Annotated in this window: 32 protein-coding genes (2 of these 32 cut by a window edge); 19 read left to right on the forward strand and 13 right to left on the reverse strand. The window is 67.9% G+C overall.

Annotation, left to right across the window (positions count from 1 at the left end; all coding sequences use genetic code 11):
- The 3 genes in view from CXB49_RS08010 to CXB49_RS08020 are tightly spaced (at most 2 nt apart) and all read right to left on the reverse strand, a layout consistent with a single transcriptional unit that may run on beyond the window.
- Window positions 1–4,878, reverse strand: the 5' portion of a protein-coding gene (locus tag CXB49_RS08010; protein WP_158300676.1) for a non-ribosomal peptide synthetase. Its footprint begins 6,066 nt before the window's first position; 4,878 of the gene's 10,944 nt are visible here — the first part of the coding sequence; it begins with the start codon at window positions 4,876–4,878; the stop codon falls past the left edge of the window.
- A gap of 2 nt (window positions 4,879–4,880) precedes the next feature.
- Window positions 4,881–13,868: a non-ribosomal peptide synthetase gene (locus CXB49_RS08015; protein WP_101707901.1), complete on the reverse strand. Its 8,988-nt coding sequence runs from the start codon at window positions 13,866–13,868 to the stop codon at window positions 4,881–4,883.
- On the reverse strand, window positions 13,868–20,179 hold the full coding sequence (locus tag CXB49_RS08020) for a non-ribosomal peptide synthetase (RefSeq protein WP_101707902.1): 6,312 nt from the start codon (window positions 20,177–20,179) through the stop codon (window positions 13,868–13,870). The genes CXB49_RS08015 and CXB49_RS08020 overlap by 1 nt, the downstream gene beginning before the upstream one ends.
- A 289-nt stretch (window positions 20,180–20,468) precedes the next feature.
- On the opposite strand from CXB49_RS08020, the gene CXB49_RS08025 reads away from it, so the two are divergent.
- From CXB49_RS08025 to CXB49_RS08040, 4 genes are all read left to right on the forward strand, one after another.
- A complete protein-coding gene (locus CXB49_RS08025; RefSeq protein ID WP_101707903.1) occupies window positions 20,469–22,220 on the forward strand; it encodes a cholesterol oxidase substrate-binding domain-containing protein in 1,752 nt (583 codons plus the stop codon).
- A gap of 129 nt (window positions 22,221–22,349) precedes the next feature.
- Window positions 22,350–22,553 (forward strand): hypothetical protein, encoded by a 204-nt coding sequence (locus tag CXB49_RS08030; RefSeq protein ID WP_101707904.1) that lies wholly within the window; start codon window positions 22,350–22,352, stop codon window positions 22,551–22,553.
- Complete coding sequence (locus CXB49_RS08035) at window positions 22,550–23,173, forward strand: PolC-type DNA polymerase III (RefSeq protein WP_101707905.1); 624 nt, start codon at window positions 22,550–22,552, stop codon at window positions 23,171–23,173. Before CXB49_RS08030 ends, CXB49_RS08035 begins: the two co-directional genes overlap by 4 nt.
- Window positions 23,174–23,274: 101 nt before the next feature.
- Window positions 23,275–24,045, forward strand: coding sequence for a class I SAM-dependent methyltransferase (locus CXB49_RS08040; RefSeq protein WP_101707906.1), 771 nt, complete (start codon window positions 23,275–23,277; stop codon window positions 24,043–24,045).
- 6 nt (window positions 24,046–24,051) lie between these two features.
- On the opposite strand, the gene kdsA is transcribed toward CXB49_RS08040, so the two are convergent.
- Together kdsA and CXB49_RS08050 are read right to left on the reverse strand one after the other, a co-directional pair.
- Complete coding sequence (gene kdsA, locus CXB49_RS08045) at window positions 24,052–24,900, reverse strand: 3-deoxy-8-phosphooctulonate synthase (RefSeq protein ID WP_101707907.1); 849 nt, start codon at window positions 24,898–24,900, stop codon at window positions 24,052–24,054.
- A 96-nt stretch (window positions 24,901–24,996) separates the two neighbouring features.
- Window positions 24,997–25,347, reverse strand: coding sequence for a hypothetical protein (locus tag CXB49_RS08050; RefSeq protein ID WP_101707908.1), 351 nt, complete (start codon window positions 25,345–25,347; stop codon window positions 24,997–24,999).
- A gap of 130 nt (window positions 25,348–25,477) precedes the next feature.
- On the opposite strand from CXB49_RS08050, the gene CXB49_RS08055 reads away from it, so the two are divergent.
- Together CXB49_RS08055 and CXB49_RS08060 are read left to right on the forward strand one after the other, a co-directional pair.
- The gene (locus CXB49_RS08055) at window positions 25,478–26,182 is read left to right on the forward strand and encodes a glutathione binding-like protein (RefSeq protein ID WP_101707909.1); all 705 of its coding nucleotides are present in this window, start codon (window positions 25,478–25,480) and stop codon (window positions 26,180–26,182) included.
- Between the two features lie 17 nt (window positions 26,183–26,199).
- Complete coding sequence (locus tag CXB49_RS08060) at window positions 26,200–26,814, forward strand: hypothetical protein (protein WP_101707910.1); 615 nt, start codon at window positions 26,200–26,202, stop codon at window positions 26,812–26,814.
- 45 nt (window positions 26,815–26,859) lie between these two features.
- On the opposite strand, the gene CXB49_RS08065 is transcribed toward CXB49_RS08060, so the two are convergent.
- The gene (locus tag CXB49_RS08065) at window positions 26,860–27,222 is read right to left on the reverse strand and encodes a hypothetical protein (RefSeq protein WP_101707911.1); all 363 of its coding nucleotides are present in this window, start codon (window positions 27,220–27,222) and stop codon (window positions 26,860–26,862) included.
- A gap of 323 nt (window positions 27,223–27,545) precedes the next feature.
- Between CXB49_RS08065 and CXB49_RS08070 the strand changes: the two genes are divergently transcribed.
- Window positions 27,546–28,562 (forward strand): glycosyl hydrolase family 18 protein, encoded by a 1,017-nt coding sequence (locus tag CXB49_RS08070; RefSeq protein ID WP_233492985.1) that lies wholly within the window; start codon window positions 27,546–27,548, stop codon window positions 28,560–28,562.
- Between the two features lie 60 nt (window positions 28,563–28,622).
- Here CXB49_RS08070 and CXB49_RS08075 read toward each other — a convergent pair whose 3' ends face one another.
- The 4 genes from CXB49_RS08075 to CXB49_RS08090 are packed head-to-tail and all read right to left on the reverse strand — an operon-like array spanning window position 28,623 to window position 37,486.
- Complete coding sequence (locus CXB49_RS08075; RefSeq protein ID WP_199406805.1) at window positions 28,623–30,014, reverse strand: efflux transporter outer membrane subunit; 1,392 nt, start codon at window positions 30,012–30,014, stop codon at window positions 28,623–28,625.
- Between the two features lie 5 nt (window positions 30,015–30,019).
- A complete protein-coding gene (locus CXB49_RS08080; protein WP_101707913.1) occupies window positions 30,020–33,124 on the reverse strand; it encodes a multidrug efflux RND transporter permease subunit in 3,105 nt (1,034 codons plus the stop codon).
- The gene (locus CXB49_RS08085) at window positions 33,121–36,222 is read right to left on the reverse strand and encodes an MdtB/MuxB family multidrug efflux RND transporter permease subunit (protein WP_101707914.1); all 3,102 of its coding nucleotides are present in this window, start codon (window positions 36,220–36,222) and stop codon (window positions 33,121–33,123) included. Before CXB49_RS08085 ends, CXB49_RS08080 begins: the two co-directional genes overlap by 4 nt.
- Window positions 36,223–36,235: 13 nt before the next feature.
- Complete coding sequence (locus CXB49_RS08090; RefSeq protein WP_101707915.1) at window positions 36,236–37,486, reverse strand: MdtA/MuxA family multidrug efflux RND transporter periplasmic adaptor subunit; 1,251 nt, start codon at window positions 37,484–37,486, stop codon at window positions 36,236–36,238.
- A gap of 624 nt (window positions 37,487–38,110) precedes the next feature.
- Here CXB49_RS08090 and CXB49_RS08095 point away from each other — a divergent pair.
- The 12 genes from CXB49_RS08095 (at window position 38,111) to CXB49_RS08150 (ending at window position 54,526) form a co-directional block, all read left to right on the forward strand.
- Window positions 38,111–39,634, forward strand: a complete 1,524-nt coding sequence (locus CXB49_RS08095) for an amino acid permease (RefSeq protein WP_101707916.1) — start codon at window positions 38,111–38,113, stop codon at window positions 39,632–39,634.
- A 115-nt stretch (window positions 39,635–39,749) separates the two neighbouring features.
- Window positions 39,750–40,232 carry a hypothetical protein gene (locus CXB49_RS08100; RefSeq protein WP_101707917.1) on the forward strand — a complete coding sequence of 161 codons (483 nt, stop codon included), beginning with the start codon at window positions 39,750–39,752 and terminating at the stop codon, window positions 40,230–40,232.
- A 134-nt stretch (window positions 40,233–40,366) separates the two neighbouring features.
- On the forward strand, window positions 40,367–41,068 hold the full coding sequence (locus tag CXB49_RS08105; protein ID WP_101707918.1) for a MarC family protein: 702 nt from the start codon (window positions 40,367–40,369) through the stop codon (window positions 41,066–41,068).
- A gap of 90 nt (window positions 41,069–41,158) precedes the next feature.
- The gene (gene yiaY / locus CXB49_RS08110; protein WP_101707919.1) at window positions 41,159–42,292 is read left to right on the forward strand and encodes an L-threonine dehydrogenase; all 1,134 of its coding nucleotides are present in this window, start codon (window positions 41,159–41,161) and stop codon (window positions 42,290–42,292) included.
- A gap of 161 nt (window positions 42,293–42,453) precedes the next feature.
- Complete coding sequence (locus CXB49_RS08115; RefSeq protein ID WP_101707920.1) at window positions 42,454–43,635, forward strand: O-succinylhomoserine sulfhydrylase; 1,182 nt, start codon at window positions 42,454–42,456, stop codon at window positions 43,633–43,635.
- 200 nt (window positions 43,636–43,835) lie between these two features.
- Window positions 43,836–44,477, forward strand: a complete 642-nt coding sequence (locus CXB49_RS08120; RefSeq protein WP_101707921.1) for a TetR/AcrR family transcriptional regulator — start codon at window positions 43,836–43,838, stop codon at window positions 44,475–44,477.
- Window positions 44,478–44,553: 76 nt separating this feature from the next.
- Complete coding sequence (locus tag CXB49_RS08125) at window positions 44,554–47,007, forward strand: acyl-CoA dehydrogenase (RefSeq protein ID WP_101707922.1); 2,454 nt, start codon at window positions 44,554–44,556, stop codon at window positions 47,005–47,007.
- 116 nt (window positions 47,008–47,123) lie between these two features.
- Window positions 47,124–47,501 (forward strand): acyl-CoA thioesterase, encoded by a 378-nt coding sequence (locus tag CXB49_RS08130; protein ID WP_101710655.1) that lies wholly within the window; start codon window positions 47,124–47,126, stop codon window positions 47,499–47,501.
- Window positions 47,502–47,675: 174 nt separating this feature from the next.
- Entirely contained in the window at window positions 47,676–49,166 is a 1,491-nt protein-coding gene (locus CXB49_RS08135) for an OmpP1/FadL family transporter (RefSeq protein ID WP_101707923.1), read from the forward strand.
- A gap of 428 nt (window positions 49,167–49,594) precedes the next feature.
- Window positions 49,595–51,970 carry a 3-hydroxyacyl-CoA dehydrogenase/enoyl-CoA hydratase family protein gene (locus tag CXB49_RS08140; RefSeq protein WP_101707924.1) on the forward strand — a complete coding sequence of 792 codons (2,376 nt, stop codon included), beginning with the start codon at window positions 49,595–49,597 and terminating at the stop codon, window positions 51,968–51,970.
- 194 nt (window positions 51,971–52,164) lie between these two features.
- Window positions 52,165–53,367: an acetyl-CoA C-acyltransferase gene (locus tag CXB49_RS08145; protein ID WP_101707925.1), complete on the forward strand. Its 1,203-nt coding sequence runs from the start codon at window positions 52,165–52,167 to the stop codon at window positions 53,365–53,367.
- 130 nt (window positions 53,368–53,497) lie between these two features.
- Window positions 53,498–54,526, forward strand: a complete 1,029-nt coding sequence (locus CXB49_RS08150; protein ID WP_101707926.1) for an IS110 family transposase — start codon at window positions 53,498–53,500, stop codon at window positions 54,524–54,526.
- 341 nt (window positions 54,527–54,867) lie between these two features.
- On the opposite strand, the gene CXB49_RS08155 is transcribed toward CXB49_RS08150, so the two are convergent.
- From CXB49_RS08155 to CXB49_RS08165, 3 genes are all read right to left on the reverse strand, one after another.
- Entirely contained in the window at window positions 54,868–55,335 is a 468-nt protein-coding gene (locus tag CXB49_RS08155; protein WP_101707927.1) for a hypothetical protein, read from the reverse strand.
- A complete protein-coding gene (locus CXB49_RS08160) occupies window positions 55,332–57,128 on the reverse strand; it encodes a S8 family peptidase (protein WP_233492987.1) in 1,797 nt (598 codons plus the stop codon). Before CXB49_RS08160 ends, CXB49_RS08155 begins: the two co-directional genes overlap by 4 nt.
- 456 nt (window positions 57,129–57,584) lie before the next feature.
- Window positions 57,585–57,671, reverse strand: the final stretch of a protein-coding gene (locus CXB49_RS08165) for a PilZ domain-containing protein (RefSeq protein ID WP_233492994.1). The gene runs 1,371 nt beyond the window's last position; only the last 87 of its 1,458 coding nucleotides appear in the window; its start codon lies off the right edge, out of view; its stop codon occupies window positions 57,585–57,587.

Consider the following 57,671-nt stretch of genomic DNA (forward strand, 5'->3'; position numbering starts at 1 on the left):
GGGCGGCAGGAAGGCCGGCTCGCCGCGGCTGATCAACAAGGAGGGCGCGGCGTCCCGCAGGATTTCGCGGCGGCGCGCCTCCGGCTGGCCGCGGTCCAGCGGCAGATAGGCGGCGCCGGCCTTCAGCGTCGCCAGCATAGACACCACCAGCTCCGGCGAGCGCGGCAGGTCCAGCGCGACGACGACATCCGCTCCGGCGCCCATAGCCAACAAGCGGCGCGCCAGACCGTCGGCGCGGTCGTCCAGTTCGGCGTAGCTCAACGGCGCGCCTTCACCGGAGACGGCGACGGCGTCGGGGCGCAGGCGGGCCATCGCGGCCACCGCCTGCGGCACCGATGGGGCATCGAGGTCGGCCGAGGCTCCGCTGAGCGCCTCGGGGGCGGCGCCGCCGGCCGGCATGTCCAGGCAGGCGGCGTCCGGATCGCGCGCGAGCGCGTCGGCGAAGGCCAGGTACAGGCCGGCGATGGACTCCACCTGTTCATCGGGGAAGGCGGCGCGGTCGTAGGAGAAACCCAGTCCTATCGCGCCGTCGGCCTGGCTGACGCTGAAGGTGACGGCCAGCGGGATGTCGACCGACTCTTCGCTGTCGGTGTCCAGCATTTCCAGGCCGCCGTCGCCGGCGAGGCCCTGGTAGATATGGAAGTCGACGTAGTTGAACGAGGTTTCGAACAATTCGCCGCCGGCCAGCTTGCGGATTTCCGCCATCGGGAAATGGCGGTGGGGCAGGCTGGCGCCCTCGCTGTCCATCGTCGCTTGCAGCAGGCGGCGCCAGCTGCCGCCGTCCAGGCGGATGCGCAGCGGCAGCGTGTTCAGGAACAGGCCCAGCGCCTCGGCGCCGTCGGCAATGGCCGGCCGGCCGTTGCTGACCAGGCCGGTGACGATCTCGTCCCGGCCGCACAGGCAGGCCAGCGCGCGGGCGTGCAGCGCCAGCAGCACCGTCTTCAGCGGCATGCCGCCGTCGGCGGCCAGGCGTACCAGCGCGGCGGCGTTCGCGGCCGGCAGCCGGACTTCCCGCTTGCCGACCCGCGCCTTGCCGGTCGGCGCGATGCGTTGCGGCCAGCGCGGCACGGCGGCGGCAGGCAGGCCGACCAGCTGGCCGCGCCAGTATTCGCGCTGGGCCGGATCGGCCAGCGCCGCCTGCTCGGCGGCGATGAAGTCGCGCCAGACATGGCCCAGCGGACGGCGGACGGCGGCCGCAGAGCCCCGCAGCCGTTCGAACAAGCGGGTTGACAGCGTGGCGACGCTCCAGCCGTCCAGAATGGCGTGGTGCACCGCCAGCGTCAGCTGCCAGACGTCGTCGGCCAGCCTGAGGCAGGCGACGCGCAGCAGCGACGGCCGCTCGGTGTCGAAGCGCTGTTCGGACAGGCGCCGCAGCTGCTCGGCGACGGCGTCCGCGCGCGCGGGCTCGTCCAGGCCGCGCAGATCGGCGTATTCCAGCGTCGGCGCCGCGTCGCGCCACACCAGTTGCAGCGGCTGGGAATAGCCGGCCAAGGCGAAGCCGGTGCGCAGCGGCGCGTGCTCGCGGCCCAGTTCCGCCAGCGCCTCGGCCAGCCGTTCGGGATCGATTGCCGCCCGCAGCCGGTGCGAGAACACATCGTGGTACAGATTGCGGCCGTCGTCGTACTCGTTGTGGAACAGCATGCCGGCCTGCAGCCGGGCCAGCGGCATCGCGTCCTCGACGCCGGGCGGCAGCAAGGCGCGGTCGGCGTCGGAGATCAGCGAGAACGGCGCGCTGGCGATCGGGGCCGGCGCGGCCTCGCCGCCGTCCAGCGCCGCGTCCAATGCCGCTATCGTGCCGTGGCGGAAGATGTCCTGTATCGTCAGCGGGCAGCCGTTCTCCTTGGCCAGGCCGGCGATGCGCACGCTGCGTATCGAGTCGCCGCCGAGCGAGAAGTAGTTGTCGTGGACGCCGACGCGCGGCAGGCCCAGCACCTGCTGCCAGATGCCGGCCAGCAGCCGCTGCCGCTGGTTGGCCGGCTCGACATACGGCGTTTCCAGCGCCGAGCGCGCGCCGTCCGGCGCCGGCAGCGCCTTGACGTCCAGCTTGCCGTTGACGGTCAGCGGGAAGTCGGCCAGCGCGATGAAGGCGGCCGGCGTCATATGGGCCGGCAGCCGCTGGGCCAGGTGGCGGCGCATCGCCTCGGCGCCGACGGCGGCCGGTTCGTCGGCCTTGAGATAGGCGATGAGCCGCGCCGCGTCGCCGGCGCCGACGGCGGCGACATGGACGTCGCGCACCGCAGGGTGGCTCTGCAGCGCCGCGCGGACTTCGCCGAGCTCGATGCGGAAGCCGCGTATCTTCACCTGGTGGTCGATGCGGCCGCAGTACAGCAGCTCGCCGTCGGCGCTCCGGCGCGCCAGGTCGCCGGAGCGGTAGCGCCGGGCCGGGCCGGCGCCGGGAAAGCGCTCGGCGTTCAGCTCGGGGCGGTTCAGATAGCCTAGGCTGACGCCGAGGCCGCCGACGTGGATCTCGCCGGGCGCGCCCGGCGGCACCGGGTGGCCGAAGGCGTCCAGCAGTTCCAGCGACAGATCGTCCAGCGGCTCGCCTATCGGGCTGAGCTCGCCGGCGGCGGCCAGGTCGGCGGCGACGATGCGGCGGAAGGTGACGTGGACGGTGGTTTCGGTGATGCCGTACATATTGGCCAACCGCGGCGCGTCGTCGCCATGCCGCCGCAGCCACGGTTCCAGATCGGCCAGCCGCAGCGCCTCGCCGCCGAACACCACCCAGCGCAGCGCCGACGGGCGCGGCAGCGGCGCCGCCGCTTCGGCGGCGATGGCCAGCTTGAACGCCGACGGCGTCTGGTTCAGCACGGTGACGCCCTCGCGGCCCAGCAGCGCGACGAAGGCGGCCGGATCGCGGCTGACGGCGTGCGGCACGACGACGCTGCGGCCGCCGTGCAGCAGCGCGCCCCACAGCTCCCATACCGAGAAGTCGAAGGCGAAGGAGTGGAAATAGCTCCAGACGTCGTTTTCGTCGAAATGGAAATGGCGCTCGCTGGACGCGAACAGCCGCAGCACATTGCGCTGCGAGACCAGCACGCCCTTGGGCTGGCCGGTGGAGCCGGAGGTGTAGATGACGTAGGCGCCGTCATCCGGCGTCAGGCCGGCCGGCGGCAGCGGCGCGGCGCCGTCGTCGGCTATCCGCTCAATCAGCAGGCATTCGGCGTCGGCCGGCAGCCGCGAGCGGCATTCGGCGTCGGTCAGCGTCGCCAGCGCCTGGCTGTCGGCCAGCTGGTAGGCCAGCCGTTCCGGCGGATAGTCCGGGTCCAGCGGCACATAGACGCCGCCGGCCAGCGTGACGCCCAGCATCGCGGCGATCTGGCCGGCCGAGCGCGGCAGGCAGATGCCGACGCGGACGCCGGGTTCGACGCCGGCCTGGCGCAGGCGGGCGGCGATGGCGGCGGCCCGCGCCAGCAACTGGCGGTAGCTCAGCGAGAGCGGGCCGTCGCTGACGGCGACGCGTTCCGGGAAGCGGTCGGCGGCGGCCAGGAAGGCCGAGGCCAGCGTGTCCGGCGCGTCGCGCCAGGCGACGACAGGCGGCGCGGCGGCCGCGTCCGGGCGGACCAGGCCCAGCTCGCGCAGCGCCGCGTTTGGCCGCGCGGCGATCTGCCGCAGCAGTTCCAGATAGGCGTCGGCCAGCGCCGCCGCCGGCGCCTCGTCGACGCGGGCGCGGTCGAAGCCCAGCTTCAGCGTCAGGCCGTCGCCGCCGGGCACCAGCGTCAGCGTCAGCGGGTAGTGGGTGCGCTCGTCTTGGCGGACTTCGGAGATGCTAAAGCCCAGGCCGTCGGACGGCAGGGCCTCGCCTATCGGGAAATTGTCTATCGCCACCAGCGTCTCGAACAGCGGCTGGCCGCGCGGCACGGCGCTGCAGCGCTGTATCTCGGCCAGGTCGCAGTGCGACAGCGACTGCAGCTCCAGCTGGCGCCGCTGCACCTCGGCCAGCCATTGCGGCAGCGCGGCGTCGGCCGGCAGCGGCAGCCGCAGCGGCAGCGAATTGATCAGCAGGCCCACCATGCCGTCGGCGCCGGGCAGGTCTATCGCCCGCCCGGACAGCGTGACGCCGAAGGCGACGTCGTCCTGGCGGCCGTAGCGGCCCAGCAGTATCGCCCAGGCGCCCAGCAGCAGGCTGCCCAGCGATACCCGGCAGCGCTCGGCGGCGGCGGCGAGGTCGCCGTCCGCGCCGTAGTCCAGCCGCGCCTCTATCTGGCCGACGTCGTCGCCGGCCAGCGCGCCGGGCAGGGCCGGGCGGTCCAGGCCCAGCGGCGTCGGCGCCTCCAGATCGCCGACGGCGGCGCGCCAGTAGGTCTCGGCGGCGGCCGCGTCCTGGCGGCCCAGCCAGGACACGTAGTCGGAAAACGGCGCCGGCGGCGGCGGCAGCGCCGCGCCGGACAGCAGCGCGAAATAGTCGCGCATCAGTATCGGCAACGACCAGCCGTCCAGCAGGATGTGGTGGTGGCTCCAGATCAGCCGCCACTCGGCGGGGCCGTAGCGCAGCAGCGTCAGCCGCATCAGCGGCGGCCGGTTCAGCTGGAAGCCGCGGCGGCGGTCCTCGTCCAGCAGCGCCTCCAGCCGCTGTTCGCGCTCGGCCTCGCCGGCGTCGCGCCAGTCGTGCACGGCCAGCGGCACCTTGCTGGCGTTGAACACCACCTGGCGCGGCTCGGTCTGGCCCTTGGTGACGAAGGCGGTGCGCAGTATCGGATGGCGCTGGGCCAGCCTGTCCAGCGCGTCGGCCATCGCCGCCGGATCGACCTCGCCGTCCAGCCGGCAGATCAGTTGCTCGAAATAGACCGGGGAGCCGGGCGCGAACAGCGTGTGGAACAGCACGCCGCGTTGCAGCGGGGTCAACGGCAGGATGTCTTGGATCTGGTTTTTCAGTGTCATGGTCATTCGATGTCGTTGAGGTCGTCGAGCAGGGCTGCCAATTCGGTCTTGTCCAGCGCGACGCCGGCGAAGTCCGAGGTGTGGTAGGAGACGGCGGCGCCGCCGCGGCAATGCGCGGCCAGGTCCGCGAGCGCGAGCCGGCATTGTTCGGCCAGCGCCGGCGCGTCCTGGGCGTCGGCGTAGTCGAAGTCCAGCCGCAGGCGTCCGCCTTCGATGCGGGCGTTGACGGCCACCGCGTGCGGCAGCGGCTGGCGCGCGTCCTGTCCGGGGCCGCCTTCGCGTTCGGACAGCGTCGCCCGCAGATTCGGCAGCGCGCCGCCGTCGGCGTCGTCGATCCGGCCCAGGTAGTTGAAGCTCAGCGGCCGCGGCGGCGCGCGATCGAGCTCGCCGGCGATCCCGCTCAGATAGCGCAGCGCGCCGAAGCCGGTTCCACCGCCGGGGACGCCGCGCAGCGCCGCCTTGGCCGCGCCGACGACATCGTCCCAGCCGTCGCCGGCCGCCTCTATCCGCAGCGGATACAGGCAGGTGAACCAGCCCACGGTGCGCGACAGGTCCGGCGCCGGGGCCATCGCCGCGTCGCGGCCGTGGCCCTCCAAGTCCAGCGCCAGCGCCGATAGGCCGCTCTGGCGCCGCCAGGCCAGCGTCAGCGCCGCCAGCAGCAACTCCTGCGGCTGGGCGCGGTAGCGCTCGGCGCCGGCCGTCAGCAGCGCGTCGCTGATGTCGGCGTCCAGCTCCACCGCGACGCGGCGGCGGTCGGCGACGCGGCCGACGGCGGCCAGGCCCGGCGGGACGGGCAGAGGCGCGACGGCGCGGCGCCAGTAGTCCAGCTCGCCGGCGCGCGCGGCGGCGCCGTCGGCCTGGGCCCGCGTCCAGGCGCGGTAGCTGAACGGCACCGGCGGCAGCGCGATGTCGGTGCCGGCGACGGCCTGGCCGTAGGCGCTGTCCAGATCGTCGAGCAGGACGCGCCAGGACACGACGTCCAGCGCCAGGTGGTGGGCGATCAGCAGCAGCTCGGGCTTGTCGTCCGGACCGTCGTCGACCAGCACGGCGCGCAGCAGCGGGCCGGCCGACAGGTCCAGCGAGGCCTGCAGCCGCGCGCCGTGCGCCTGCAGCTCGGCTTCGCGGGCCGCCGGCGAGCCGGCCTTCAGCGCCAGCCGCTCCAGCGGCGGTTCGGCGCGCGGGCCGTAGTGCTGGCGCCAGGCACCGTCGGCATCGCGGCTCAGCCGCAGCCGCAAGGCGTCGTGCCGCGCCGCCATCGCGGCCAGCGCCGTGCGCAACGCCGCCGGATCGACGGCGGCGTCCAGCCGCAGCCTGAGGCTGAGGTTCCAGTGATGCGGGGCCGGCAGGTCGCGCTCTAGGAACCAGCGCTGGATAGGCGCCAGCGCCACCTCGGCCTGTTCCGGCTCGTCGGCGTGGACGGTTTTGGCGGCGGCGCCGGCGACGGCGGCCAGCCCGGCCACCGTCGGATGGGCGAACAGCGCGCGCGGCTCGATGGCTAAGCCGGCCTGCTTGGCGCGGGAGACGATGCGCAGCGCGACGATGGAGTCGCCGCCGGCGGCGAAGTAGTTGTCGTCGACGCCGAGCTCGGGACGGCCCAGCACCTCGCGCCAGACGGCCAGCAGCGCCGCCTCGGCCGAGCCGGGCGCGGCCTCGACGGCGGCGGCGGACGGCGTCGCCGCGTCCGCCGGCGACGGCAACGCCGCGCGGTCTATCTTGCCGGCCGGCGTCAGCGGCCAGCGCGGCAGCACCACCACCGCCTGCGGCACCTCGTGGGCCGGCAGCGTGGCGGCGGCGTGTTCGCGCAGTGCGGCCGGAGTCGGTTCGGCGTCCGGCCGCGCCAGCGCGTAGGCCACCAGTAGCCGGCGCTCGCCGTCCTGGCGTATCAGCGCCAGCGCCTCGGCGACGTCCGGGTGGCCGCGCAGCGCGGCGGCGACGCCGTCCAGCTCGATGCGGTAGCCCCGGTGCTTGGTGTGGCCGCCAGCGCGGCCGAGGAAGCGGATGCCGCCGTCCGGCAGGTATTCGCCAAGGTCGCCGCTGCGGTACAGCCGGGCGCCGGGGAGGCCGGACAAGTGGTCGGGCACGAAGCTGGCGGCGCTGCGGCCCGGCTGGCCGACATAGCCGCGCGCCAGCGCCTCGCCGCCGATATAAAGCTCGCCGGGCACGCCGGCCGGCACGATGCCGCCCCAGCGGTCCAGCAGATAGAGTCGCAGCCCGGCCATGCCGTCGCCTATCGATGGTTCGGCGTCGTCGGGGCCGCAGACCCGCATGCTGGCGCAGACGGTGGCCTCGGTCGGGCCGTAGGCGTTGACGACATGGCGCGAGCCGGCCCAGCGCGCCAGCAGGCCCGGCGCGGCGGCCTCGCCGGCGGCGATCAATGTCTTCAGGCCGGGCAGCGCGTCCAGCTCCAGCTCCGCCAGCAGCGCCGGCGGCAGCGTGACGTGACTGACGCCGTGGCGCAGCGCCGCGCGGCGCAAGGTGCCGGCCGGGTCCTCGGCGGCGCCGGCGTCCGGCAGGCACAGCGCCGCGCCGCTGCCGAGCGCGACGAAGATCTCCGAGATCGACGCGTCGAAGCTGATGGGCGCGAATTGGTAGACGCGGCTGTCGCCGTCTATCCGGAAGGCCTCGCGCTGCGCAAGGCACAGATTGGCGACGCCGCGGTGGCTGACGGCCACGCCCTTGGGCCAGCCGGTGGAGCCGGAGGTGTAGATGAGGTAGGCCAGATTGTCGACGCTCGCGGCGCAGGGCGGAGCGCCGTCCGCCTGTTGCGGCGCCTCCTCGTCCAGCAGCAGGCAGGCGTCGGGGCGGTGGCTCAGCGTCGGCAGCCAGCGGCTGTCGGACAGCACGATGGCGGCGCCGCTGTCGCCCAGCATGTATTCCAGCCGCTCGCGCGGGTAGGCCGGGTCCAGCGGCAGGTAGACGGCGCCGGCCTTCAGCGTGGCCAGCATCGCGACCACGGCGTCGACGCCGCGCGGCAGCAGCGTGCCGACGACGGTTTCCGGCCCGGCGCCTAGCGCCTGCAGCCGGCGCGCCAAGGCGTTGGCGCGGGCGTCCAGCTCGCCGTAGGCCAGCGCGCCGTGGTCGGACAGCAGCGCCGGCGCGCCGGGATGAGCGACGGCCTGTTGTTCGAACAGCGTGTGGGCCAGCCGCGGCGCGGCCAGCGCCGGCCGGGAGCCGGCGACGGCGATCCGGGCCTGCCGCTGTCCGGCCGGCAGCGGATCTATCTCCGCCAGCGCCGCGTCCGGCGCGTTCACGATGCCGTCGGCCACGCGCAGCAGCCGCTCCAGCAGTGCGGCGGCCCGCTCGTCGGACACGCGGGCGCGGTCGAAGGTCAGCTTGACCGTCAGCTCGCGACCCGGAATCACCGCCAGCGTTAGCGGATAATTGGTATGCTCGCTGAAGCGCGGGGTCTCGAAGCCGAGGCCGGCGGCGTCGGTCTGCAACATCGCGTCGGCCGGGTAGTTCTCGAAGACCAGCAGCGAGTCGAACAGCTGGGCGTGATCGCCGCCGGCCCAGCGCTGGACGTCGACCAGGCGGTTGTGCGCGTATTCCTGTATCTGCCCCTGATTGCGCTGGACCTCGGCCAGCAGCGCCGAGACGCGGGTGCCCGGCGCCAGCCGCACCCGCAGCGGCAGCGTGTTGATGAACAGGCCTATCATCTCTGCTATGCCGGGCAGGTCGCCGTTGCGGCCGGACAGCGTGGTGCCGAAGACGATGTCGTCGCCATGGCCGCCGCGGGCCAGCGTCAGCGCCCAGGCGGACTGGAACAGCGTGTTCATCGTCGCCGCGCAAGCTTGCATCGCGGCGGCGGCGCGCGCGCCCCATTCCGGCGACAGCCGGGTTTCCAGCTCGACGAAATCGGCCGGGCCGCGGGCGGCGCCGGCGAGCAGCGTCGGCTGTTCCAGGCCGGCCAGATGTTCGCGCCAGAAGCCTTCGTCGGCGCGGGCGCGGCGGCCGGCGCGGTCCAGCCAGGCCATATAGGCCGAGAACGGCCGGGCCGGCGGCAGCGCCGGCGCCTCGCCGTCGGCCAGCGTGCGGTACAGCGTCAGCAGTTCGCGGAAGAACAGGGGCAGCGACCAGCCGTCCAGCAGAATGTGGTGGTAGCTCCAGACCCAGCGCCAGCGTTGTTCGCCGAGACGTATCAGCGCCAGCCGCATCAGCGGCGCCGCGTCGAGTTCGAACGGCTTCTTGGCGTCGTCGGCCAGGTAGGCGGCCAGCGCGGCGTCCGGATCGGCCAGGCTTGACCAGTCCAGCCGGACCACCGGCAGCGGCGCCGAGCGCATCGCCGCCTGCAGCGGCTGCGCGAGCTCCCGCCAGTGAAAACCGGAACGCAGCAGCGGATGGCGCGCCAGCATCGCGCGCCAGGCGTCGGCGAAGGCGTCCGGGTCCAGCGGGCCGGACACCACGCTGCTGAGCTGCTCCAGATAGGCGCCGTCGGCGGCGTCGGCGACGCTGTGGAACAGCATGCCCTGTTGCAGCGGCGACAGCGGGTAAAGGTCCTCGAACGGGCCGATGCGCCGCGCCAGGTCTTCCAGCGCCGGTTGCGACAGCCGCGCCAGCGGATAGTCGGCGGCCAGCGCCGGGACGGCGGCGATCTCGTCCAGCGTCCGCGCCAGCTCGCTGCCGAACGTTTCGGACCAGGCCGCCACGGTGGCCGGCTCGAACTGGCCGCCGGGATAGCGCCAGTCGACGCGCAGCCTGCCGTCCAGCACCACCAGCACCAGATCCAGCGCGAACGGGCGGCCGTTGTCGGCGGCGCGCTCGCCGGCGATCAGCTCCGGCCGCAGCCGGAACCAGTCGCCGTCGGCGCCGCGCGGCGTCCCCAGGTAGTTGAAGCTGATTTCCGGCAGGCCGGCGGCGTGCAGCCGGCGACGCGCGTCTGCGTCCGGGCCCAGCCAGCGCGCCTGGCCGTATTCCGTGCCTATAGGCGACAGCAGCGACAAGCGGGCGGCGACGGCGGCCAGCAGCTCGGCCGCCGGGGCGGTGGCGTCGCCGTCGACGCCGAGCGGATACAGCGCGGTAAACCAGCCTACGGTGCGCGACAGGTCCAGGCCGGATTCGGCGTCGCGGCCGTGGTGTTCCAGCGTCACCGCGAAGCGCGGCGCGGCCAGCCGCGAGGCCAGCGTCCGCCACAGCGCCACCAGCAGCAGGGCGCTGACGCGCTGGCCGGCGCGGGCGCCGGCGCGCAGCAGGCGGCCGGTCAGCGCCGTGTCCAGTTCCCGGCTGATCACGCGCGAGGCGGCCTCGGTATTGGCCGCCGGCGCGGCGGCGTCGCGGCGCAGCGTCGGGAAGCCGGCCTCGGCCTGGTCCAGCCAGGGCGCCGGGTCGGCGACGGCGGCGGTCTCGACCTGCGACTCGGCCCAGCGGCGCCAGTTGGCCGGCACCGGCGCCGGCCGCGGCGTCTCGCCGCGCGCCAGCGCGTCCAGCGCCTGCGCCAGATCGCCAAGCAGGATGGACCACGACACCGCGTCCACCGCCAGGTGGTGGACGATCAGCGCCAGCGTATCGCCGCGGCCGCCGCGCAGCAGCAGCGCGGCGGCGATCGGGCCGTCGGCCAGGTCCAGCCCGGCCTGCTCATCGGCGATCAGGGCGCGGATGTCGTCGTCGCCGACGTCGTTTTCCAGCACCAGCTCGCGGCAGGGCCAGCGGCCGGGCTCGGCCGTCAGCAGCGGTTCGGGCGCGAAGCGCAGCCTGAAGGCGTCGTGGCCGGCGGCGACGGCGTCCAGCGCCGCCTGCAGGTCGCCGTATTCCAGCGGTCGCGCCAGGCCCAGCGCCAGCGCCTGGTTCCAGTGAGCCGGCGCGGCCAGCGACAGTCCGGCGAACCAGCGCTGCACCGGCGTCGCCGGCAGCGGGCCGGCGGCCGCCGCCGCTTGTTCGGCGGCGGCTTCGTCCAGCACCGCGGCCAGCTGCCGTATCGTCGGCTCCAGCAGCAGCCTGCGCGGCGTTAGCGCCAGGCCGGCGTCGCGGGCGTGGGAGACCGCCTGCAGCGACAGGATGGAATCGCCGCCCAGCGTGAAGAAATTGTCGTCTATGCCCGGTTCCGGAATGGCCAGCACCTGGGCCCAGATCGCCGCCAGCGCGCGCTCGGCGTCGTTGCTCGGCGCGACACGCCCGGCGGCGATCGCGGCCTGCGGCGCCGGCAATGCCTTGCGGTCGATCTTGCCGTGATGGGTCAGAACAAAGCGCTCCAGCACGACGATGGCGGCCGGCACCATGTAGTCGGGCAGTTCCTCGGCCAGCGCGGCGCGCAGCGCGGCCGGATCGGCATCGCCGGCGGCATAGGCCAGCAGCCGCTCGCCGGCGGCGGCGCGGTCGAGCAGCACCAGCGCCTCGCGCACGCCGGCCTGTCGGCACAGCGCCGCCTCGATCTCGCCAAGCTCGATGCGGAAACCGCGCAGCTTGACCTGGTGGTCGGCGCGGCCGAGGTATTCGATCTCGCCGTCGGCGCGGCGGCGCGCCAGATCGCCGGAGCGGTACAGCCGCGAGCCGTCGGCGGCGAAGGGGTTGGGCACGAAGCGGGCGGCGGTCAGCGCCGGGCGGTTCCAGTAGCCGCGCGCGACGCCGGGGCCGCCGACATAGATTTCGCCGGGCACGCCGATGGGCACCGGTTGCAGGAAGCGGTCCAGCAGGTGGAAGGACAGGTCGGCGATAGGCCCGCCGATGACGTTGCCGCGGCGGGCGTCCAGATCGACTTGGCGGATCGCGCGTTCGGTGACGTGCACCGTCGTCTCGGTGATGCCGTACATATTGACCAGTTCGGGCTTTTGGTCGCCGCGCTGTTGGAACCACGGCGCCAGGCTGCCCAGTTCCAGCGCCTCGCCGCCGAAGATCACCAGGCGCAGGTCCGGTAGCGGATGGCGCTCGGCGGCCGGGATCAGCTGGCGGAAGGCGGCCGGGGTCTGGTTCAGCACCGTGACGCGGTGTTGCTGCAGCCAGTCGGCGAAGGCTTCCGGCGAGCGCGAGACCCAGTAGGGCACCACCAGCGAGGTCCCGCCGAACAGCAGCGGCCCCCAGATCTCCCAGACCGAGAAGTCGAAGGCGTAGGAGTGGAACAGCGACCAGACGTCGTCGGGGCCGAAGGCGAAGCGCTCGGCGGTGGAGGCGATCAGCCGGGTGACGTTGTGGTGGCTGACGACGCAGCCCTTCGGTTGGCCGGTGGAGCCGGAGGTGTAGATGACGTAGGCGGCCTGCAGCGGATGCAGCTTGCGCGGCGGGGCCGACGCATCGCCGTCTAGTTCGGCCGCGACGTCTATCCAGCTGAGGTTCAGGCCCGCGGGCAGCGCGCTCGCCGATTCGGCGTCGCCGACGACGACAGCGAGGGCGCTGTCGGCGGCGAGGAATGCTAGGCGTTCGGCCGGATAGCCGGGGTCTAGCGGGACGTAGGCGGCGCCGGCCTTCAGTATCGCGACGATGGCGACCAACAGGTCCGGTTGTCGCTGGCAGCACAGACCGACGCGTTGCTCTGGGCGGACGCCGGCGGCGATCAGGCGGCGGGCCAGGCGGTTGGCGCGGGCATCCAGCTCGCGGTAGCGCAGCAGCTGGGTCTCGCCCTGGACGGCGACGCGTTCGGGATAGCGGCGGGCGGCGTCCTCGAACCAGGCGCACAGATCGGGATGCGGCGGCGTGACGATGGCGGGGGGCGGCGCGGCCTCGGCTGCGCCGTCGCTCAGCAGCGGCAGCCTGGCCACCGGGCAGCCGGGATCGGCGACGGCGGCTTGCAGCAGCGTCAGATAGTGGCCCAGCCAGCGGCGCGCGGTGTCGGCGCCTATCAGGTCGCGGCGGAATTCCAGCGTCGCGCGCAGGCCGTCGCCGGCCGGCTCCAGCATCAGGCTGAGGTCGAATTTGGCGGCGGCCGGGTAGACCGGCAGCGGTTCGGCCGAGAGGCCGCTCCAGTCTAGGCGGCCCAAGGGCGCGTTCTGCAAGGCGAACAGCGCCTTGAACGGCGCGTCCCGCACGCCGCTGCGCGGACCGGCCAGCTTCAGCGCCTGCTCGAACGGCGTGTCCTGGTGGGCGAAGGCTTCCAGGCAGGTGTCGCGGCAGCGGGCCAGCAGTTCGGCGAAGCCGGGCGCGCCGGCCAGGTCCTGGCGCAGGATCAGCGTGTTGACGAAGAAGCCCAGCGTCTGTTCGAACTCGGCGCGGTCGCGATTGGCCACCGGACTGCCGACGCAGATGTCCTCGCTCCCGCTCAAGCGGTGCAGCAGCGTCTGGAAGCCGGCCAGCACCGCCATGAACAGCGTGGCGCCATTGGCGCGCGCCAGCGTCCGCAGCGAGTCGACCAGCGCCGCCGGCAGCTCGGCGCCGACGGTGTCGCCGCCGTCGTCATCGGGGCGGCGGACGGCGAAGTCGCCGGGCAGCGCCGTCTCGTCATCGAGGCCCGCCAGCTTGTCGCGCCAGTAGCGGAGGTCGTCGTCATTGTCGCCGGCGGCGCGGCTCTCGCGTTCCCATTCGGAAAAATCGGCGTATTGCAGCGCCTCGGGCAGCTCGGGCGGCGGCAGGCCGGCGGCCAGCGCCGGATACAACGCGCCCAGCTCGCGCACCAGCACGCCCAGCGACCAGCCGTCGCAGGCGATGTGGTGGATGACGATGGAAAGCACGTGATCGTCGGGCGCCAGCGCGAACAGGCGGGCGCGCAGCACCGGGTCGCGCCGCAGATCGAAGCGGACGGCCGCCTCGGCGCGCAGCCGCGCTTCCAGCTGGTCTTCGTCGCAAGCCTCTCGCGGCAGCTCCAGCGCGGCTTGCGGCCGTATCAGCTGGCAGGGCTCGCCGTCTATCAAATCGTATTGGGTGCGCAGGATTTCGTGCCGCTCGACCAGCGCGGCCAGCGCCGCCTGCAGCGCCGCCGCGTTCAGCGGCCCGCGCAGCCGCAGCGCCAGCGGGATATGGTAGGCCGTGGAGTCCGGCGCCAGGTCGGCCAGCGTCCACAGCCGGCGCTGGGCGCCGGATTGCGGGAAGACGTAGGCGTCGAAGGAGGCGTTGGAGTCAGTTGCGTTCATTATTGGCCTTCGTTGGATTGCTTCAATTGGGATTCGCCATTGGCGCCGACGCTGACGCGCGACAGCTGGCGGCGCGCCTGGCGCACCGGCCCGGACAGCGGCTGCTGGTGGCGCAGCGCGTCTATGCGCGCGGCCAGATCGGCGACGCGCGGGTGTTCGAACAACAGCCGCAGCGGCAACGGCTCGCCCAGCCGTTCGCGCAGCCGGTTGGCGGCTTGGACCGCCAGGATGGAATCGCCGCCCAGCGCGAAGAAGCCGTCGCCGCGACCCACCGGCGCGATGTTCAGCAGCGTGGAGAACACCTCGGCCACCGCGTGCTCGGTAGGCGAGTGCGGCGGTTCCGCCTCGCGCCTGGCCGGCTGCTCCGGCGCCGGCAGCGCCTTGCGGTCGATCTTGCCGTGGTGGGTCAGAACAAAGCGCTCCAGCACGACGATGGCGGCCGGCACCATGTAATCGGGCAGTTCGGTGGCCAGCGCGGCGCGCAGCGCGGCCGGATCGGCATCGCCGGCGGCATAGGCCAGCAGCCGCTCGCCGGAGGCGGCGCGGTCCAGCAAGACCAGCGCCTCGCGCACGCCGGCCTGGCGGCACAGCGCCGCCTCGATCTCGCCGAGCTCGATGCGGAAGCCGCGCAGCTTGACCTGGTGGTCGGCGCGGCCGAGGTATTCGATCTCGCCGTCGGCGCGGCGGCGGGCCAGGTCGCCGGAGCGGTACAGCCGCGAGCCGTCGGCGGCGAAGGGGTTGGGCACGAAGCGGCTGGCGGTCAGCGCCGGACGGTTCCAGTAGCCGCGCGCGACGCCGGGGCCGCCGACATAGATTTCGCCGGGCACGCCGGTGGGCACCGGTTGCAGGAAGCGGTCCAGCAGGTGGAAGGACAGGTCGGCGATAGGCCCGCCGATGACGTTGCCGCGGCGGGCGTCCAGGTCGGCTTGGCGGATCGCGCGTTCGGTGACGTGCACCGTCGTCTCGGTGATGCCGTACATATTGACGAGCTCGGGCTTCTGGTCGCCGCGCTGTTGGAACCACGGCGCCAGGCTGTTCAACTCCAGCGCCTCGCCGCCGAAGATCACCAGGCGCAGGTCCGGCAGCGGGTGGCGCTCGGCGGCCGGGATCAGCTGGCGGAAGGCGGCCGGGGTCTGGTTCAGCACGGTGACGCGGTGTTGCCGCAGCCAGTCGGCGAAGGCCTCGGGCGAGCGCGAGACCCAGTAGGGCACCACCAGCGAGGTGCCGCCGAACAGCAGCGGCCCCCAGATCTCCCAGACCGAGAAGTCGAAGGCGTAGGAGTGGAATAGCGACCAGACGTCGTCGGGGCCGAAGGCGAAGCGCTCTGCTGTGGCGGCGATCAGCCGGGTCACATTATGGTGGCTGACGACGCAGCCCTTGGGCTGGCCGGTGGAGCCGGAGGTATAGATGACGTAGGCGGCTTGCAGCGGATGGATGCGGCGTGGCGGGGCGGAGGCGTCGCCGCTCAGCGCTTCGGCGACATCAATCCAACGCAGGCCCAGGCCTGCGGGCAGCGTCGGGGCCGATTCGGCGTCGCCGACGACGATTGAGAGGGCGCTGTCGGCGGCGAGGAATGCTAGGCGCTCGGCCGGATAGCCGGGGTCGAGCGGGACGTAGGCGGCGCCGGCCTTCAGTATCGCGACGATGGCGACCAACAGATCCGGCTGTCGCTGGCAGCACAGGCCGACGCGCTGCTCGGGGCGGACGCCAGCGGCGATCAGGTGGCGGGCCAGGCGGTTGGCGCGCACATCCAGCTCGCGGTAGCGCAGCAGCTGGGTCTCGCCCTGGACGGCGACGCGCTCGGGGTAGCGACGGGCTGTGTCCTCGAACCAGGCGCACAGATCGGGGTGCGGCGGTATGATGGAAGGCGCGGCCTCACCGTCGCGCAGCAGCGGAGCCAGCCAGCCGGCGTCCGGGTCGGCGGCGAGCGCGGTCAGCGCCTGCTGCAGATGGCCGTGCATCGCTTCTATCTGCCGCTGGCCGAATTCGGCCTCGTCCCAGGCCAGCGTCAGTTCCATGCCCATATCGCGCGGGTCGCGGCTGAACTGCACCAGGCAGGGGAAGTCGGTCTCCTCGAACACCTCGACGCCGTCGACCGTCACATCGGGCAGCGCCAGCACTTGTTCGTAGACATGGAAGTGGATGTAGTTGAAGCCGACCTCGAAGCCGCGCTGGCCGCGATTCTGCTGCATGATGGCAGCCAGCGGCAGCCGGCGCAGCGGCTGCAGGGCAAGCTCCTGCTCGAACACGCTATGCGCCAGCTGGGCCCAGCTACCCGGCGCCAGTTCGACGCGCAAGGGCACGGTGTTTAGGAACAGGCCCAGCGCGGCGGCGCTGTCCTCGCTTTCCGGACGGCTGTGGGTGACGTAGCCGGTCGCGGCCGTGGAGGCGCCGGTCAGCCGCGCGAGCACGCGCAGATGCGCAGTCAGCAGCAGCGTTTTCAGCGGCACGGCCAAGCGGACGGCGGCCGCGTCCAGCGCGGCCGACAGTTCGGCCGGCAGCATTCGGCTGAGCCGGCGCACATGGCGCACGCCGGCGGCCGGGGCCGCCGGTTCCAGCCGCGGCAGCAGCGCGAGCTCGTCGTCGGCCAGCCGCTCGCGCCAGGCCTGTTGCAATGCCGGATCGCGCTCGGCCTGTTTCTGCTCGGCGATGAAACGGGCCGTCAGCCGGCCGTCGGCGTCGCTGACGGCGGCCGCCTGCGGTTGTCGAAGCAAGCGCAGCAGGTCGGTGACCAGCGTCGCCACGCTCCAGCCGTCCAGAATCGCGTGATGGAAGCTCAGCGTCAGCCGCAGCCGCTCGTCGTCAAGGCGGAACAGCGCCAGCCGAAGCAGGTGGTGGCGACTGGGCTGGAACGGCCGCGTTTTTTCCGCGGCGACGAAGTCGTCCAGCGTCTGTCTTTGCTGCTGCGGGGACTGCGAGCGCAGATCGGTCAGCGTCAGCGGAATGTCGCCGTCGCGGTGTATCAGCTGCAGCGGCTCGGTGTATTCGTTCCAGTGAAAAGAGGTGCGCAGCGCCGCGTGGCGGGCGCACAGCTTCAGCACGGCCTCGCGCCAGGCGGCGCCATCCCACGGCAGACTCAGGTCGAAGCTGAAGATGTCGTGGAAGATCGCGCCGTCCGGCGACAGCTCGCTGTGGAACAGCATGCCGGCTTGCAGCCGCGACATCGGCAGCGCCTCGACCACATCGTCCGGCAGCCGGCGCCGGTCGGCGTCATTGATCAGCGCGAACGGCGAGTACGGTTCCGTTGCCGACGGCGCGCCGGTATCGGCGCTGGCGTCGGCGCACAGCTGGCGCAGCGTCGGCTGCGTGAACAGCCGCTGCACGCTGATCGCCAGGCCGGCGTCGCGGGCGCGGGAGACCACCTGCAGCGACAGGATGGAGTCGCCGCCCAGCGTGAAGAAGTTGTCGTCTATGCCTGGTTCCGGAATCGCCAGCACCTCGGCCCAGATCTTCGCCAGCGCCCGCTCGGCGTCGTTGCGCGGCGCGACGCGCCCGGTGGCGATCGCGGCCTGCGGCGCCGGCAGCGCCTTGCGGTCGATCTTGCCGTGATGGGTCAGAACAAAGCGCTCCAGCACGACGATGGCGGCCGGCACCATGTAATCGGGCAGTTCCTCGGCCAGCGCGGCGCGCAGCGCGGCCGGATCGGCATCGCCGGCGGCATAGGCCAGCAGCCGCTCGCCGGCGGCGGCGCGGTCCAGCAGCACCAGCGCCTCGCGCACGCCGGCCTGTCGGCACAGCGCCGCCTCGATCTCGCCAAGCTCGATGCGGAAGCCGCGCAGCTTGACCTGGTGGTCGGCGCGGCCGAGGTATTCGATCTCGCCGTCGGCGCGGCGTCGGGCCAGGTCGCCGGAGCGGTACAGCCGCGAGCCGTCGGCGGCGAAGGGGTTGGGCACGAAGCGGCTGGCGGTCAGCGCCGGACGCCTCCAGTAGCCGCGGGCGACGCCGGGGCCGCCGACATAGATTTCGCCGGGCACGCCGGTAGGCACCGGTTGCAGGAAGCGGTCCAGCAGGTGGAAGGACAGGTCGGCGATAGGCCCGCCGATGACGTTGCCGCGGCGGGCGTCCAGGTCGGCCTGGCGGATCGCGCGTTCGGTGACGTGCACTGTCGTCTCGGTGATGCCGTACATATTGACGAGCTCGGGCCGCTGGTCGCCGCGCTGTTGGAACCATGGCGCGAGGCTGTTCAACTCCAGCGCCTCGCCGCCGAAGATCACCAGGCGCAGGTCCGGCAGCGGGTGGCGTTCGGCGGCCGGGATCAACTGGCGGAAGGCGGCTGGGGTCTGGTTCAGCACGGTGACGCGGTGTTGCCGCAGCCAGTCGGCGAAGGCCTCGGGCGAGCGCGAGACCCAGTAGGGCACCACCAGCGAGGCGCCGCCGAACAGCAGCGGCCCCCAGATCTCCCAGACCGAGAAGTCGAAGGCGTAGGAGTGGAACAGCGACCAGACGTCGTCGGGTCCGAAGGCGAAGCGCTCGGCGGTGGAGGCGATCAGCCGGGTGACGTTGTGGTGGCTGACGACGCAGCCCTTGGGCGTGCCGGTGGAGCCGGAGGTGTAGATGACGTAGGCGGCCTGCAGCGGATGGATGCGGCGCGGCGGGGCCGACGCATCGCCGCTCAGCGCTTCGGCGACGTCGATCCAACGCAGGCCCAGGCCTGCGGGCAGCGTCGGGGCCGATTCGGCGTCGCCGACGACGACGGCGAGGGCGCTGTCGGCGGCGAGGTAGGTGAGGCGTTCGGCCGGATAGCCGGGGTCGAGCGGGACGTAGGCGGCGCCGGCCTTCAGTATCGCGACGATGGCGACGAGGAGGTCGGGCTGGCGCTGGCAGCACAGGCCGACGCGCTGCTCGGGGCGGACGCCGGCGGCGATCAGGCGGCGGGCCAGGCGGTTGGCGCGGGCATCCAGCTCGCGGTAGCGCAGCAGCCGGGTCTCGCCCTGGACGGCGACGCGCTCCGGATAGCGGCGGGCGGCGTCCTCGAACCAGGCGCACAGATCGGGGTGGGGCGGCGTGATGATAGCAGGGGCCGGAGGCGCGATGGCCGGCAGGGGCGCGGTCAGCGTCTGTTCCGGATGCGCCAGCACTTGGTACAGCAGCGGCTCGACGCCGGCGACGACGGCGGCCGGGTCCAGCTCGGCGAAGCAGGCCAGGTTGTAGTCCAGGTCCACCTTGACCGGGCGACGCTCATCGGCTTCGCGGATGAAGATTTTCAGCGGGTAGTGCTGGGACAGGGTGCGCATCGCCGTCATATTGCTGACGGTGCCGTCGAACATGTCGTTGTAGTCGTGCTTCTCGTACGACAGGCTGATTTCGTACGGCAGCCTGCCGCCGGCCAGCCCCTCGGTCTCGCCTATCGGATAGCGGTGGTGGCGGAAATCGGACTTCAGTTCGCGCTGAATCTGGTCGAGCAAGTCGGCGAAGCTCCAGTCCGGCCGCAACCGGAGCCGCAGCGGGCACAGGCTGGCGAACAGGCCGGGCGAGTGCTTGGCCAGCGCGGTGCGGCGGTTCAGTATCGGCAGCGCCAACAGCAGGTCGTCGGCGCCGAGCGTGCGCAGCATATGGGTGTAGATCAGGCCGATGAAGAAATGGAACACACTGACCTGGTGGGCGGCGGCCAGGTCCCGTATCCGCTGGTAGGCCTCGACCGGTATCCAGAAGCTGTGCTGGCCGCAATCCAGCCGGCCATCGGCTTCGGCGAACAAGCGGGTCTGGTAGCCGGCCAGCTTGTCCTGCCAGTAGCGGCGGTCCTTCTCGTAGTGGGCGGAAGCGTAGTAGCCGTTCTCGTCGTCGACGATGTCCTGCGGCGCCATCATCGCCGTCGGTTCCGGCAGCCTGCCCTGGCGCAGCGCGTTGTAATAGCCGCATTTCAGCTGGTAGAGCTGGGCGATCGCCCAGCCGTCGAAGGCGATGTGGTGAAAGCGGCCGTAGAGGATGAAATCGCGCTCGCCGTGGCGCAGCAGCGTGTATGCGGCCAACGGCGTTTCTCCGTCGAAAGGAAAGGCCTGGGCGAAGTCGCGTTCGGCCCAGTCCCTGGCCGCCCGTTCCGGGTCCGGCTCGCCGCGCAGGTCGATGAAGGCCAGCGGAGCGGGCGCGGGCGGGCATAGAACCTGGCATGGTTGGCCGCCGTTGTCGTCTATCGCCATTCTCAGCGCTGGTGTGCGTTCTATCAGTCCGGCCACCATGGATTTCATCAGCTCGATATCGAGCGCGCCCTGGATTTTTATAAAGCCGCCGATATTGAATAGCGCCGGCTTCGAGAATAACGATTGATGAAAATATATTTCCAGCTGCCTGCGTGTAAGCGGGAACTTTTTCATTTGAGCTATTCCGATCTTATTAAGAATATTTGAATTAAAAATGTACAGGCTGCTTGAGTGTATTGGCGTTAATCTACACGCAAGATATTTCCGATTGTTGATCAGTTTGGCTGGTAGAAGTGTCAGGTTTTTGATCTTGTACTGCGTGTTACCGTCCGTCTATTAAAATAATGGGAGACCGTTGGCGCTTGGTAGATTCAAATGCCGTGGTAATTTTTAAATGGGAATTATATTAATCAGACTAAATTGATTGATATTGTTTTGACTTTAATTTGAAGCAGGGGGCGGGATGAATTCGAATGACGATGGAAAGGCCGTGGGCAGCAGCCGGCGCGATTTTCTGACCGGGGCATTGAAGCTGACTTCCGTCGGCGCGCTGGCGGGATGGCTGCCGGCCGAGCAAGTCGGCGCGGCGCGGCTGGCCTGCGCGCAGCCGAGCAACTTTCCGGCCGATATCGCGTTGTACAAGCAGACTTTCCAGAACTGGGCCGGCGACATCAAGGTGGACGATGTCTGGTCCTGCGCGCCGCGTACGCCGGACGAGGTGGTGCGCGTCGCCAACTGGGCCAAGGACAATGGTTTCAAGGTGCGTCCGCGCGGCATGATGCACAACTGGTCGCCGCTGACGGTGGCGGCGGGCGCGGTCTGCCCGTCCATCATCCTGCTCGACACCACCCGCAACCTGACGGCGATGGCTATCGACGCCTCGGGTCCGGTGGCCAAGGTCACCGCGCAGACCGGCATCACGATGGAGGCGCTGCTGACCGGGCTGGAAACGGCCGGACTGGGCATGACGGCCACGCCGGCGCCGGGCGATCTGACGCTGGGCGGCGTGTTGGCGATCAACGGCCACGGCACCGCGATCCCGGCCAAGGGCGAGAGCCGGCAGGCCGGCGCCAGCTACGGCTCGGTCAGCAATCTGGTGCTGAGCCTGACGGCGGTGGTGTACGACACTGCCAGCCGCAGCTACGCGCTGAAAAAGTTCTCCCGCAACGACGCGCAGATCGCGCCGCTGCTGGCCCATGTCGGCCGCTCGCTGATCGTCGAGGCCACGCTGCAGGTGGCGCAGAATCAGCGGTTGCGCTGTCAAAGCTGGTTCAACATCCCCTCTAGCGAAATGTTCGCCCCGGCGGGCAGCGGCGGCAGGACTTTCGCCAGCTATCTGGACAGCGCCGGCCGGGCGGAGGCGATCTGGTTCCCGTTCACCACCAATCCGTGGTTGAAGGTGTGGAGCGTTTCCCCGAGCAAGCCCGCGTTCAGCCGCGAGACCACCCAGCCGTTCAATTACAGCTTCTCCGACAATCTGCCGAATGAAGTGACCGATCTGGCGAACAAGATCGTCAGCCTGGGCAACGGCAGCCTGACGCCGGCCTTCGGCAAGGCGCAGTTCGTCGCGGCCAGCGCCGGTCTGGTGGCGACGGGGACCTGGGACTTGTGGGGCTGGTCGAAGAATCTGCTGCTCTACGTCAGGCCGACGACGCTGCGCGTCACCGCCAATGGCTACGCGATACTGACCCGGCGCGAAAACGTGCAGCGCGTATTGAACGAGTTCACCACCTTCTATCAGGCCAGGGTGCAGGCTTATCAGCAGATGGGCCGCTATCCGATGAACGGTCCGGTGGAAATCCGCGTCACCGGCCTCGACGATCCGAGCGAAGTGGCGCTGGCCGGCAGCGTGGCGCCGGCGCTGTCGGCCATCCGTCCGCGACCCGATCATCCGGAATGGAATGTCGCGGTATGGCTGGACATCCTGACCCTGCCCGCCACGCCGTACGCGAATCAGTTCTACCGCGAGATCGAGCAGTGGATCCTGTCCAACTTCAGCGGTTCCTATGCGGCGGTGCGGCCGGAGTGGTCCAAGGGCTGGGGCTATAGCGATCAGGCGGCGTGGTCCGACGCCAATGTCTTGCAGGCTACGATACCGAACGCCTTCCGCGCGGGACAGGTCGCCAACAACTGGGACGCCTCCAAGGCGGCGCTGGCGAGCTACGATCCGTACCGGCTGTTCTCGTCGCCGCTGCTCGACAGCCTGGGCATCTGAGCCAACCGTTCCTGACCGGGCAACCGGCGGCGCCTTGATCGGCGCCGCCGGTTTTTCATTTGGCGGATCATGGCCGCCGCTATGATAAAATGCGCGGTTTGCAATGCATTGATTCGATGGGAAGCCGCGATGGCGAAGAGACAGGAAGAGAAGTTGGACGAGGAAACGCTGGCGCTGCTGGCCTGGTGCGCGGAGGTGGAGACGCATCTGGTCGCCGCCGGCGCCACCGAAGCCGAGGCGCAGGAACATATCGAGGAACAGGCCGAGTGGTACACCGACCAGTTCTTCGACGGCCTGACGCCGGAAGAGGCCGCCAAGGCCGCGCTGGCATGAGGCAGCGCGTCGCCGTCATCGACTTCGAAACCAATGGCGCGTCGCCGGGGCGGGATTGCCGCGCCACCGAGATCGGCGTGGCGATGGTGGAGGACGGCCGCATCGTCGACCGTTTCCAGAGCCTGATGAACGCCGGCGTCTGGGTGCCGCCGATGATAGAACGGCTGACCGGCATCAGCAACGCGATGCTGAAGGACGCGCCGCCGGCCCGGCAGGTGATGGCCGAGGCGGCCCGCTTCGTCGGCGACACGCCGCTGGTCGCGCACAACGCCGGCTTCGACCGCAAGTTCTGGGACTACGAGCTGGCGCAGCTGGGGCTGGCGCGGCGGCAGGATTTCGCCTGCACCGTGCTGTTGTCGCGCCGCCTGCTGCCGCAAGCGCCGGACCACAAGCTGGGCACGCTGGCGCGTTGGGCCGGCTTGCCCGATACCGGGCGCGCCCACCGCGCGCTGGCGGACGCCGAGATGGCGGCGCAGCTATGGCTGTTTCTGGCCGACACGCTGGGCCGGCAGTTCCATCTGGCGGACCTCGACCACGCCTTGTTGTGCAAGCTGCAGAAGGTCGCCGCCGCCAAGATCGGGCCGTATCTGAAGGAGTTGCGGACCGCGATGCCGGCGTGAGCAAACGGAAGCCCAGGCTTCCGTTTGTCGTTTGTGGCCGGTTCGCTGGGCAGCTGTTGTTTGTTTTCCGGCGCGGCGAGCGCCAGAAAGGACGTGACGAGATGAGTCCGATACACCAGGCGGCCCGCCAGGGTTTCGCCAAGGAGGCGCAAGCCTACGAACGGGGCCGGCCGGCGTATTCGCCGGACTTGGCCGGCTGGTTGCGCGAGAGCCTGGGCGTCGACGCCGGCACGGTGGCGCTGGATCTGGGCGCCGGCACCGGCAAATTCACCCGTCTGCTGGCCGGCGTCGCCGGCGAGGTGGCGGCGGTGGAGCCGGTGGACCAGATGCGCGCCGAGTTGCAGGCCGGCCTGCCGGGGCTGAAGGCCCTGAAAGGGACGGCCGAGTCGATTCCATTGCCGGACGCCTCGGTCGACGTCGTCACCTGCGCGCAGGCCTTCCACTGGTTCGCCAGCGAGGATGCGTTGCGCGAAATCCACCGGGTGTTGAAGCCCGGCGGCCGGCTGGGACTGGTATGGAACGTGCGCGACGAATCCTGCCGTTGGGTCGCGAAAATCACAGGCCTGCTGGCGCCGTACGAGGGCGACACGCCGCGCTTCCATTCGGGCCGATGGCGGCTGCCGTTCGAATCGTCGCGGTATTTCTCCGCGCCGGAGCCGAGCGTGCTGCCGCACAGCCATATCGGTCCGCCGGAGCGGGTGATCGTCGACCGTTCGCTATCGGTCAGCTTCATCGCCGCGCTGCCGGACGATGAAAAACGGCGCTTCGCCGAAGCGTTGCGCCGTTTGATCGCCAGCGATCCGGACTTGAGCGGCAGGGAGGAGGTGGCGTTTCCCTACCGCACCGAGGCCTACCGCTGCGTCCGCCTGTAGCGCCGCTCAGTCTATCTGCAGCGGCGGGAAGGACTTGACCAGATCGTCGATGGCCTTGATCTCGGCCAGGAACGGCTCCAGCAGCGTCAGCGGCAGCGCGCTGGGGCCGTCGCACTTGGCTTCGGCCGGATTCGGGTGGGCCTCCAGGAACAGGCCGGCCAGGCCGACGGCCATGCCGGCGCGGGCCAGTTCGGCCACCTGGGCGCGGCGGCCGCCGGAGGCGGCGGCGCCGGCCTCGCGCTGCTGCAGCGAGTGGGTGACGTCGAAGATCACCGGGCGGTTGCCGCTGACCTTCTTCATCACGCCGAAGCCCAGCATGTCGACGACCAGATTGTCGTAGCCGTGGCAGCTGCCGCGGTCGCACAGGATCAGCTGCTCGTTGCCGGCCTCGACGAACTTCTCCACCACGTTCTGGATCTGCGGCGGGCTCATGAACTGCGGCTTCTTGATGTTGACGACGCGGCCGGTCTTGGCCAGCGCCACCACCAGATCGGTCTGGCGGGCCAGGAAGGCCGGCAGTTGCAGCACGTCGGCCACCTCGGCCACCGGCGCGGCCTGCCAAGGCTCGTGCACATCGGTGATCACCGGCACGCCGAAGGTGGATTTCACCGCCTCCAGAATCCTGACGCCTTCTTCCAGGCCTGGGCCGCGGTAGGAGTGGATGGACGAGCGGTTGGCCTTGTCGAAGCTGCCCTTGAACACATAGGGAATGCCCAGCTTCTGGGTGACGCGCACGTATTCCTCGGCGGCGCGCAGCGCCAGATCGCGCGATTCCAGCACATTGACGCCGCCGAACAGCGTGAACGGCATCTGGTTGCCGACGATGACGGACGGGGAGAGGGGGACGTTGATCAACGGAGTCTTCCTGTATTCGTGCGCGGCCGGACCGGTAGGTCGCGGCCGGATTGAGCAAAACGACATGATATACCCGCGGCGCGGCGCGGGCCATCCTCAGGCGCCGCCTTGGGTCACCACGTCGGGCACGGTGTCGGCGGAGCGGACGCAGCCGTCTACCGAGTCGATCAGGCCGTCCTTCTTCATGCCGCGGCACCATTCGGCCTTCAGCTTCAGCTTGGCCGAGCAGGCCTTGGCCGACGGTTTGGCCGGGTCGATCTTGTTCGCCTTCGCGGTAGCGAAGATGCAGGACTGCATCTTCGGGCTTTCGATCTCGTCCGACTCATTGCGCTGCTGGCAGACGGCGATGACCCAGTGCATGGGCTCGCCGGGCGCGCCGGCCGGGCAGGCGGCGAGGGTGGGCAGGCTGGTCGATGCCAGGACGAGGGCGATGAGGATGCTGCGCATGGTCCGGCTCCGGATTCGCGTACGGATTGTCGAGGGCGGGATCGTAGCATGGGCGTGGCGCCTTCGCGAGAGACGGCGCCATGCCGAGCGGGTATAGTGGGCGTTTCGCCGCCCAGCAAAGGATAAAGCCATGGCAGACCTGTCCGCCTTCCCGATCACCGGCAAGTGGCCGGCAAAACATCCCGACCGCCTGCAGCTGTACTCGCTGCCGACGCCGAACGGCGTCAAGGCCTCCATCATGCTGGAGGAGACCGGCCTGCCGTACGAGGCGCATCTGGTCAGCTTCGAGCGCGACGATCAGTTGTCGCCGGCCTTCCTGTCGCTGAATCCGAACAACAAGATCCCGGCCATCCTCGATCCCAACGGTCCAGACGGCAAGCCGCTGGCCTTGTTCGAATCCGGCGCCATCCTGATCTATCTGGCCGAGAAGACCGGCCAGCTGCTGCCCAGGGATCCGGCCGCGCGCTACCAGACCATGCAGTGGCTGATGTTCCAGATGGGCGGCATCGGACCGATGTTCGGCCAACTGGGCTTCTTCCACAAATTCGCCGGCAAGGATTACGAGGACAAGCGTCCGCGCGACCGCTACGCCGCCGAATCGCGTCGCCTGCTGCAAGTGCTGGAAGGCAGGATGGCGGACCGCGCCTGGATCATCGGCGACGAATACACCATCGCCGACATCGCCGTCTGGCCGTGGGTGCGCAATCTGGTCGGCTTCTACGGCGCAGGCGAGCTGGTCGGCTTCGACGACTTCCCCAACGTCCAGCGCGTGGCGCAGGCCTTTGCCGAGCGGCCGGCCGTCGCGCGCGGCCTGGCGATACCGGCGCGGGATTGAGACGGAAAGGAGAGGCGATGAGACTGCTATGCGTCGCGGCGCTGGCCGCGTTCTGCTGCGCCGCCGTGCAGGCGGCCGAGCCGTCCAAGGCCCAGATCGTCCGCTGGCTGGGCGATGTCGGCAAGGTGGAGCTGGGCGATGCCCGTCTGCTGACGCTGAAGGGCGGCGAGAAGGCTTATCTGGTGCCGGCGGACTTTCCCGATCAGGGGAGCAACTTCACGCAGGGCTATGTGCTGGCGCGTCCGGCGCTGGGCAAGGCCGTCGTGCTCAAGGATTTCGGCGGGCAAAACAGCGATGTGACAGTGCTGTCCCACGACAGCCGCAACGGCTATATGGTGATCCTGGGCAGCTCGAGCTCAGGCCAGGGCATCGCCAACGCCACGCATAGCGTCGTGCTGTTCGAAGGCTGGAAGCCGCGGGTGCTGTTCGCGGCGGACGAGGGGAACAATTTCGGCGACTGCGGCGACGAGGGCAAGGCCTGCGAGGGCAGCCAGGTCTTCCTGAATCCGCTGGCGGACCCCGATGACAAGCATCAGCTGGCGGTGACCACCGTCCGCTACGCCGGAACCGACGAGCGGCGCGCCAAGGTCAGCATCAGCGCCAAGGTGGTCACGCTGTCCTATCCGAAGTAAGGTCGGCAGGGCCGCGCCCACGGCCAGGCCCGCTTCCAGGCGGTTTCAGCGCGGCTTCTGACGCGGTTCGCGCAGGCTGCCGCTGTCCACCTTCCAGCCGCCGCCCTGTTCGAACTGCAGATAGCGGGCTTTCTCCTCGCCTTCCTTCCGGCGGGGCCTGGCCGGTTCATCGGACGGGCGGGGCGGATTCAGCCGGTAGCGGATCACGACGCCGCAGCGGCCCGGACCGCATTGCGGCGGCGTGCCGTAGCCGGAGATCGGCGTCAGCACGTCCCAGTCCGGTCCGCCCCGGTCATCGGCGAAATCGCGCGCGGCCGGGTCCGGCTGCGGCGGCGTTCGAGGCGCGCCGGCCGCCGGGGCGAGGGGCGCGGCCAGCGCCAGGCAGATCAGGGCAATGCTTTTGTTCATCGCGGCCTTCCTTATCGTTTTATTGCCGGCGTCCGGGTCGATTGTCAAAATTGCCGCCAGGCTCCCGGCGCGGTCGCTTCGTCGAATTAAGTTTCCCTTTTATATCGATTTCGGGTCGATGGTGCCAGTGAATTCGAGATTCATGGCGGATTGGTTTCGTCGGCGATGCCGTGTCGGGCGGGGCGGAATCGTGATGTCGGGACAAGGTCCGTGCCTGTCATTTTCTCTTGATAGACGCGCTCGAACCCGCTCGGATATAAGAGCCGAGACCTGGGCCGTCGCTGTGTTGGCACGGTCGCGCATCATCACAAAGAGAGCATCAGATGAAAAAGAAGATATCGCTGTTGTTGGCCGGCCTGGCGCTGGCGGCAAGCCAGGCGCAGGCCGCGCCCATGATCCTGGCGTATTACTCCGGCTACGCCGGCAATTACGCGGCCTTGACTCAATACGCGTCCAGCTTCAATGCCGTCGCCGTCGATTTCTACAATATCAGCGCCCAGGGCGTGGTGAAGGGCAACGGCGATCCGGCGCCGAGCGACGCCATCGCCTTTCTGCGCGGCAGGAAGATTCCCGCCTATGGCGCCGTGTCCAATGTCGACGGCAACGGCGACTGGAGCCCCGGCATCGCCCACGCGGTGTCGACCGCGGCGCAGGGCCGGGCGGTGGCCAATCTGGTGAAGTTCGCCCAGGATCAGCGCTTCGCCGGCATCAACGTCGATTTCGAGGCGGTGGCCCAGGGCGACCGCAACAATTTCAGCGCCTTCGTCCAGACGCTGGGGCGAGCGCTGCACGCCAAGGGCCTGAAGCTGATCGTCAGCGTGCCGGCCTTCTCCGCCAAGGACGAGAACCACGAGGCCAATTACGGCTACGATCTGCGCGCGCTGGGCGCGGTGGCCGACTATCTGCAGATCATGACCTACGACGAGGCGATTCCGGCCTGGGATCCGGGTCCGGTGGCCGGCTCCGGCTGGGTCGAGGACGATCTGGACTACGCGGTGGAGCGGGTGCCGGCGGCCAAGATATTGAGCGGCATCCAGGCCTACGGCTACGACTGGAAGCAGCCGGGCGACGGCGCGATGCTGTACTGGAAGGACACCCAGGCGCTGATCGCCCGCTACGGCGCGCAGCCGCGCTACGACGCCGCCTCCAACTCGCTGACTTTCGGCTACGATGCGGCCGACGGCAGCCGCCACACGGTGTGGACCGAGAATGCCCGCAGCGTGGCGCTGAAGGCCGGCCTGGTGAATGCCTATGGCCTCGGCGGCACGTCCTTGTACGCGCTGGGCATGGAGGACGCAGGCTTCTGGGCCGCGGTGGGGCAGGGGCTGGCGCGGCGATAACCGGCTTTCCGCAATAAAAAACCGGGCTTCGGCCCGGTTTTGTTTTGGCGCGCTCCTGGCTTACCAGTGGCCGCCCAGCGCGGCGATCAGCGCCACGCTGCCGGTGTACTGGCGGTTGACCACCGTCCACAGATTGTTCTCGGCGGCGATGCGGGCGTTCTGCGCCGACAGCACGTTCAGATAGGCGACGGTGCCGGCCTGGTACTGGTTGGTCGCGATGGTTTCCGCCCGCTTGGCGGAGGCCAGCGCCGCGGTCTGCATGTCGGATTCCTCCTTCAGCAGGCTTTGCGCCGACAGATTGTCCTCCACGCCCTGCAGCGCGGCCAGCACGGTCTGGCGGTAGCCGGCGACGCTGGCGTCGTAGGCGGCGATCGCCTGGTCGGTCTGGGCGCTGCGCAGGCCGGCGTCGAACAGCGTCAGCGCCAGCGACGGGCCGACCGACCAGATGCGGTTGGGCAGCGTCACCCAGTCGGCGAAGCTGGCGCCGCGGTAGCCGCCGCTGGCGCCCAGCGTCAGCGTCGGGAAGAAGGCGGACTTGGCGACGCCGATCTGGGCATTGGCGGCGGCCATATTGCGTTCCGCCTCGGCCACATCCGGGCGGCGTTCCAGCAGCGCCGACGGCAGGCCGGCCGGAATCTGCGGCAGGTGCGGCGTGGCCGCGGCCGGCGGCAGCGCGAAGCTGGCGGGCGCCTGGCCCAATTGGGCGGCGATCGCGTGCTCCAGCTGGGCGCGGGTCAGCCGCTTGTCCACCGTGGCCGCCTGCGCGGTGTTCCACTGGCTTTCGGCCGAGGCCACCGCGTCGTCGCCGACGATGCCGGCGGCGAACTGGTTGCGCGTCAGTTTCAGCGATTCGGCCAGCGCCTTCTCGCTGTCGCGCAGATTGGCCAGCTGCCGGTCGGCCACGACCAGCTGCAGATAGGCGGTGGCGAGCTGGGCCTGGCTGCTTAGCCGGATGGCGGCCAGCTGGGCCTCGGACGCCTGCTGCTTGGCCTTGCCGGCCTCCACTTCGCGCCGCACCGCGCCCCACAGGTCCACTTCCCAGCTGGCGGACAGGCCCAGGTTGTAGCTTGTCGAGGCGCCGGCGCCCGGCGTGGTCACGCCGCGGCTCTTGGACGCGTCGGCGCTCAATGACGGAAACAGTCCGGCCTCGGCCTGGCGCAGCTGGGCCTGGGCTTCGCGGTACTGCGCCTCGGCCTGGGCGATGGTGGGGCTCTGCTGATTCAAGGTGTTCATCAGACCGTTCAGCGTCGGGTCCTGGTACACCGCCCACCAGTCGCCGCGCGGCATCGCGTCCTGCGGCTCGGCGCTCTTCCAGCGGCCGTCCTCCTTGAAGCCGGCCGGTATGTCCAGCTTGGGTTTGACGTAGTCGGGGCCGACGGCGCAGCCGGCCAGCGCCAGCGCGGCGGCGATGGCGCACAGGCCGTGTTTCAGCGGTGTTCTTGTTCTATTCATGGCTATCATTCCTCTTTGCCGTCGGCCAGCGCGTGGCGGTGGCTGCCGCGCCATTTCAGGCACCACAGGCGGAAGCGGTCCAGATACAGGTAGACGATGGGGGTGGTGTACAGCGTCAGCAGCTGGCTGAGCAGCAGGCCGCCGACGATGGAGATGCCCAGCGGGGTGCGCATCTCGGCGCCGTCGCCGCGGCCCAGCGCCAGCGGCAGCGCGCCGAACAGCGCCGCCATCGTGGTCATCATGATCGGGCGGAAGCGCAGCAGGCAGGCCTGCAGGATGGCTTCCTGCGGCGGCAGCTTCTGCTCGCGCTCGGCGGTCAGCGCGAAGTCGATCATCATGATCGCGTTCTTCTTGACGATGCCTATCAGCAGCAGCACGCCGATCAGCGCGATGATGTTGAACTCGCCGCCGGTGGCCATCAGCGCCAGCAGCGCGCCGACGCCGGCCGACGGCAGGGTGGAGATGATGGTGATCGGGTGGACCACGCTCTCGTACAGCATGCCCAGCACGATGTAGACCGCCACCAGCGCCGCCAGGATCAGGAAGGGCTGGCTGTCCAGCGAGGCCTGGAACGACTTGGCCGTGCCCTGGAAACTGGCGTGTATGCTGCTGGGCAGGCCGATGTCGGCGATGGCCTTGTCTATCGCCAGGGTGGCGTCGGACAGCGAATAGCCCGGCGGCAGATTGAACGATATCGTGGTGGCCGCGAACTGGCTCTGGTGATTGACCGACAGCGAGGTGTTGGTCGGCTTCCAGCTGGCGAAGGCCGACAACGGCGTGGGCGACCCGCCCGGCGTCTGCAGATAGATGTCGCGCAGGCTTTCCGGACTCTGCCAATACTGCGGCGCCACCTCCAGCACCACGTGGTACTGGTTCAGCGCGTTGTAGATGGTAGAGACCTGGCGCTGGCCGAAGGCGTCGTTCAAGACCGAGTCCACCTGCGACTGGGTCAGGCCCAGCCTGGCCATCGCCGCGCGGTCGAAGTTCAGCGAGGTTTGCAGGCCCTTCACTTCTTGGTCGTTGTTCAGGTCGGCCAGGAAGGGGATCTTGCTCATCGCCAGCTGCACCTTCGGCGTCCATTCGCGCAGCACGTTCAGATCGTCGCCCTGCAGCGTGTACTGGTATTGCGCGTTGCTGGCGCGGCCGCCGATGCGGATGTCCTGCACCGACTGCAGGAACAACTGGGCGCCCGGTTCCTTGGCCAGCTTCTTGCGCAGCCGGGCGATCACCTGGTCGGCGTTCTCCTGGCGTTCGGACAAGGGCTTCAAGCTGACGAACATGTTCGCGCCGTTGCGCTGGCCGCCGCCGGTGAAGCCGACGACCTTGTCCACCGCCGGATCGGCGCCGACCACGTTGATGAAGCGCTGCAGTTTGATCTGCATCGCCTGGAAGGAGATGCTCTGGTCGGCGCGTATCATGCCGGTCAGGCGGCCGGTGTCCTGCTGCGGGAAGAAGCCCTTGGCGATCACCACGTAGAGGAAGACGTTCAGCGCGACGGTGGCGCCCAGAATGACCATCATCAAGCGGCTGTGGCGCAGCGCCCAGGAGAGCGAGCGGCGGTAGCCGTCCAGCATCGCGTCGAACATCCGCTCGCTCCAGCGGAACAGCCGGCCCGGCTCCTGGTGCGCGTCGTGGGTTTTCAGCCAGCGCGCGCACAACATGGGCGTCGTCGTCAGCGACACCACCAGCGACACCATGATGGCCACCGACAACGTGACGGCGAACTCGCGGAACAGCCGGCCGATGATGCCGCCCATCAGCAGTATCGGGATGAAGACCGCGATCAGCGAGATGCTCATCGACAGCACGGTGAAGCCGACCTCGCGCGCGCCCTGCAAGGCCGCCTGGAACGGTTTCATGCCGTCCTCGATGTGGCGCGAGATGTTCTCCAGCACCACGATGGTGTCGTCGACGACGAAACCGGTGGCGATGGTCAGCGCCATCAGGCTGAGGTTGTTCAGCGAGAAACCGGCCATATACATCACGGCGAAGGTGCCCACCAGCGACACCGGCACGGTGATGGCCGGTATCGCGGTGGCGCGGCCGTTGCGCAAGAAGACGAAGACCACCAGGATCACCAGCGCGATCGAGATCGCCAGCGAGCGCTCCACCTCGGACAGCGAGGCGCGGATGGTGGGCGTGCGGTCCATCACCTGGTTGATCTTGATCGCCGGCGGGATGGAGGCCTGCAACTGCGGCAGCAGCGCCTTGACCCGGTCGACGGTGTCGATGATGTTGGCGCCGGGCTGGCGGAACAGGATCAGCATCACCGCCGGCTGCTTGCCCAGCATGCCGGCGTTGCGCAGATCGACCACCGAATCCTTGACCTCGGCCACGTCGGAGATGCGCACCGCGCTGCCGTTTTGGTAGCTGACGATCAAGGGCAGGTAGTCGCCGGCCTTGCCGGCCTGATCGTTGGCCTGCACCTGCCAGTGGCGGTCGTCGTTCTCCAGGAAGCCCTTCGGACGATTGGCGTTGGTGCTGGTGATGGCGGCGCGCACTGTCTCCATGCCGATGCCGTAGTGGCTCAGCTGCATCGGGTTCATTTCCACCCGCACCGCCGGCTGGGCGCCGCCGCCTATGATGACGTTGCCTATGCCGTCCACCTGCGACAGCTTCTGGCCCAGGATGGAGTCGGCCGCGTCGTACATCTGGCCGCGGGTCAGGCTGTCCGAGGTCAGCGCCATGATCATGATGGGCGCGTCGGCCGGATTCACCTTGCGGTAGGTCGGATTGGACGGCATGCCGGTCGGCAGCAACGAGCGGGCGGCGTTGATCGCCGCCTGCACGTCGCGCGCGGCGCCGTTGATGTCGCGGTCCAGGTCGAATTGCAGCGTGATGTTGGTGGAGCCCAGCGAGCTGGACGAGGTCATTTCGGTGATGCCGGCGATCCGGCCCAGCGCGCGTTCCAGCGGGGTGGCCACCGTGGCGGCCATCGTCTCCGGACTGGCGCCGGGCAGCTTGGCCGACACCGAGATGGTGGGGAAGTCCACCTGCGGCAGCGGCGACACCGGCAGCAGCTTGAACGCGATCAGGCCGGCCAGCAGGATGCCCAGCGTCAGCAGCGTGGTGGCCACCGGCCGGCGGATGAACGGTGCCGACGGAATCATGCGTCCACCTCTTGCACCAGCTCGGGCTTGTCCTTGCGGCCGAAGCGGCGCGCCAGCCGGTCGAAGGCCAGATAGATCACCGGCGTGGTGAACAGCGTCAGCACCTGGCTGACCATCAGGCCGCCGACCATGGTGATGCCCAGCGGCTGGCGCAGCTCGGAACCCATGCCGCCGCCCAGCATCAGCGGCAGCGCGCCCAACAGCGCCGCCATCGTGGTCATCAGGATGGGGCGGAAGCGCAAGAGGCAGGCCTGGTAGATCGCCTCGCGCGGCGCCATCCCCTGTTCGCGCTCGGCTTCTAGCGCGAAGTCTATCATCATGATCGCGTTCTTCTTGACGATGCCGATCAACAGGATGATGCCGATGATGGCGATCACCGACAGGTCGGTGCCGGACACCATCAGCGCCAAGAGCGCGCCGATGCCGGCGGAGGGCAGGGTGGACAGAATCGTGATCGGATGGATATAGCTCTCGTACAGCACGCCCAGCACGATGTACATGGTGACGATGGCGGCCAGGATCAGCCACAGCGTGTTGGACAAGGACGCCTGGAAGGCCATCGCCGCGCCCTGGAACTTGGTGTCCATGCTGGCCGGCAGGCCCAGGTCGGTCTCGGCCTGGCGGATCGCGTCCACCGCCTCGCCCAGCGACGCGCCCTGCTTCAGGTTGAACGAGATCGTCGTCGTCGGGAACTGGCCCAGGTGGTTGATCGCCAGCGACGCCGGGCGCTCTTCTATCGTGGCCACCGCGTCCAGCGGCACCGGCCCGCCGGCGGCGGTCGGCACATAGATGCCCTTCAGCGACAGCGGGTCGCGCTGGTGGTCCTTGTCCACCTCTAGCACCACGCGGTACTGGTTGGTCTGGGTGAATATGGTGGAGATCAGCCGCTGGCCGAAGGCGTCGTACAGCGCGTTGTCGACGGCCGCTGTGGTGACGCCGAGGCGGGAGGCGACGTCGCGGTTGATGTTGACGTAGGCCTGCAGGCCCTTGTCCTGCAGGTCGCTGGCGACGTCGGCCAGCGCCGGCTCCTGCTGCAGCCGGTGCACCAGCTTGGGCACCCAGGTAGACAGATCGTCCTGGCTGGTGGCCTGCAAGGTGAACTGGTACTGGGTGCGACTGACGCGCGCGTCTATCGTCAGGTCCTGCACCGCCTGCAGGTACAGCGACATGCCGGGCACCTCGTCGGCGCGCTGCTGCAGCCGCGAGAGCACGGTGCGGATATCGTCGCGCTCGCCCTTGGGTTTCAGATTGATCAGCAGGCGGCCGCTGTTCAGCGTGGCGTTGGTGCCGTCGACGCCGATGAAGGACGACAGGCTGTCCACCGCCGGGTCTTTCAGCAGTTGCTCGGCCAGCTTCTCCTGGCGGTCGGCCATCGCGCTGAAGGAGATCGATTGCGAGGCCTCGCTGATGCCCTGTATCGCGCCGGTGTCCTGCAAGGGGAAGAAGCCTTTCGGTACCCAGACGTACATCGCGGCGGTCAGCGCCACGGTGCCGACGGCCACCAAGAGCGTGGTCTTCTGGCGGTCCAGCACCCAAGTCAGCATCTTGCCGTAGCGGGCGATGATGTCGTCGAAGAACTTGCCGCTGGCGTGGTAGAAGCGGCCCTGTTTCTCCTCCGGCACGTGCTTCAGCAGCCGCGCGCACATCATAGGCGTCAGCGTCAGCGAGATGAAGGCGGAGATCAGGATGGACACCGCCAGCGTGATGGCGAACTCGCGGAACAGCCGGCCGACCACGTCGCCCATGAACAACAGCGGAATCAGCACCGCGATCAGCGAGATGGTCAGCGAGATGATGGTGAAGCCGATCTGCTTGGAGCCCTTCAAGGCCGCCTCCATCGGCTTGTCGCCTTCCTCGATGTAGCGGGCGATGTTTTCTATCATCACGATGGCGTCGTCGACGACGAAGCCGGTGGCGATGGTCAGCGCCATCAGCGTCAGGTTGTTGATCGAGAAGCCGGTCAGATACATCACGCCGAAGGTGCCCACCAGCGACAGCGGCACCGCCACTGCCGGAATGATGGTGGCCGGCACATTGCGCAGGAAGACGAAGATCACCATCACCACCAGCGCGATGGCCAGCATCAGCTCGAACTCCACGTCCTCGACCGAGGCGCGTATGGTCACGGTGCGGTCGCTGAGCACGGCGACGTCGACCGAGCCGGGCAGCGTGGATTTCAGTTGCGGCAGCAGCGATTTGATGCGGTCGGTCACCTGGATCACGTTGGCGCCGGGCTGGCGCTGCACGTTCAGGATGACGGCCGGCGTGGTGCCGGACCAGGCGGCCAGCCGCACGTTCTCGGCCGACTCCACCACCTTGGCCACGTCCCTGACGTAGACCGGCGCGCCGTTCTGATAGGCGACGATGACCTTTTTGTAGTCGTCGGCCGATTGCAGCTGGTCGTTGCCGTCCACGGTGGACGCCTGCAGCGGGCCGTCGAAGCTGCCCTTGGCCTGGTTGACGTTGGCGTTGGCGATGGCGGTGCGGATGTCCTCCAGCGTCAGTCCGCGCGAAGCCAGCGCCTTCGGATTGCTCTGGATGCGCACGGCCGGGCGTTGGCCGCCGCTGATGCTGACCAGGCCGACGCCGGGCACCTGCGACAGCTTCTGCGCCAGCCGGGTGTCGACCATGTCTTCCAGCTTGGTCAGCGGCAGCGTCGGCGAGCTGACGGCGATGGTCAGGATGGGCGTGTCGGCCGGATTGACCTTGTTGTAGATAGGCGGACTGGGCAGGTCGGCCGGCAGCAGGTTGCCGGCGGCGTTGATCGCCGCCTGCACTTCCTGTTCGGCCACGTCCAGCGTCAGGTCCAGGCTGAACTGCAGCGTGATCACCGAGGCGCCGCCGGAGCTGGACGAGGACATTTGCGACAGGCCCGGCATCTGGCCGAACTGGCGCTCCAGCGGCGCGGTGACCGACGAGGTCATCACGTCCGGGCTGGCGCCGGGATACAGCGTCACCACCTGGATGGTCGGGTAATCGACTTCGGGCAGCGCCGACACCGGCAGCATGCGCCAGGCCACCAGGCCGGTCAGCAAGATGGCGACCATCAGCAAGGTGGTGGCCACCGGCCGCGTAATGAACGGACGAGAGGGATTCATGCCGTGTCCTTGCTCAGTTGGCCGCGGAGGCGTGGCGCTTGCCCCAGGCGCCGGTGCCGTGCTTCTTGCGGGGCTTGGCCTCGCTGGCCGCCGCCGACGCCGCCTCCTTGGCCTGGGCCGCGCGGTCTATCACCTTGACCTGGGCGCCGTCGCGCAGTTTGTCCACGCCGTCTATCACCACCCGCTGGCCCGGCTTCAGGCCGTCCTCGATGATGGTGTTGTCGCCGGAGGCCGGACCGGTCCTGACCTTGGCGATGCTGACGGTGGCGTCGCCGCCGACGGTGTAGACGTAATTGCCGACCTTGCCCAGCTGCACCGCCACCGTCGGCACCACCACCGCGTCCTTGCGCACGCCCAGCTGCAGGTTGACGTTGACGAACTGGTTGGGGAACAAGCGCTGCTTGTCGTTGGCGAACCTGGCCTTGATGTTGATGGTGCCGGTGCTGGTGTTCAGCTGGTTGTCCAGCGCCAGCAGCGTGCCGTCGGCCAGCTTGTGGCGGTTGTCGCGGTCCCAGGCTTCCACCCGCAGCGACTTGTCGGCGGCGGCGGCCTGCAGCACCGCGCTCAGATTGACTTCGGGAATCGCGAACACCACGTTGATCGGCTGGGTCTGGGTGATCACCACCACGCCGTTGGCGTCGCTGGCATGCACCACATTGCCGGGGTCGACCTGGCGCAGGCCGACGCGGCCGCTGACCGGCGCGGCGATGCGGGTGTAATCGACGTTGACGCGGGCGGCGGCGACGGCGCCCTGGTCGACTTTGACCGTGCCCTCGTATTGGTGGACCAGCGCCTGCTGGGTGTCGACCTGCTGCTTGGCGATGGAGTTCTGGCTGGCCAGCTGCTGATAGCGGGCCAGGTCCAGCCTGGCGTTTTCCAGCAGCGCCTTGTCGCGCAGCAGCTGGCCCTCGGCCTGGGTCAGCGCCGCCTGGTAGGGGCGGGCGTCCAGCTCGGCCAGCAGCTGGCCCTGCTTGACCAACTGGCCTTCGTCGAAATGGATCTTCTCCAACTGGCCGTCGACCCGGCTGCGCACGGTCACGGTATAGGTCGAGTTGACGGTGCCCAGCGCGTTCAGCTGCAGCGGCGCGTCCATGGTCTGCACCGTCGCCACGCCGACCGCCATCGGCGCGCCGCCCTTGTTCCTGGCGGCGGCCTCCCGCGCGTTCTGGCTGTGCTGGTGCCACCACCAGCCGCCGCCCAGAACGGCGATGACGGCGATGACTAAGGGCAGGCGCTTGGTTTTGGCGGGCGTGGGGGTCGACATGCGGTGTGCTCCGGACGGACGGTTCGCTTGTTATTGATGGGGCAGAGCATGACATTATTTCATGCTTTCTGCCGCAGTTATGCTGATAAACCAGCATTCTATAGCTGGCATCACTGCGTTGAAGAATGAATGAATAATATGAGTCTGGTTTGAGCGGGGATTCGCTTTGTGTTGTGAATTGTTAATTAAAAAAGAGCGTTTGATTTTTATATTGTCCGCCGCGAATGGCCCGCCGCCGTAAGGCCTTGGCGGAGCGGGATTTGCCGATTTCCCATCGGCGCCGCGCGGTCTGCCGGTGTTTTTACCATTTATTTACATTGCATGGCCGAATCATTGCCGACTTTTATTCTTCCTGCTCGGGAATGCCCGGCCAAGCGCGCTTTGCGTTGCGAGCGGGTGGACGGAAAGGGCGGACGGGTGGCGGCGGGCGCGGCTTGCCGGCGCTGGTTTTTCTTTCATTTTCGAACATGACATCTTCGTTTTTTGCGCAAATCGTTCAATCCGGACTAGGCAATGCCGGCGAACGATGTCATTCTTTTCCGCTTTGATTATTCGGACCCGGTTTTCGACCAGCCGGGCGGCGCGGGCGCTTGCCGCGCGGCAGAACGATAGAGTGAGTTGGATATGAACAAGAAACAAGACGCGCCGGAGTTGAGGCGCTCGCTGCAGGCGCGCCACTTGTCGATGATCGCCATCGGCGGCTCGATCGGCACCGGCCTGTTCCTGGCTTCCGGCGCCACCATCTCCGGCGCCGGCGCCGGCGGGGCGCTGCTGGCCTACGCGCTGGTCGGCCTGATGGTCTACTTCCTGATGACCAGCCTGGGCGAGATGGCGGCCTTCATGCCGGTGTCCGGCTCCTTCCAGGTCTACGGCTCGCGCTTTGTCGATCCGGCCTTCGGCTTCGCCCAGGGCTGGAACTACTGGTACAACTGGGCCATCACGGTGGCGGTGGAACTGGCCGCGGCCTCCATCATCATGAACTACTGGTTCCCCGGCATGCCGGGCGTGGTGTGGAGCGGCGGCTTCCTGGCCATCATCTTCGCGCTGAACTACTTCTCGGTGAAGGGCTTCGGCGAGGCCGAGTTCTGGTGCTCGATGCTGAAGGTGGCCACCATCGTCGCCTTCATCATCATCGGTTTCATGATGATTTTCGGCATCATGACCGAGCCGAACCCGAACCGCATCGCGCCGGGCCTGTCGGTGATGATGCAGGGCGAGGGCCCCTTCGTCGGCGGCCTGGCCGCCTTCGTCGGCGTCGCCATGGTGGTGGGCTTCTCCTTCCAGGGCACCGAGCTGATCGGCGTCGCCGCCGGCGAGTCCGCCAATCCGGGGCGCACCATTCCGCGCGCGGTGCGGCAGATCTTCTGGCGCATCCTGATGTTCTACATGCTGTCCATCCTGATCATCGGCCTGATCCTGCCGCACAACGACCCGTCGCTGCTGAAGAACGACATGAAGGACGTCGGCGCCAGCCCGTTCACGCTGGTGTTCAACCGCGCCGGCCTCGCTTTCGCCGCCAGCCTGATGAACGCGGTGATCCTGTCGGCCATCCTGTCTGCCGGCAATTCCGGCATGTACGCGTCCACCCGCATGCTGTACGCGATGGCCAAGAACGGCATGGCGCCGAAGGCCTTCGGCAAGCTCAGCGACAACGGCGTGCCGCGCAACGCGCTGTATGCGACCATGCTGGTGGCCTGCCTGTGCTTCCTGACCTCGCTGTTCCAGAGCAACGCGGTCTATATGTGGCTGCTGAACTCGTCCGGCATGACCGGCTTCATCGCCTGGCTGGGCGTGGCGATCAGCCACTACCGCTTCCGTCGCGCCTATGTGAGGCAGGGCTACAGCCTGGCCGATCTGCCGTACAAGGCCAGGTGGTTCCCGCTGGGGCCGCTGTTCGCCTTCGCGCTGTGCCTGTTGATCATGCTGGGCCAGAACTACACCGCCTTCACCGCCGCCAAGGTGGACTGGAACGGGGTGATCGCCACCTATCTGGGCATTCCGCTGTTCCTGGCGCTGTGGTGGGGCTACCGCGCCAAGCACAAGACCCGCATGGTGCCGCTGGACAAGATCGAGCTGGCCGAGGCGCATCGCAAGGCGCTGGATCTGCGCGAGGAAGGCGGCGGCAAGCTGGCCGCCAGCAAAGCGTGATTTTGACGACAGGCCCCGGCGGGGCCTGTTTTTTCATCAGCCATCGCGCCCATCGGGCGCGGCTTGTCGCACCGGGGGGAGAAGCCATCGCATGAGTCCTCAACAAATCGTGGGAATGGCGGCCAGACTGTTTGCGCTGTGGCTGATCATGATCGCCTTGCAGGGCCTGAGCATGGCCGTGGCGCTGGCCAAGCAGTACTCTGGCGGCGAAGGCGCGGCGATGTTCTATGTCATGCCGCTGCTGCCATTGTTGCTGGCGGCCTTTCTCTGGTCTTGCCCGATGTTCGTCGCGCAGAAGCTGCTGCCGCGGACCGACGGTGCGAACACCTTGAGCGTTCCCGGCCGCGAGCTGCTGGCCGCCGGGGTGGCCATTCTCGGCATCTGGACGCTATTGCGCGTATTGCCGCCGTTGTTTGCCGTTTTGGGTTTGGCGATGGTCAATCGTCCGATGTTGGGGTATTACTTCACCCCGGATCGTCTCGTCGATTTGTCCAGCAGCGCGCTGGAGGCCGGACTGGGCATATTCCTGGCGGCCAGACCAAGGCTGGTGGCGCGCAAGATCATGCCGGGCGAAGCGGTTTCGACTGGCCGCGAATAGCCTTGGCGGCGGCATCGGAAGCGTGCCGAACCGTTTGACGACGGTAAATGTAAAAGCCCGCTGGCAAGCGGGCTTTTTTACGTTTACATTTATGGTCCTGAAAAGATTTTAAACACCCGCCAGCGGAGCGTCGCATGCAGTTGCTGTCCATCTTCATGACCAAATTCCTTTTCGTGATGGCGGCGCTGCTTCCCATCATGAATCCGCCGGGCCTGGTGCCCATCTTCATTTCGATGACGGCGCGCAACACCCCGCAGCAGCGGCGCTATCTGGCGCGCCGCATCGCGCTGTACTGCGCGCTGTTGCTGGTCGGCAGCATGTATATCGGCGGCTATGTGCTGTCCTTCTTCGGTGTATCGCTGCCGGTGGTGCAGATGTCCGGCGGCCTGCTGATCACCTTCGCCGCCTGGCGCATGCTGAACGACACGCCGGCCGAGCCCAGCCAGGCCTCGCCGGAGCCGGCGCGCGCCGACAGCCAGGCCGAGCTGAAACAACGCGCCTTCTATCCGCTGACCTTCCCGCTGACGGTGGGGCCGGGTTCGATCTCGGTGGCCATCACCATAGGCGCGACGCTGACCGGCAGCGGCAAGGGCATCGTCCGCTACGCGGTGGCGCCGCTGGCCGGTTCCGCCGCCATCCTGGCCTGCAGCGTGCTGGTCTATCTGTGCTACAGCCACGCCGACAAGCTGCTGCGCTATCTGGGACAGACCGGCTCGGTGGTGTTTCTGCGGCTGTCGGCCTTCATCCTGCTGTGCCTGGGCGTGCAGATCATGTGGGACGGCTTCGGCGAGCTGGCCGGGCAGTGGCTGCGCGACAACGCCGCGCTGCTGCGCTGAGCCTGGTCCTCGTTTGATCTGAGGCAAGGCGCGGGGGAGGGCGGCGGCTCAGACTGGGTTCATGACATCGTTTTAACCAAGGAGATGGTCATGAGCGTCAGCGCTTTCTTCATTCCCTCGTTCAATCTGATGGGCGCCGGCTGTCTGAGCCAGGCGATAGCGGAGATGCGCGGCCACGGCTTCCGCCGCGCGCTGATCGTCACCGACGCCGGGCTGGTCAAGTCCGGCCTGGCCGGCAGGGTGGCCGAGATGCTGGGCCAGGCGGACATTGAGCCGGTGGTGTTCGACGGCGTCCACGCCAACCCCGGCTGCGCCGACGTCGAGGCCGGCCTGGCGCTGCTGCGCGACAAGCGCTGCGACGCGGTGGTGTCGCTGGGCGGCGGCTCGCCGCACGACTGCGCCAAGGCCATCGCGCTGGTGGCGGTGAACGGCGGCCGCATCCAGGACTACGAGGGCGTCGACAAGTCGGCCAAGCCGCAGCTGCCGCTGGTGGCGATCAACACCACCGCCGGCACCGCGTCGGAAATGACGCGTTTCTGCATCATCACCGACGAGTCGCGCCGCATCAAGATGGCCATCGTCGACAAACATGTCACGCCGATACTGTCGGTCAACGATCCGGAAACGATGGCCGGCATGCCGCCGTCGCTGACGGCCGCCACCGGCATGGACGCGCTGACCCACGCGGTGGAGGCCTATGTGTCCACCGCGGCCACGCCCATCACCGACGCCTGCGCCTTGAAGGCGGTGGCGCTGATCGCCGGCTTCCTGCGCCGGGCGGTGCACGACGGCCGCGACATGGAAGCGCGCGAGGCGATGGCCTACGCCCAGTTCCTGGCCGGCATGGCCTTCAACAACGCCTCGCTCGGCTATGTGCATGCGATGGCGCACCAACTGGGCGGTTTCTACGACCTGCCGCACGGCGTCTGCAACGCGGTGCTGCTGCCGCATGTCCAGGCCTTCAACGCGGTCGAGGCCGGCGAGCGCCTGGGCGACGTCGCGTGGGCGCTGGGCGAGCCGGACGGCGACGCCCGGGCCGCCATCGCGGCGATCGGGCGGCTGTCGGCCGACGTCGGCATCCCGCCGGGCCTGCGGGCGCTGGACGTGCGCGAGGCCGACATTCCGCTGCTGGCCGACAACGCGCTGCGCGACGCCTGCGGCCTGACCAATCCGCGCCGCGCCAGCCACGAGGAGCTGTGCGCGATCTTCCGCGCGGCGATGTAGCGCGAACCGAGGGAGGGGCGGCGTTTGGGCTAGGGGGCGCCAAATGCCGCCGCCGGCCGCGCGATAGCGCCGGATGTGATTTAGCAAGCGCGCGGTTTTCAGGCAAGATAGCCGGGTAATGACAGCCGGCTCGCGGCCGGCGACGAGAAAGAGAGAAGCGAATGTCCGACCCGCATCACGCCCCCCTGCATCCGGAAACGCTGGCCATCCGCGCCGGTCGCGCCGTCAGCGAATTCGGCGAGCACAGCCAGGCCCTGTTCCTCACCTCCAGCTTCACCTACGAATCGGCGGCCCAGGCCGCGGCGATGTTCCTCGGCGAGCTCGAGGGCTATACCTATTCCCGCTTCACCAATCCCACGGTGTCGGCGTTCCAGCAGCGGCTGGCGCAGATGGAGGGCGGCGAGCGCGCCATCGCCACCGCCACCGGCATGGCGGCGATCCAGGCCATCATGATGACGCTGCTGCAGGCCGGCGACCACATCGTGTCGTCGCAAAGCCTGTTCGGCTCCACCACCAATCTGTTCGCGGGCCAGCTGTCGAAGTTCGGCGTCGCCACCACCTTTGTCGATGCGCGCGACCTGGCCGCCTGGCGCGAGGCGCTGCGGCCGAACACCAGGCTGCTGTTCCTGGAGACGCCGTCCAATCCGCTGACTGAGGTCGCCGACGTCGCCGCGATCGCCGACATCGCCCACGCTCACGGCGCGTTGTTGGTGGTCGACAACAGTTTCTGTTCGCCGGCCTTGCAGCAGCCGCTGAAGCTGGGCGCCGACCTGGTCATGCATTCCGCCACCAAATTTATCGACGGCCACGGCCGGGTGATGGGCGGCGCCGTCGTCGGCGGCGACAAGCTGATCGAGCAGATCTATCTGCATGTGCGCGCCGCCGGCCCGTCGTTGTCGCCGTTCAACGCCTGGACGCTGCTGTCCGGTCTGGAGACGCTGCATCTGCGGATGGAGAAGCACAGCGCCAACGCGTTGCAGCTGGCGCGCTGGCTGGAGACGCAGCCCGGCGTCGAGCGCGTCTACTATCCGGGACTGGAGAGCCATCCGCAGCACGAGCTGGCGCTGCGCCAGCAGAAGAGCGGCGGGGCGGTGGTGTCCTTCGTCGTCAAGGGCGGCCGCGAGGCGGCCTGGCGGGTGGTCGACGCCGTCGAGGTGATCTCGCGTACCGCCAATCTGGGCGATGTGAAAACCACCATTACCCATCCGGCCAGCACCACCCACGCCCGCGTCACGCCGGAGGCGCGCGCCCAGGCGGGCATCGTCGAGGGGCTGTTGCGCGTCAGCGTCGGCCTGGAAAATGTGCTCGACCTTCAACAAGATCTGTTGCGGGGTCTTGACTAAGCGCTTTTAACGCGTGTTTCATTCAAACGGCAGTCTAAAATTAGACTGCCTTTTTTTGTTGGCCCCGAGAGATGGATGACGAGGCAAGTGGGGCATGCCTTGACATTCATCAAGTTAAAACGTAAGTTTGAAACGCTTGTTCGAAAGCTGAGATGAGCAAGACAAAACCACAAGCAAACACAATAAAGGCACTGGAGACCATGGAGGCTAATCGTCCCGACACCGCAACCCGCATTCTCGATGTGGCGGAACGCCTGTTCGTCGAGCACGGTTTCGAGGCGACGTCGCTGCGCATGATCACCCAGCAGGCCGAGGTGAATCTGGCCGCGGTGAACTATCACTTCGGCTCCAAGGATGCGTTGTTCGAATCCGTGTTTCTGCGCAGGCTGGCTCCGTTGCTGGAGGACTGCCTGGCCGAACTGGACCGGTTGGAGGCGGAAGCCGGACCGTTGCCGTTGGAGCAGCTGGTGCTGTCCTTCATCCGGCCCTGTCTGGCCCTGTCCAAGGACCCGTCGCGCGGCGGCGCCATGTTCGTGCGGCTGCTGTCGCGCACGCTGGTGGAAAACCACCGCCTGTTGCGCGAGACCATCTCGCAGCAGTACAGCGTGTTCGTGCAGCGCTATAGCGGCGCCTTCCAACGGGCGCTGCCGCATCTGGAGCCGGAGCAGCTCGCCTGGCGCATGCACCTCGCCTTTAGCGTCATGTTCAACGCCTTCGCCGGCAACGATGTGCTGAAAATCTTCACGCGCAGCCAGATCGTTACCGCCCGGGACCCGGACATGATCGTCAAGTATCTGGTGCCTTTCGTGATTGCCGGTTTGGTCGCGCCTGTCGAAAGCTGATTCCGTCAGCGCGTCGAACGACAACAGCCAAAGCGGCGCGCGCGGAACCAAGGGGTCAACACGAGGGTAAAACACAATGATTGCTGCCATTCTTCTGATCGTGCTGCTCGGCGCGCTGGCCTATTGCGCCGCGCCGGTGCTGGCCTGGACCGTAGTCGTCGCCGCCTGGCTCGCCGCGCTCCAGTTCGTCTTCCACTGTCCGCCGCACACCGCCGTCTGGGCGGTGTTCGCCGTTGTCGCCGCGGTGCTCAACATCGCGCCGCTGCGCCGCGCCGTGTTCACCGGCCCGGTATTCGGCGTGTTCAAGAAAATCACGCCGGCGATGTCGCAGACCGAGCAGGAAGCCATCAACGCCGGCACCGTCTGGTGGGATCGCGACCTGTTTTCCGGCAAACCGGATTACGACCGCCTGCTGTCCTTCCCCGATCCGAAGCTGACGCCGGAGGAGCAGGCCTTCATCGACGGTCCGACCGAACAGCTGTGCGGCATGATCGACGACTGGAAGATCACCCATGAGCTGAAGGACCTGCCGCCGGAAGTGTGGCAGTTCATCAAGGACCACGGCTTCCTGGGCATGATCGTCAAGAAGAAGTATGGCGGCCTGGAGTTCTCCAATTACGCCCACGCCAAGGTGGTGACCAAGATCGCCACTCGCGGCGGCAGCGCCGCGGTGACGGTGATGGTGCCGAACTCGCTCGGGCCGGGCGAGCTGCTGCAGCATTACGGCACCGAGGATCAGAAGGACTACTACCTGCCGCGCCTGGCCAAGGGCGTCGAAGTGCCGTGCTTCGCGCTGACCAGCCCGTACGCCGGTTCCGACGCCGGCGCCATTCCGGACTTCGGCGTGGTCTGCCGCGGTTCCTACACCCACCCGCGCACCGGCGAGCGTTTCGACGACGTGCTGGGCGTGCGCGTCAGCTGGGAAAAGCGCTGGATCACGCTGGCGCCGGTCGCCACCATCCTGGGCCTGGCGTTCAAGATGTACGACCCGGACCGCCTGCTGGGCGACAAGGAAGACATCGGCATCACCTGCGCGCTGGTGCCGACCGAGCATATCGGCGTGGAAATCGGCCGCCGCCATTTCCCGGGCGGTTCCGTCTTCATGAACGGCCCGACCTCGGGCAAGGACGTGTTCATTCCGCTGGAATGGATCATCGGCGGCCGCGAATACGCCGGCCAGGGCTGGAGGATGCTGGTCGAGTGCCTGTCGGTCGGCCGTTGCATCTCGCTGCCGGCGATGTCGGTCGCCTGCGGCAAGTTGACCACTTACACCACCGGCGCCTTCGCCCGCATCCGCGACCAGTTCGGCCTGCCGATCGGCAAGTTCGAGGGCGTGGACGAGGCGATGGCGCGCATCGGCGGCTTCACCTACCAGATGGAAGCGTCGCAGGACCTGGCGCTGACCGCGCTCGACAACGGCGAGAAGCCGTCGGTGCTGTCCGCCATCCTGAAGTATCACAACACCGAGCGGATGCGCAAAACGCTGAACGACGCGATGGACGTGCACGGCGGCAAGACCGTGGTGCTGGGGCCGCGCAACTACCTGGCGCGCGGCTATCAGGCGGTTCCGATCGGCATCACCGTCGAGGGCGCCAACATCCTGACCCGTTCGATGATCATCTACGGCCAGGGCGCGATCCGCTGCCATCCGTTCGTGCTGCGCGAGATGAAGTCGGCGATGGCCGATGACGGCGCCGAGTTCGACCAGGCGATCACAGGCCACATCAACTTCGTGATCAGCAACTTCGTCCGTTCGCTGTGGCTGGGCCTGAGCGGCGCCTGCTTCGCCAAGAGCCCGAAGGGCGGCGCCACCGCGGCCTACTACAAACGCGTCACCCGTCTGTCCAGCGCCTTCGCGCTGCTGTCCGACATGGCGATGTTCAGCCTGGGCGGCTCGCTGAAGTTCCGCGAGAAGCTGTCGGCCCGTCTCGGCGACATGCTGTCCGGCCTGTATATCGCCACCGCCTCGCTGAAGCGTTTCGAGCGCGAGGGCGCGCCGAAGGAAGACATCGCCGTGATGAGCTGGGCGGTGGAGAACGCGCTGTACGACGTGCAGGTGGCGATGGACGGCTTCCTGGCCAACCTGCCCAGCCGCGGCCTGGCCTGGGTTCTGCGCCGGGTGATCTTCCCGTGGGGCCTGACGCTGAAGCCGGCGTCGGACCGCGTCGGCACCCAGGTGGCGCGCGCGATGATGGAGCCGGGCGCGACCCGCGAGCGTCTGACCCGCGGCATGTACGTGCCGAAGTCCGAGGACGATCCGGTAGGCGTGCTGGACCACGCGCTGCACGCCATCCTGGCTACCGAGCCGGTGGAGCAGAAACTGCGCAAGCTGGCGCGCGACGGCAAGTTCAAGACCATCACCGCCCGCGAGCGGCTGGCGGAGGCGCTGCAGACCGGCCTGATCAATCAGGAAGAGTTCGACGCCGTCACCCGCGCCCGCAAGCTGAAGCGCGATGTGATCATGGTGGACGACTTCGACAAGAAGCTGGAGCAGCATGACGACAAATTGCTGCAGCGCCTGATTTTCTAAATCGGACGCCGTGATACCATGCCGGAGACCGCAAGGAATCCGGCGCCGACATGACGGCCGCGGAGATCGCGGCCGTTTTCAATGCGCAAGGCCCGGAAGCGGGCGGGAGTGGGGCGATGGAGCAACAGGAGAGCCGGGTGCCGGCGCTGCGGGTCAGGGCGCTGCCGACCAGCACCAATGCCTATGGGCGGGTGCAGGCCGGCTGGCTGATGAGCCAGATCGACATGGCCGGCAGTCTGGACGCGGAGCGGTTGTCGCGCGGGCCGGTCACCACGGTGGCGGTCAACGCCTTCCAGTTCGCCGCGCCCATCCTGCTGGGCGATGTGGTGGATTTGTATGTCGAGCGTCTGCGCATCGGGCAGAAGTCGATCACGCTGAAGATTTCAGTCGAGGCGGAGCGGATGGACGGCGCCCATGTGCGGATTACCGAGGTGATCGCGACCTATGTCGCGATAGACCGAGACGGCAAGTCCCGCCTGCTCGGCGAAGGCTGATTGTTTCCGTCTTCATCAATTGTTGTGGAAATGTTGCATTAAACGAACGTTTGGAACAAAAGCTCGATACTTTGGTTGGATTGCTCTAATTCTCTGGTAGCATCAATGATGACTCGCGCCATGACCGAGTCATCGTTAATGAAAATATCTACCCAAGTAATAAGAGAGGGAAGCATGAAGCTCAAGCATCTTAGCCTGTCCGTGATGATCATGGGCACCGCGCTCGGCCTGGCGTCCACACAGGCTGCTGCCTCGGGTTATCAGTTCGGTTCGCAGAGCGTCTCCGGCCAGGGCACCGCCCACGCCAACGGCGCCGAAGCCAATGATCCTTCCACCATCTTCACCAACCCGGCCGGCCTGTCCCGGCTGGACGGCACCCAGGTTTCCGCCGGCGCCACGCTGGTGGTGCCGCACTCCGAATACACCGACACCGGCTCGAAGAACGTGCTGGGTCAGTCCACCGGCAACGGCAACGGCGGCAATTTCGCGCCCAAGGCCGTCGCCGCGCCGACCTTCTACCTGTCCAGCAAGATCAACGACAAGTTCACCGCCGGCATCGGCATGTACGTGCCTTACGGCGCCAAGCTCGACTACGATTACAACTGGGCCGGCCGCTACGGCCTGAGAAGCATCAATCTGCAGTCGCTGAACATCAACCCGTCCATCGCCTTCAAGCTGGACGACCACCACTCCTTCGGCTTCGGCGTGTCGGCGCAATACATGGACGCGACGCTGAATCAGATGGCTGACACCACCTCCGGCCTGGCCTTGAAGGCAGCTGCTTCCGGCGGCATCACCGGTCCGTTTGGTCCTGGCGGCGCCAATGTCACGCTGACCAATCCGTCGCAGATTGCGGCTGTGATGCGCGCAGGCGGCATCGGTGGTGATGGCCTGGCCCACGTCGAGGGCAATGACTGGGGTTTCGGCTGGAACATCGGCTACATGTTCCAGCTGAACGAGAACACCCGTTTCGGCCTGGCTTACCGCTCCAGCATCAAGCAGTCGCTGACCGGCAGCTCGACCTGGACCTTCAACAATGTGCAGGGTAATGTCACTGTCGGTGGCGTGACGCTGCCGGCTGCCGTCGCCGCCAAGCTGGCCCATCCGGACGCCTCCGCCTCGGTCGACGTCACCACGCCGGAAACCGCCTCGGCCAACTTCTTCCATCAGCTGAACAGCAAAGTGGCGCTGATGGGCGATGTGACCTGGGTACGCAACTCGCGTCTGCAGCAGATCGACATCAAGCAATCCACCGTCAACGGCGTGGCGCAAGGCGATCTGGTGTTGCACCAGAACTGGAAGGATACCTGGCGCGTGTCGCTGGGCACCAACTACCAGCTGAACGACGCCTGGATGCTGCGCGGCGGTCTGGCCTGGGAGCAGTCGCCGGTCAAGGACGATCAGGACCGCCATCCGGCCATCCCGGACAGCGACCGTCTCTGGCTGTCCTTCGGCGCCAACTACAAGATCAACAAGCAGAGCTCGATCGATCTGGCCTACAGCTTCATTGATTTCAAGAACGCCAACGTCAACTACACCGACGGCTGCACCCCGGCAGGCGTGTCGCCGAGCGGCGCGTCCTGCACCGGCAACGGCGGCACCGTCAACGGTACTTACAAGACCTATCTGCAACTGGTCGGCGTGCAGTACAACTATCGCTTCTAAGACGGCGTGAGCCGGCTGGAAAGCTTGACAGGGCGGGGCGCGCGGCGTCCCGCCCTGTTGTCTTTTGGGCGGCGGGCGGCGCATTGTTGCGGGCGCGCCAGCGCCGCATGATTTTTTTTACAAAACCTGCTTTGATTTTGCCCAAAATGGGTTAGACTAATCCGACATAAAAGCGAGTGTTTGATATTTTATCTGCGCTCGACTTAAAGAATCGCCCCAGCCTTTCCGCCCGCGGAACGGCCTGGCGATAGGGCACGGCGGGAACAACAGCGATAAACGCCGGCCTGACTATCAAGCAGTACCCTGCGCCGCGCTCGCCCCGGCCGGCGCGGAAACAGGGCAAGGACGAATCAACGCCCGTCCTTGAAGCAAGCAGGACAGGTTGAGAGGGGCCTGTCTCATGTGTGTTTCGACAAAACGAGGAAACCATGTCTCAAACCAAATTCAATGTACGCAAGGTTGCCGTGCTCGGCGCCGGCGTGATGGGGGCGCAGATCGCTGCCCACCTGGTGAACGCCAAGGTACCGACCATTCTGTTCGACCTGCCGGCCAAGGAAGGCGACAAGAACGGCATCGCGCTGAAGGCCATCGACGCGCTGAAGAAGCTGAAACCCTCTCCGCTGGCGGGCAGCGACGTGGTCGCCCACATCCAGCCGGCCAACTACGACGACCACCTGCATCTGCTGAAGGATTGCGATCTGGTGATCGAGGCCATCGCCGAACGGATGGACTGGAAAGTCGACCTGTACCACAAGGTGGCGCCGCATCTGGGCGAACACACCATCTTCGCCACCAACACTTCCGGCCTGTCGATCAACAAGCTGGCCGAAGGCTGCCCGGATTCGGTGCGCCCGCGCTTCTGCGGCGTGCACTTCTTCAACCCGCCGCGCTATATGCACCTGGTTGAAATCATTCCCTGCGTCACTTCCGACGCCCACATCCTCGACAATCTGGAACGCTTCCTGGTGTCGACGCTGGGCAAGGGCGTGGTGCGAGCCAAGGACACGCCGAACTTCGTCGCCAACCGCATCGGCGTGTTCTCGATGCTGGCCACGATCGCCAATGCCGCCAAATACGGCATCCGCTTCGATGTGGTCGACGATCTGACCGGTCCGCGCCTGGGCCGTCCGAAGTCCGCCACCTTCCGCACCGCCGACGTCGTCGGCCTGGACACCTTCGCCCACGTGGTGAAGACCATGCAGGACACGCTGCCGCAGGATCCGTGGCACAGCCTGTTCGCCACGCCGGACTGGATGCAGCAACTGATCGCCGGCGGCGCGCTGGGCTCCAAGACCAAGGCCGGCATCTACAAGAAGGACGGCAAGCGCATGCTGGTGCTCGACCCGGCCAAGGGCGAGTACGTCGGCTCCGGCGAGAAGGGCGACGACGCGGTCAAGGAGATCCTGAAGATCGCCGACCCGGCGGAGAAGTTCCAGAAGCTGCGCAGCAGCGAGCATCCGCAGGCGCAGTTCCTGTGGGCCTGCTTCCGCGACGTGTTCCACTACATCTCCTTCCACCTGGCCGATATCGCCAACTGCGCGCGCGACGTCGACTTCGCCATCCGCTGGGGCTTCGGCTGGTCCACCGGTCCGTTCGAGACCTGGCAGGCCGCCGGCTGGCAGCAGGTCGCCAAGTGGCTGAACGAAGACATCGCCGCCGGCAAGGCGCTGACCAAGGCCGAACTGCCGGCCTGGGTGCTGGAGGGCGATCGCGCCGGTGTGCATTTCGCCGACGGTTCCTACAATGCCGCGGACAGCAAGCTGGTCGGCCGCTCCTCGCTTGACGTCTACCAACGCCAGCTGGCCCCGGCCAAGGTGCTGGGCGAGAAGTCCGAGCAGCTGGGCGAGACCGTGTTCGAGAACGAGGGCGTGCGCGCCTTCACCACCGGCGACGACGTGCTGGTGGTGTCGTTCAAGTCCAAGGCCCACGCGATCGGCCCGGCCGTGCTGGACGGCGTGAACACCGCGCTGGACATCGCCGAGGACCGTTTCAAGGGCCTGGTGATCTGGCAGACCGAAGAGCCGTTCTCCGTCGGCGCCGACCTGCAGGCGATGATGCCGGCCTTCATGATGGGCGACTGGGGCGCGATCGAGGCGACGCTGAGCCGCTTCCAGGCGACCGCGATGCGCCTGCGCTACAGCCAGATCCCGACCGTGGCCGCGACCCAGGGCTATGTGTTCGGCGGCGGTTGCGAGTTCGCGATGCACTGCGACAAGACCGTGGCCGCGCTGGAGTCGTACGTGGGCCTGGTCGAAGTGGGCGTTGGCCTGCTGCCGGGCGGCGGCGGCTGCAAGGAGTTCGCGCTGCGCGCCTCGCAGGAAGCCAGGGGCGACCTGCTGGCCGCGTTGAAGGACTACTTCATGAACATCGCCACCGCCAAGGTCGCCACCAGCGGCGTCGAGGCGCAGGAGCTGGGCTTCTTCAAGAAGGCCGATCCGGTGGTGTTCAACGCCTACGAGCTGCTCTACGTGGCCAAGCAACAGGCGCTGGCGATGGCCGAGTCCGGCTACCGTCCGCCGCTGAAGGTCAAGGGCTTCCCGGTGGCCGGCCGTTCCGGCGCGGCGTCGATCAAGGGCCAGTTGGTGAACATGCTGGAAGGTAACTTCATCAGCCAGCACGACTTCTTCATCGCCTCGCTGATCGCCGACGTGATGACCGGCGGTGACGTGGAAGCCGGCACCCTGGTCAACGAGCAATGGATTCTGGATCTGGAGCGCAAGGCCTTCATGACCCTGCTGAAGAATTCCAAGACCCAGGACCGCATCGCCAATATGTTGACCACCGGCAAGCCGCTGCGCAACTAAGTGTTTGGGGATGATTCTGCTGCGCGGACCGATATCGAATGCTGCGATGCTCGCCGTACCGCATGTACGGCTGCGCTTCTCGCTTCGATCTCGGCCCGCTCGCGACGAATCCTCCCGCAAACACGGCCAATAGCCAGATGAAGGGCCGCTTGATCGCCGTAAAGCCGATCGGGCGACCGACAGGAGAATCGAAAATGAGCAAACAAGTACAAGAAGCTTACATCGTCGCCGTCACCCGCACTCCGGTGGGCAAGGCGCCGCGCGGCATGCTGCGCCATGTGCGTCCGGACGACATGCTGGCGCATGTGATCACCGGCGCGCTGGCCCAGGTGCCGAATCTGGATCCGAAGCTGATTTCCGACTGCGTGGTCGGCTGCGCCTTCCCGGAAGCGGAGCAGGGCCTGAACATGGCGCGTATCGGCGTGCTGCTGGCCGGCCTGCCGAACACCGTCGGCGGCATCACCATCAACCGCTACTGCTCGTCCGGCATCAATGCCGTGCAGATGGCGGCCGACCGCATCCGCTTGGGCGAAGCCGACGTGGTGATCGCCGCCGGTTCCGAGTCGATGTCCCTGGTGCCGATGATGGGCAACAAGGTGTCGCTGAACCCGGAAATCTTCGCCAAGGACGAGAACTACGGCATCGCCTACGGCATGGGCCTGACCGCTGAAAAAGTGGCCCAGCAATGGGGCGTGTCGCGCGAGGACCAGGACGCGTTCGCGGTGGAATCGCACCGCCGCGCGCTGGCGGCCATCGACGGCGGCAAGTTCAAGAACGAGATCACACCGCTGGAAGTGACCTACCGCACGCCGAATCTGGAAACCGGCGAAGTGGTGTCCAAGACCCGCGTGCTGGACACCGACGAAGGTCCGCGTCGCGAGACCTCGCTGGAAGGCCTGGCCAAGCTGAAGACAGTATTCGACGCCAAGGGCTCGGTCACCGCCGGCAACTCCTCGCAGATGTCTGACGGCGCCGGCGCGGTGATCCTGGTATCCGAACGCGTGCTGAAGGAGTTCAACCTGACGCCGCTGGCCCGCTATGTGACCTTCTCGGTCAAGGGCGTGCCGCCGGAAATCATGGGCATCGGTCCGAAGGAGGCCATCCCGGCCGCGCTGGCCCAGGCCGGCCTGAAGCAGGACGATCTGAAGTGGATCGAGCTGAACGAAGCCTTCGCCGCCCAGGCGCTGGCGGTGGCGCGCGATCTGAGCCTGGACCTGTCCAAGGTCAATCCGCACGGCGGCGCGATCGCCCTGGGCCACCCCTTGGGCGCGACCGGCGCGATTCGCACCGCCACGCTGGTGCATGGCATGCGCGACGCCGGCATCAAGGGCCACGGTATGGTGACGATGTGCATCGGCACCGGCATGGGCGCCGCCGGCATCATCGAGGTGCTGTAAGCGGACTCGCCTGTCGCGCCAAAGAACGCCACAGCCTTGCGCTGTGGCGTAATGTGATGGTCAGCCTGATTCAACAGCCCTGCAGGCGTAAGCTGGCAGGGCTGTTTTTCTTTCGATACAGGAGACCATCATGGCAACCGTCACCCTCATCGGCATCGATATCGGCAAACACCATTTCCACCTCGTCGCGCACGACACCAAGGGCCATGTGTTGCTCAAGCGCCAATTCGGCCGTCACGTGCTGATCGACTTTCTCGCTCGTCACTCCGCCTGCCGCATCGTGATGGAAGCTTGCTGTGGCGCCCATTGGCTGGCGCGCAAACTGGCCGGCTTCGGCCATACCGTGCAATTGATTGCTCCGCAGTACGTCCGTCCCTTCGTTCAGGGCAATAAGAACGATTTCCTCGATGCCCAAGCCATCTGTGAAGCCGCTTCCCGCCCCACCATGCGCTATGTCGCCGCCAAGTCGCCGGAACAGCAGGCGCTGGCGGCGCTGCACCGGCTGCGCGAGGCGCGAATCGGTGAACGCGTGCAGACGGGCAACCAGATCCATGCCTTACTGCTGGAGTTCGGCATCGCGCTGCCTCAGGGGGCGCAGGGTCTGCAACAGGCGCGTCTGCTGCTGCGGGAGCGCGAGGTTGCGCTACCGCCGATTGCCTGGCGGGTACTGGAGGCCCAGCTGTCGCACCATGATCAGTTGCAGCAACAAATCGATGATTGGGACTGCCAGATCACGGTACTGGCGAAACAGGACGACGTGGCGCGGCGGCTGATGACGGTACCGGGCATCGGCCCGATCACGGCCAGCCAGCTGGCTGCCGATGCCGGCCAGGCCAAGGGCTATCATTGCGCCCGCGACTTCGCGGCTTCGTTGGGCTTGGTGCCGCGGCAGCATTCGACTGGCGGCAAATCGACGTTGCTGGGCATCAGCAAACGAGGCGATAAAGCGTTGCGCCGCTTATTGGTGCAATGCGCGCATGTGATCATGATGAGTGCCAGACGCTGGCACAGTGCGATGGCGGAGTGGACGGCGAAGCTGATGTTGCGCCGGCATGGCAATGTGGTGGCGTGTGCGGTGGCGAACAAACTGGCACGGGTGGTGTGGGCGATCCTGGCGCACGGTGGCGAGTACCGCCCCTATCCGGAGACGGGGAAGTAAAAACCGCCGGGATGTGACCCGGCGGTAGGAGCAAGCCTGCTTTTGCGACGACAGACGCTGATGACGACAAACGGCCTAAGGCCCGACGACGAACCTGGAATGAAAAACAGTCTGTGAGACTGTGGGCGTTTTAAGGTCCGTCGGGTGCGACTCACATCATGGACCGGGCGAGTATGCCCACCAAGAGTCCGGATAGATTAGAGCAAGCCTACCTTGTCAGTATCGCTCAGTATTCTGGGGTTGCAAAACTCGGGCTGACCATAGATTTTCATTGCGCGGGTTCCGGAAAATAGAACGGTCCCGGACATCGTCCGGGACCGTTTCCACATGCCAGCGTATTTCTACTCGGCTTGCTTGTCGTTGCTCGCCAGTTCCAGCTGGGCCTTCTTCACCCGTTTGTCGGCGGACAGCTTCTGTTGCAGCGCCAGCAGATCGGCCTGGGCCGGGGTGTTGAAGACGATCACGCTGGCGGTGCGGTAGCGCACGGTCAGGCCGTGGTCGCGGGCGACGGCGGCCTCGTCGCTAGCGGCGGCCAGCCGCACCAGCACCGTGCCGCTGGCGGTGGCGGGAAGCAGCGCTTTCGGCGCCTGAACCACGTCGCCGCGTTTCAGCGACGGCGCCTGAGCGCCTGCGCTGCGGGCCGAGACGCCGCTGGCGATCTTCGATTGCGGGACCTGCTTGTAGTAGGTCTTGCCGTTGATCACCACGGCCTGGCCGGAGGGTTTGGCGAGAAAGGGCAGCTCGGCGGCCTGGCCGTGGGCGGCCAGGATCAGCAGGGCGACGGGGGCGAGTCGGATGATGGGTTTCATGTTGCGCTCCGGTGGCCGAAGAAGCGGATCGACCACGATTTCAGTTTGCCTTCCGCGTTCGGAAGAGAATAGACCTGGTTTTGACTGCCGGCGCGGTAGACGTAGCGATATTCGGCGCCGTTGGTGTCGATCACCCGCAGCCGCCACTGGCCCTTCGCCGGCTCGCCGTAGAAGTGGTTGGACAGCAGGCGCTGCTGGTTCAGGCCGTAGTCTTCCGCCACCAGCGCCGTGCGCGGCGACAGCAGCACCGAGCGGGTGCCGGACGGCGAGATCAGTTCCACGGCCAGATCGCTGGCGCGGCCGTGCTCGGCGTCGACCAGCACCTGCACCGCCTCGACGGTCAGATCGTCGGGCTGGGTGAACGCGCTTTCGACGCCGCGCTCGTCGGCGTCCGGAATGGCGGCCTGGGCGGAAACGGTCTGCCAGCGGGTCTTCTGCAGCGGCGGCAGCGGCTGGTTGTAGAACAGCGCCTTCTCGACCGCCTTGTCGATATCGATCAGACCGAAGCCGTAGAACTGGTGGAAGAACAGGCCGGCGGCATTTTTCTGCCAGCCGGGGATGGCCTGGTAGCTGTGCGCGCCGCCGCTCTTGTCCTTGAACGCCAGCGTCACGCCCGGCTGGGTGGCGTCCACCTTGCGCGCGGTGGTGATCAGGATGTGGCGCACGTCGCGGGCGCTCAGCGCCGGGTTGGCCGACATCACCAGCGCGAAGGAGCCGGAGGTGGCCGGCGCGGCGGACGAGGTGCCGTTCATCACGCCGTTGTAGTCGCAGTTGGGGTCCAGCGCGGTGCCGCCGTGCAGGCCGTTGGCGGTGTCGCCGCTGACGTTGTAGCCGCGGGCGCAGCCGGACAGGTCGGTGGTGACCATCGCCGGGGAGTCGGTGCCGTATTCGCCGCCGGGCGCGGTCAGCAGCACATTGGCGCCGACCGAGGAATACGAGGAACGCACGCCGTCGGCGTTCAACGCCGACACCACCACATTCCAGTAATTGCTGTTGTCGAAGCTCAGGTTGGCGTCCTGCACCGGCAGGCCGGCGTTGCCCTGGTATCCCAGCAGGTAGCCGCCGCCGACGCGGAAGTAGTTGTAGGCGTTGCCGGCCGATTTGACGAATGTCGCGCCGCGGCCCCAGTGGCTGTAGCGGCTGACCTCCTCGTAGGCTTCCTCCTCGGCCTGCAGCTCGATGTCGGCGTCGGGATTGCCCGGCCGCGAAGCGATGGCCGACGAGCCGTAGCTCTGGTTGAACACGCGGGCGTCGGTGAACGATTCCAGCGGTTTGCCGCCGGGCTGCTTGCCGTGGGAAAGCAGCCAGCCGTCCAGCGTCTGCGCCAGCAGCCAGTTGAAGCCCTTCAGGCCGGCCGACGGCGCGATGCCGCGGCCGCCTATGCCGTTGAAGCCGACGGCGGCGGCGATGCCGGCCACCGAGGTGCCGTGGGCGTTGTCAGGCGATTCCGGCGTCGGATCGTCGCTGCCGTTCACCAGATTCTTCGAACCGGGCACGATGTTGGCCGCCAGGTCCGGGTGTCTGATTTCCAGGCCGTCGTCGATGACGGCGATGGTGGTGCCGACGCCGCGGATGCCGCGCAGATGGGTGAAGGCGAGGTCGAGATCCACACCCTTGACGCCGCCGCGTTTGGAGAAGGCGTTCTGACCGGTGTTTTTCAGATGCCATTGTTGATTGACCAGCGGATCGCCCGGCGGCAGCGGGACGCTGCGCTCCTGCGCGGACGGGGCGGCGTGGCTTGCCAGCGAAGCCAGCGCCAGCATGACTGCACTGCTTGTGATGCGAACGTGCATGGTTGAGATCCTCTATTTTGCCTTTGTGTGTTGCGGTTATCTCCGCCAGAGGATCATATTTGTTAATTTTTATTGCGCAAATATCTTTTTGTCATATTGTGTCCACGCGCAAGAATTTGCCTGACGGATGCCGGCAGGCAGGGCGGAAGCGGGGATGCGCGCGATAGGGGAAGGGTGCGCCGGTTCCGCTCGAACCGGCGCTTGACGCCTGTTGATGATCTTTTACGAGCGGCGCGGTCTGGCCGGCAGGCCAGACGCAAGGCGGGGGCCTTGATGATTCCAAGGCCGCTGAGACGGCCTGCTGGCTGGGCTGCCCTTCGGGGCGGTGTTCTGCCGGCGCATGGCTTTGTCAAACGTCCCTGGCAGTGAACGACACTGCGGCGGGCCGTTTTCCGCGCCCTGCATCCGACAGAAAACCGCCGATGCCGCAAAAAGATCGCGAGCGGGCGGCTTGGATCAGTCCATTTTGGACAGTGTGTCGAAATTGCTGTGGCTGCAGTCCTCGAAGTCCTGCCGAGGATCCTTCAGCTTGATCTGGTAGGA

It is taken from the genome of Chromobacterium sp. ATCC 53434 (assembly GCF_002848345.1).
Classification (GTDB): domain Bacteria; phylum Pseudomonadota; class Gammaproteobacteria; order Burkholderiales; family Chromobacteriaceae; genus Chromobacterium.

Coding starts and splice junctions, on each gene's coding strand:
- CXB49_RS08020 (WP_101707902.1), bottom strand. CDS start 20,179: ATGAAAAAGTTCCCGCTTACACGCAGGCAGCTGGAAATATATTTTCAT.
- CXB49_RS08155 (WP_101707927.1), bottom strand. CDS start 55,335: ATGAAACCCATCATCCGACTCGCCCCCGTCGCCCTGCTGATCCTGGCC.
- CXB49_RS08150 (WP_101707926.1), top strand. CDS start 53,498: ATGGCAACCGTCACCCTCATCGGCATCGATATCGGCAAACACCATTTC.
- CXB49_RS08130 (WP_101710655.1), top strand. CDS start 47,124: ATGGAGCAACAGGAGAGCCGGGTGCCGGCGCTGCGGGTCAGGGCGCTG.
- CXB49_RS08140 (WP_101707924.1), top strand. CDS start 49,595: ATGTCTCAAACCAAATTCAATGTACGCAAGGTTGCCGTGCTCGGCGCC.
- CXB49_RS08090 (WP_101707915.1), bottom strand. CDS start 37,486: ATGTCGACCCCCACGCCCGCCAAAACCAAGCGCCTGCCCTTAGTCATC.
- CXB49_RS08065 (WP_101707911.1), bottom strand. CDS start 27,222: ATGAACAAAAGCATTGCCCTGATCTGCCTGGCGCTGGCCGCGCCCCTC.
- CXB49_RS08075 (WP_199406805.1), bottom strand. CDS start 30,014: ATGAATAGAACAAGAACACCGCTGAAACACGGCCTGTGCGCCATCGCC.
- CXB49_RS08015 (WP_101707901.1), bottom strand. CDS start 13,868: ATGAACGCAACTGACTCCAACGCCTCCTTCGACGCCTACGTCTTCCCG.
- CXB49_RS08040 (WP_101707906.1), top strand. CDS start 23,275: ATGAGTCCGATACACCAGGCGGCCCGCCAGGGTTTCGCCAAGGAGGCG.
- CXB49_RS08095 (WP_101707916.1), top strand. CDS start 38,111: ATGAACAAGAAACAAGACGCGCCGGAGTTGAGGCGCTCGCTGCAGGCG.
- CXB49_RS08160 (WP_233492987.1), bottom strand. CDS start 57,128: ATGCACGTTCGCATCACAAGCAGTGCAGTCATGCTGGCGCTGGCTTCG.
- CXB49_RS08120 (WP_101707921.1), top strand. CDS start 43,836: ATGGAGGCTAATCGTCCCGACACCGCAACCCGCATTCTCGATGTGGCG.
- CXB49_RS08080 (WP_101707913.1), bottom strand. CDS start 33,124: ATGATTCCGTCGGCACCGTTCATCCGCCGGCCGGTGGCCACCACGCTG.
- CXB49_RS08060 (WP_101707910.1), top strand. CDS start 26,200: ATGAGACTGCTATGCGTCGCGGCGCTGGCCGCGTTCTGCTGCGCCGCC.
- CXB49_RS08115 (WP_101707920.1), top strand. CDS start 42,454: ATGTCCGACCCGCATCACGCCCCCCTGCATCCGGAAACGCTGGCCATC.
- CXB49_RS08050 (WP_101707908.1), bottom strand. CDS start 25,347: ATGCGCAGCATCCTCATCGCCCTCGTCCTGGCATCGACCAGCCTGCCC.
- CXB49_RS08125 (WP_101707922.1), top strand. CDS start 44,554: ATGATTGCTGCCATTCTTCTGATCGTGCTGCTCGGCGCGCTGGCCTAT.
- CXB49_RS08030 (WP_101707904.1), top strand. CDS start 22,350: ATGGCGAAGAGACAGGAAGAGAAGTTGGACGAGGAAACGCTGGCGCTG.
- CXB49_RS08100 (WP_101707917.1), top strand. CDS start 39,750: ATGGCGGCCAGACTGTTTGCGCTGTGGCTGATCATGATCGCCTTGCAG.
- CXB49_RS08085 (WP_101707914.1), bottom strand. CDS start 36,222: ATGAATCCCTCTCGTCCGTTCATTACGCGGCCGGTGGCCACCACCTTG.
- CXB49_RS08025 (WP_101707903.1), top strand. CDS start 20,469: ATGAATTCGAATGACGATGGAAAGGCCGTGGGCAGCAGCCGGCGCGAT.
- CXB49_RS08070 (WP_233492985.1), top strand. CDS start 27,546: ATGAAAAAGAAGATATCGCTGTTGTTGGCCGGCCTGGCGCTGGCGGCA.
- CXB49_RS08135 (WP_101707923.1), top strand. CDS start 47,676: ATGAAGCTCAAGCATCTTAGCCTGTCCGTGATGATCATGGGCACCGCG.
- CXB49_RS08145 (WP_101707925.1), top strand. CDS start 52,165: ATGAGCAAACAAGTACAAGAAGCTTACATCGTCGCCGTCACCCGCACT.
- CXB49_RS08105 (WP_101707918.1), top strand. CDS start 40,367: ATGCAGTTGCTGTCCATCTTCATGACCAAATTCCTTTTCGTGATGGCG.
- yiaY (WP_101707919.1), top strand. CDS start 41,159: ATGAGCGTCAGCGCTTTCTTCATTCCCTCGTTCAATCTGATGGGCGCC.
- CXB49_RS08055 (WP_101707909.1), top strand. CDS start 25,478: ATGGCAGACCTGTCCGCCTTCCCGATCACCGGCAAGTGGCCGGCAAAA.
- CXB49_RS08035 (WP_101707905.1), top strand. CDS start 22,550: ATGAGGCAGCGCGTCGCCGTCATCGACTTCGAAACCAATGGCGCGTCG.